The 57,671-nt window shown below is 71.3% G+C and carries 47 protein-coding genes (2 of these 47 running past the window's edge); 24 read left to right on the top strand and 23 right to left on the bottom strand.

Features of this window, described 5'->3' with window-relative positions; genetic code table 11:
• Positions 1–476: the final stretch of an FAD-binding oxidoreductase gene (locus IEY91_RS33510; RefSeq protein ID WP_189176865.1), read on the top strand. The gene continues 898 nt to the left of window position 1, outside the view; only the last 476 of its 1,374 coding nucleotides appear in the window; its start codon lies off the left edge, out of view; its stop codon occupies positions 474–476.
• A 14-nt stretch (positions 477–490) separates the two neighbouring features.
• Here IEY91_RS33510 and IEY91_RS33505 read toward each other — a convergent pair whose 3' ends face one another.
• Positions 491–1,081: a biotin transporter BioY gene (locus tag IEY91_RS33505; RefSeq protein ID WP_164325023.1), complete on the bottom strand. Its 591-nt coding sequence runs from the start codon at positions 1,079–1,081 to the stop codon at positions 491–493.
• A gap of 458 nt (positions 1,082–1,539) precedes the next feature.
• Here IEY91_RS33505 and IEY91_RS33500 point away from each other — a divergent pair, with 458 nt between their 5' ends.
• The 4 genes from IEY91_RS33500 to IEY91_RS33485 all read left to right on the top strand — a co-directional run bounded on the left by IEY91_RS33500 (position 1,540) and on the right by IEY91_RS33485 (position 5,707).
• Positions 1,540–2,859, top strand: coding sequence for an amino acid permease (locus tag IEY91_RS33500; protein ID WP_229697403.1), 1,320 nt, complete (start codon positions 1,540–1,542; stop codon positions 2,857–2,859).
• Positions 2,860–3,007: 148 nt separating this feature from the next.
• The gene (locus IEY91_RS33495; RefSeq protein WP_189176864.1) at positions 3,008–4,435 is read left to right on the top strand and encodes an amino acid permease; all 1,428 of its coding nucleotides are present in this window, start codon (positions 3,008–3,010) and stop codon (positions 4,433–4,435) included.
• A gap of 245 nt (positions 4,436–4,680) precedes the next feature.
• Positions 4,681–5,331, top strand: a complete 651-nt coding sequence (locus IEY91_RS33490) for a superoxide dismutase (protein ID WP_164325020.1) — start codon at positions 4,681–4,683, stop codon at positions 5,329–5,331.
• Between the two features lie 217 nt (positions 5,332–5,548).
• Positions 5,549–5,707 carry a hypothetical protein gene (locus IEY91_RS33485; RefSeq protein ID WP_229697395.1) on the top strand — a complete coding sequence of 53 codons (159 nt, stop codon included), beginning with the start codon at positions 5,549–5,551 and terminating at the stop codon, positions 5,705–5,707.
• Positions 5,708–5,710: 3 nt separating this feature from the next.
• Here IEY91_RS33485 and IEY91_RS33480 read toward each other — a convergent pair whose 3' ends face one another.
• Entirely contained in the window at positions 5,711–6,358 is a 648-nt protein-coding gene (locus IEY91_RS33480) for a mycothiol-dependent nitroreductase Rv2466c family protein (RefSeq protein WP_164325018.1), read from the bottom strand.
• 176 nt (positions 6,359–6,534) lie between these two features.
• Here IEY91_RS33480 and pepN (IEY91_RS33475) point away from each other — a divergent pair, with 176 nt between their 5' ends.
• Positions 6,535–9,147, top strand: a complete 2,613-nt coding sequence (gene pepN / locus IEY91_RS33475) for an aminopeptidase N (RefSeq protein WP_189176863.1) — start codon at positions 6,535–6,537, stop codon at positions 9,145–9,147.
• 183 nt (positions 9,148–9,330) lie between these two features.
• Here pepN (IEY91_RS33475) and IEY91_RS33470 read toward each other — a convergent pair whose 3' ends face one another.
• Entirely contained in the window at positions 9,331–10,407 is a 1,077-nt protein-coding gene (locus tag IEY91_RS33470) for a S1 family peptidase (protein ID WP_189176862.1), read from the bottom strand.
• A gap of 342 nt (positions 10,408–10,749) precedes the next feature.
• Here IEY91_RS33470 and IEY91_RS33465 point away from each other — a divergent pair, with 342 nt between their 5' ends.
• Complete coding sequence (locus IEY91_RS33465; protein WP_189176861.1) at positions 10,750–11,832, top strand: hypothetical protein; 1,083 nt, start codon at positions 10,750–10,752, stop codon at positions 11,830–11,832.
• A 92-nt stretch (positions 11,833–11,924) separates the two neighbouring features.
• On the opposite strand, the gene IEY91_RS33460 is transcribed toward IEY91_RS33465, so the two are convergent.
• The 3 genes from IEY91_RS33460 to IEY91_RS33450 form a co-directional block, all read right to left on the bottom strand.
• The gene (locus tag IEY91_RS33460) at positions 11,925–13,121 is read right to left on the bottom strand and encodes a serine hydrolase domain-containing protein (RefSeq protein ID WP_189176860.1); all 1,197 of its coding nucleotides are present in this window, start codon (positions 13,119–13,121) and stop codon (positions 11,925–11,927) included.
• A gap of 84 nt (positions 13,122–13,205) precedes the next feature.
• Positions 13,206–15,008: a TIGR03767 family metallophosphoesterase gene (locus tag IEY91_RS33455; protein ID WP_229697394.1), complete on the bottom strand. Its 1,803-nt coding sequence runs from the start codon at positions 15,006–15,008 to the stop codon at positions 13,206–13,208.
• A 312-nt stretch (positions 15,009–15,320) separates the two neighbouring features.
• Positions 15,321–15,767: an NUDIX hydrolase gene (locus IEY91_RS33450; RefSeq protein WP_164325011.1), complete on the bottom strand. Its 447-nt coding sequence runs from the start codon at positions 15,765–15,767 to the stop codon at positions 15,321–15,323.
• 271 nt (positions 15,768–16,038) lie between these two features.
• Here IEY91_RS33450 and IEY91_RS33445 point away from each other — a divergent pair, with 271 nt between their 5' ends.
• The gene (locus IEY91_RS33445) at positions 16,039–19,386 is read left to right on the top strand and encodes a S8 family serine peptidase (protein ID WP_189176859.1); all 3,348 of its coding nucleotides are present in this window, start codon (positions 16,039–16,041) and stop codon (positions 19,384–19,386) included.
• Between the two features lie 109 nt (positions 19,387–19,495).
• On the opposite strand, the gene IEY91_RS33440 is transcribed toward IEY91_RS33445, so the two are convergent.
• From IEY91_RS33440 to IEY91_RS33430, 3 genes are all read right to left on the bottom strand, one after another.
• A complete protein-coding gene (locus IEY91_RS33440; protein WP_189176858.1) occupies positions 19,496–21,001 on the bottom strand; it encodes a M28 family metallopeptidase in 1,506 nt (501 codons plus the stop codon).
• A 276-nt stretch (positions 21,002–21,277) separates the two neighbouring features.
• Positions 21,278–22,126 carry a hypothetical protein gene (locus tag IEY91_RS33435; RefSeq protein ID WP_189176857.1) on the bottom strand — a complete coding sequence of 283 codons (849 nt, stop codon included), beginning with the start codon at positions 22,124–22,126 and terminating at the stop codon, positions 21,278–21,280.
• Entirely contained in the window at positions 22,123–22,653 is a 531-nt protein-coding gene (locus tag IEY91_RS33430; protein ID WP_164325003.1) for an RNA polymerase sigma factor, read from the bottom strand. The genes IEY91_RS33435 and IEY91_RS33430 overlap by 4 nt, the downstream gene beginning before the upstream one ends.
• Positions 22,654–22,891: 238 nt before the next feature.
• Here IEY91_RS33430 and IEY91_RS33425 point away from each other — a divergent pair, with 238 nt between their 5' ends.
• Together IEY91_RS33425 and IEY91_RS33420 are read left to right on the top strand one after the other, a co-directional pair.
• On the top strand, positions 22,892–23,911 hold the full coding sequence (locus IEY91_RS33425; RefSeq protein WP_164325001.1) for an aspartate-semialdehyde dehydrogenase: 1,020 nt from the start codon (positions 22,892–22,894) through the stop codon (positions 23,909–23,911).
• A gap of 175 nt (positions 23,912–24,086) precedes the next feature.
• A complete protein-coding gene (locus tag IEY91_RS33420) occupies positions 24,087–24,293 on the top strand; it encodes a hypothetical protein (protein WP_164324999.1) in 207 nt (68 codons plus the stop codon).
• 89 nt (positions 24,294–24,382) lie between these two features.
• Here the strand turns inward: IEY91_RS33420 and IEY91_RS33415 are convergent, their stop codons facing one another.
• Entirely contained in the window at positions 24,383–25,567 is a 1,185-nt protein-coding gene (locus tag IEY91_RS33415; protein WP_229697393.1) for an MFS transporter, read from the bottom strand.
• Between the two features lie 111 nt (positions 25,568–25,678).
• Between IEY91_RS33415 and IEY91_RS33410 the strand changes: the two genes are divergently transcribed.
• Positions 25,679–26,590, top strand: a complete 912-nt coding sequence (locus IEY91_RS33410) for a LysR family transcriptional regulator (RefSeq protein ID WP_189176856.1) — start codon at positions 25,679–25,681, stop codon at positions 26,588–26,590.
• 3 nt (positions 26,591–26,593) lie between these two features.
• Here the strand turns inward: IEY91_RS33410 and IEY91_RS33405 are convergent, their stop codons facing one another.
• From IEY91_RS33405 to IEY91_RS33380, 6 genes are all read right to left on the bottom strand, one after another.
• Positions 26,594–27,106 carry a DUF1203 domain-containing protein gene (locus IEY91_RS33405; protein ID WP_189176855.1) on the bottom strand — a complete coding sequence of 171 codons (513 nt, stop codon included), beginning with the start codon at positions 27,104–27,106 and terminating at the stop codon, positions 26,594–26,596.
• Between the two features lie 245 nt (positions 27,107–27,351).
• On the bottom strand, positions 27,352–28,659 hold the full coding sequence (locus IEY91_RS33400; protein WP_164324993.1) for a flavin-dependent oxidoreductase: 1,308 nt from the start codon (positions 28,657–28,659) through the stop codon (positions 27,352–27,354).
• Positions 28,656–29,492, bottom strand: a complete 837-nt coding sequence (locus IEY91_RS33395; RefSeq protein ID WP_189176854.1) for an ABC transporter ATP-binding protein — start codon at positions 29,490–29,492, stop codon at positions 28,656–28,658. Before IEY91_RS33395 ends, IEY91_RS33400 begins: the two co-directional genes overlap by 4 nt.
• Before the next feature lie 97 nt (positions 29,493–29,589).
• A complete protein-coding gene (locus IEY91_RS33390; protein ID WP_189176853.1) occupies positions 29,590–30,387 on the bottom strand; it encodes an ABC transporter permease in 798 nt (265 codons plus the stop codon).
• Positions 30,384–31,319 carry an ABC transporter permease gene (locus IEY91_RS33385; protein WP_189176852.1) on the bottom strand — a complete coding sequence of 312 codons (936 nt, stop codon included), beginning with the start codon at positions 31,317–31,319 and terminating at the stop codon, positions 30,384–30,386. Before IEY91_RS33385 ends, IEY91_RS33390 begins: the two co-directional genes overlap by 4 nt.
• A 13-nt stretch (positions 31,320–31,332) precedes the next feature.
• A complete protein-coding gene (locus IEY91_RS33380) occupies positions 31,333–32,358 on the bottom strand; it encodes an ABC transporter substrate-binding protein (protein ID WP_189176851.1) in 1,026 nt (341 codons plus the stop codon).
• 211 nt (positions 32,359–32,569) lie between these two features.
• Here IEY91_RS33380 and pepN (IEY91_RS33375) point away from each other — a divergent pair, with 211 nt between their 5' ends.
• Positions 32,570–35,134 (top strand): aminopeptidase N, encoded by a 2,565-nt coding sequence (pepN, locus tag IEY91_RS33375; protein WP_189176850.1) that lies wholly within the window; start codon positions 32,570–32,572, stop codon positions 35,132–35,134.
• 371 nt (positions 35,135–35,505) lie between these two features.
• Here the strand turns inward: pepN (IEY91_RS33375) and IEY91_RS33370 are convergent, their stop codons facing one another.
• From IEY91_RS33370 to IEY91_RS33360, 3 genes are all read right to left on the bottom strand, one after another.
• Positions 35,506–36,399: a LysR family transcriptional regulator gene (locus tag IEY91_RS33370; RefSeq protein ID WP_189176849.1), complete on the bottom strand. Its 894-nt coding sequence runs from the start codon at positions 36,397–36,399 to the stop codon at positions 35,506–35,508.
• Positions 36,400–36,426: 27 nt separating this feature from the next.
• Positions 36,427–37,386: a DMT family transporter gene (locus IEY91_RS33365; protein ID WP_229697392.1), complete on the bottom strand. Its 960-nt coding sequence runs from the start codon at positions 37,384–37,386 to the stop codon at positions 36,427–36,429.
• A 69-nt stretch (positions 37,387–37,455) separates the two neighbouring features.
• The gene (locus IEY91_RS33360) at positions 37,456–38,403 is read right to left on the bottom strand and encodes an EamA family transporter (protein WP_189176848.1); all 948 of its coding nucleotides are present in this window, start codon (positions 38,401–38,403) and stop codon (positions 37,456–37,458) included.
• A gap of 146 nt (positions 38,404–38,549) precedes the next feature.
• Between IEY91_RS33360 and IEY91_RS33355 the strand changes: the two genes are divergently transcribed.
• Positions 38,550–39,080, top strand: a complete 531-nt coding sequence (locus IEY91_RS33355; protein ID WP_164324976.1) for a MarR family winged helix-turn-helix transcriptional regulator — start codon at positions 38,550–38,552, stop codon at positions 39,078–39,080.
• Between the two features lie 141 nt (positions 39,081–39,221).
• On the opposite strand, the gene IEY91_RS33350 is transcribed toward IEY91_RS33355, so the two are convergent.
• The 4 genes from IEY91_RS33350 to IEY91_RS33335 form a co-directional block, all read right to left on the bottom strand.
• A complete protein-coding gene (locus tag IEY91_RS33350) occupies positions 39,222–39,461 on the bottom strand; it encodes a hypothetical protein (protein WP_164324974.1) in 240 nt (79 codons plus the stop codon).
• A gap of 59 nt (positions 39,462–39,520) precedes the next feature.
• Complete coding sequence (malQ, locus tag IEY91_RS33345; protein WP_189176847.1) at positions 39,521–41,689, bottom strand: 4-alpha-glucanotransferase; 2,169 nt, start codon at positions 41,687–41,689, stop codon at positions 39,521–39,523.
• Complete coding sequence (locus tag IEY91_RS33340; RefSeq protein ID WP_164324970.1) at positions 41,690–41,926, bottom strand: hypothetical protein; 237 nt, start codon at positions 41,924–41,926, stop codon at positions 41,690–41,692.
• A 381-nt stretch (positions 41,927–42,307) separates the two neighbouring features.
• A complete protein-coding gene (locus IEY91_RS33335) occupies positions 42,308–42,844 on the bottom strand; it encodes an HNH endonuclease (RefSeq protein WP_164324968.1) in 537 nt (178 codons plus the stop codon).
• A 288-nt stretch (positions 42,845–43,132) separates the two neighbouring features.
• Here IEY91_RS33335 and IEY91_RS33330 point away from each other — a divergent pair, with 288 nt between their 5' ends.
• From IEY91_RS33330 to IEY91_RS33280, 11 genes are all read left to right on the top strand, one after another.
• The gene (locus IEY91_RS33330; RefSeq protein WP_164324966.1) at positions 43,133–44,227 is read left to right on the top strand and encodes a mechanosensitive ion channel family protein; all 1,095 of its coding nucleotides are present in this window, start codon (positions 43,133–43,135) and stop codon (positions 44,225–44,227) included.
• 174 nt (positions 44,228–44,401) lie between these two features.
• Positions 44,402–45,589, top strand: a complete 1,188-nt coding sequence (locus IEY91_RS33325; RefSeq protein WP_164324964.1) for an ROK family transcriptional regulator — start codon at positions 44,402–44,404, stop codon at positions 45,587–45,589.
• Positions 45,590–45,691: 102 nt separating this feature from the next.
• Entirely contained in the window at positions 45,692–47,032 is a 1,341-nt protein-coding gene (locus IEY91_RS33320) for an ABC transporter substrate-binding protein (RefSeq protein WP_164324962.1), read from the top strand.
• Positions 47,033–47,045: 13 nt separating this feature from the next.
• The gene (locus tag IEY91_RS33315) at positions 47,046–47,981 is read left to right on the top strand and encodes a carbohydrate ABC transporter permease (protein ID WP_164324960.1); all 936 of its coding nucleotides are present in this window, start codon (positions 47,046–47,048) and stop codon (positions 47,979–47,981) included.
• Between the two features lie 6 nt (positions 47,982–47,987).
• Positions 47,988–48,899, top strand: a complete 912-nt coding sequence (locus IEY91_RS33310; protein ID WP_164324958.1) for a carbohydrate ABC transporter permease — start codon at positions 47,988–47,990, stop codon at positions 48,897–48,899.
• Between the two features lie 8 nt (positions 48,900–48,907).
• On the top strand, positions 48,908–50,173 hold the full coding sequence (locus IEY91_RS33305; RefSeq protein ID WP_164324956.1) for a 6-phospho-beta-glucosidase: 1,266 nt from the start codon (positions 48,908–48,910) through the stop codon (positions 50,171–50,173).
• A complete protein-coding gene (locus tag IEY91_RS33300) occupies positions 50,164–51,189 on the top strand; it encodes an N-acetylglucosamine kinase (RefSeq protein WP_189176846.1) in 1,026 nt (341 codons plus the stop codon). Before IEY91_RS33305 ends, IEY91_RS33300 begins: the two co-directional genes overlap by 10 nt.
• Before the next feature lie 368 nt (positions 51,190–51,557).
• On the top strand, positions 51,558–53,018 hold the full coding sequence (locus tag IEY91_RS33295) for a GlnX family signal transduction membrane protein (protein ID WP_373288074.1): 1,461 nt from the start codon (positions 51,558–51,560) through the stop codon (positions 53,016–53,018).
• Positions 53,019–53,146: 128 nt separating this feature from the next.
• Complete coding sequence (locus tag IEY91_RS33290; RefSeq protein WP_229697401.1) at positions 53,147–54,097, top strand: glutamate ABC transporter substrate-binding protein; 951 nt, start codon at positions 53,147–53,149, stop codon at positions 54,095–54,097.
• Positions 54,098–54,176: 79 nt separating this feature from the next.
• Positions 54,177–55,496, top strand: a complete 1,320-nt coding sequence (locus IEY91_RS33285) for a hypothetical protein (RefSeq protein WP_189176843.1) — start codon at positions 54,177–54,179, stop codon at positions 55,494–55,496.
• Positions 55,493–57,671, top strand: partial view of a serine/threonine-protein kinase gene (locus tag IEY91_RS33280; protein ID WP_189176842.1) — the 5' portion only. 563 nt of this gene lie beyond the right edge of the window; 2,179 of the gene's 2,742 nt are visible here — the first part of the coding sequence; the start codon lies at positions 55,493–55,495; its stop codon lies beyond the right edge, outside the window. The genes IEY91_RS33285 and IEY91_RS33280 overlap by 4 nt, the downstream gene beginning before the upstream one ends.

Here is a 57,671-nt window from a genome sequence, read left to right as displayed (position 1 = left end):
CGTACACCGAAAGCCACACCATCCACAGCGACCCGGACTTCCCGCACGCGTACTACGGGGAGAGCCGCATGCTGGACGCCCTCGACACCGCCGGGCTCGAACGGCTTGTGTCCCTCGCCGGGCCCGCCGCCGACCGCATGCACGTGGTGCAGCTCAACCACCTCGGCGGCGCCCTCGCCCGCCCTGCCGCCAACGCCGTGCCGCACCGGGACGCGCGCTGGCTGCTGCGGATCCTGTCACCACTTGACGGCGCGGCCGACGCGGCCGGCGCGGACCGCGAGACCCTGCGGGAGTTCTACGCGGACGCGCTGGCCGGAGTGGAACGGCACACCGTCGGGCGGTCGCTGAACTTCACCTTCGGCAGCGGCGACCGTACGGAAGGTCTGTACGACCCGGAAACGCGGAAGAGGCTCGCCGGGCTGAAGGCCTTGTACGACCCGGCGAACCTCTTCAGGCGGAACTACGACGTCAGTTGACGTACGAACCCGCGTCAGTGCTTGTCGGTGTCGCCGTCGATGAGCTTCCACGCCAGCGGCAGCGCGCCCATCGCGAGCGCCGCCTTGAGCGCGTCGCCGATGAGGAACGGCGTGAGCCCGGCCGCGACCGCCTCCGTCAGGGACATGCCGGTGGACGCGGCCAGGTACGGCACGCCGACGGCGTAGATGATCGCGGAGCCGAGGACCATCGTGCCCGCCATCCGCGCCACGCTCCGGTCGGCGCCGCGGCGGGCGAGGGCGCCCACGACCAGGGCGGCGAGCAGCATGCCGAAGACATAGCCGAGGCTCGGCATGCTCATGCCCGACTTGGCCTGCGCGAACCAGGGCACGCCCGCCATGCCGACGACCGCGTACACCGCGAGCGAGGCCGCGCCGCGGTAGGCGCCGAGCGAGGTGCCGACGAGCAGGGCCGCGAAGGTCTGGCCGGTGACCGGGACCGGGGAGCCGGGGACCGGGACGGCGATCTGCGCGGCGATGCCGGTGAGCGCGGCGCCGCCGAGGACGAGCGTGGCGTCCTTCACTCGGGAGGCGGGCAGGAGGTCGGCCAGGACCTGGCCCGGACGGGATATGGCGGCTGTACTCATCGGGACTCCGTGGTTCTGGCGGCCTGGGGCGGGCGGATGGGTGGGTCAGACGGTGTGACCCTATCCCCGGAACGGGCGGCGCTTCAGGGGGCGCCGGTGACAAAGGGAACGGGTCGGCGTTGGTGGGCTCCGCACAAAGCCGCGGGGTCACACGCGATTCGGGGTGACGCTCGTCACTGAGGTCAGAGGGGCCGGGGTGCGCGGTTGCTTCCCGGGGCGCCTGCCGGGGAGACTGTAGATTCCCGCCAAACCCCTGGGCGTGGAGTCCGGCCTCAACCTCTGAGCCTGGATTCCCGCTGTAGCCCCTGAGCACCGAGAGCCGACTGAACGTGAAGCACGACTCCTTGCCGTCCCGGTCGGCGGTGCCCCCTACGGGAGCGACGGCGGTCGACGCCCCCGCCGCGACGGACACGGGGCCCGAACCCCTCGGCGGCGGCCTCAAGCAGCGCCACCTCACCATGCTCGGCCTCGGCGGCGTCATCGGCGCCGGCCTTTTCGTGGGGTCGGGGGCCGGGATCGAGGTCGCGGGGCCCGGCATCGTCCTCTCTTATCTGATCGCGGGCGCGCTCGCGATGTGCGTGATGCGGATGCTCGGCGAGATGTCCGCCGCGATGCCGGCGTCCGGCGCGTTCTCCGTACACGCCGAGCGGGCGCTCGGGCGGTGGGCCGGGTTCTCGGTCGGGTGGCTGTACTGGTTCCTGCTCGTCGTGGTGCTCGCCGTGGAGGCGACCGGCGCGGCCCGGATCGCCAACGAATGGGCGCCGGGCGTGCCGCAGTGGGCGTGGGTGCTCCTCTTCATGCTGTTCTTCACCGGCGCCAATCTCGCGGCCGTGAAGAACTTCGGCGAGTTCGAGTTCTGGTTCGCCGCCCTGAAGGTCTTCGCGATCGTCGCGTTCCTCGTCCTCGGGCTGCTCGCGATCTTCGGAGTCCTTCCCGACACCGATCCCGTCGGCTTCACACACCTCACCGGCGACGGCGGGTTCCTGCCGCACGGCTGGGACGGGGTCGTCTCCGGGGTGGTCGTGGTGCTCTTCGCGTTCGGCGGTCTGGAGATCGTGACGATCGCGGCGGCGGAGTCCGACGATCCGGTGCGCTCGGTGGCGCGGGCGGTGCGCAGCGCGGTCTACCGCATCCTCTTCTTTTACGTCGGTTCGATGCTGGTCATCGTGACGGTGCTGCCGTGGACGGCACAGAAGGCCGGTTTCAGCCCGTATGTCACGGTCCTGGACTCGATCGGCGTCCCGTCGGCCGGGACCCTCATGAACATCGTGGTGTTCGTGGCGCTGCTCTCGTCCCTGAACGCCAATCTGTACGGCTCCTCGCGCATGATCTTCTCCCTCGCCGAGCGCGGCGAGGCGCCGAAGGGACTGCTGAAGGTGTCGGGCGGCGGGGTGCCGCGGCATGCGGTGCTCGCCTCGGTGGCCTTCGGCTTCGTGTCCGTACTGCTGAATCTGAAGTGGCCCGAGTCCGTCTTCCTCTACATGCTCAACTCGGTGGGCGCCGCGCTGCTGTTCGTGTGGGGGCTGATCGCGGTGTCGCAGCTGCGGCTCCGGCGCCGCATCGAGCGCGAGGCACCGGAACGCCTCACCCTGCGGATGTGGTTCTTCCCCTGGCTCACGTGGGCCGCGCTCGCCGCGATGGCCGTGGTGATCCTGCTGATGCTCCGGGACGACGGGGCGCGGCCGCAGTTGCTGTGGTCGGCGGGCGCGACGGCGGCCGTGATCGCGGTGGCATGGGCGCGGGAGTGGCGGCAGCGGCGCCTGCGCACGCGTTCATGACGCTTATGTGTTCGTGATGTGAACAAATCTTCACCATGTGTGAGCGTCGTGTCCGTATACCGGTCAACTGTTCCCTGTGAGCGGTACGCGCGCTCAGACTGTGGCGCACTTCTCGCTCCCCGTCTCTGCTACTGAACAGGGCACGCCCATGTCTCGGACGTCCTTGCAGGACGCACCACCCAAGACCGACTCTCCCCTCGGACACGGTCTCAAGCAGCGCCATCTTTCGATGATCGCCCTCGGCGGCGTGATCGGCGCCGGGCTCTTCGTGGGCTCGGGGACGGCGATCGCCGCGGCCGGTCCCTCGATCATCCTGGCGTACGCGATCTCCGGCGCCCTGGTCATGCTCGTGATGCGCATGCTCGGCGAGATGGCCGCGGCCAACCCCGCGTCGGGCTCGTTCTCCGTGCACGCCGAGCGGGCCATGGGTCCGTGGGCCGGGTTCACCGCCGGCTGGTCGTTCTGGTTCCTGCTGTGCGTCGCCGTCGGCCTGGAGGGCATCGGCGCCGCGAAGATCGTGCACGGCTGGGTGCCGGGCGTGCCCGAGTGGGCCTGGGTCGCCCTGTTCATGCTGGTGTTCTGCGCCACGAACCTCGCGGCCGTGAAGAACTTCGGCGAGTTCGAGTTCTGGTTCGCCGCCCTGAAGGTCGGCGCGATCGTCCTCTTCCTCGGCATCGGCGTGCTCGCCATCATGGGCTGGCTCCCCGACACCGACGCGCCCGGCATGACCAACCTGACCGGACACGGCGGGTTCATGCCCAACGGCGTGGACGGCCTGATCGTGGGACTCCTGGCCTCCGTCTTCGCGTACGGCGGTCTGGAGACCGTCACCATCGCGGCGGCCGAGTCCGAGCACCCCGTCCAGGGCGTGGCCAAGGCCGTGCGCACGGCGATGTGGCGGATCGCGCTCTTCTACGTCGGCTCGATGGCCGTCGTCGTGACGCTGCTGCCGTGGACGGCCGAGGAGGTCGCCGCGAAGGGTCCGTACGTCGCCACGCTCGACCACCTCGGCATCGACGGCGCAGGACAGATCATGAACGTCGTCGTCCTGATCGCCCTGCTCTCCGCGATGAACGCCAACATCTACGGCGCGTCCCGCATGGCCAACTCCCTGGTGGAGCGCGGCCAGGGCCCGAAGGCGCTCGGCCAGCTCTACGGCGGCGTGCCCCGCATCGCCGTGCTGACCTCGTCGGTCTTCGGCTTCCTGTGCGTCCTGCTCAGCTACTGGCGGCCCGACGACATCTTCCAGTGGCTGCTCAACACCATCGGCGCGATCATCCTCGTGGTGTGGTTCTTCATCGCGACCGCGCAGTTGAGGCTGCGTAAGAAGCTGGAGCGCGAGTCGCCCGAGAAGCTCGTCGTGAAGATGTGGCTCTTCCCCTGGCTCACCTATGTGGCGCTCGCCGGGATGGCGACGGTGTTCGTCCTGATGGCCCGCGAGTCCGAGACCCGCACCCAGCTCTTCTACTCGGGCGGACTGACCCTGGTCCTCATGGCGGTCGGCTACGCCCTCCAGAAGGCGAGGGAGAACCGCGGCACCGGCCCGCGCGACGAGGAGACGGCGCCGCTCTCCTGACGCCCACGCGCCGCGCCCCTGCGACCAGCAGCCCCCGAAGGCCCCGCTCCCCCCTGTGGAGCGGGGCCTTCGGCCGTCCGTGGCACGGGTCCGTGGGTCCCCCGGCCTAGGACGAAGGGCTGATCAACTTCACCGTACTCCTGCTGCTAGCCTGCAGTTGCACATAGGTCGCAATAAAGAGGTGCGAGGCGGCGCCGCGCGACACGGCGCGGCACAGCACGCAGAGCACGTCGGAGGGCTCACTCATGGCCATTTACACGCTTCCTGAACTTCCGTACGACTACGCGGCGCTGGAGCCGGTGATCAACCCGCAGATCATCGAGCTCCACCACGACAAGCACCACGCCGCGTACGTGAAGGGTGCGAACGACACCCTGGAGCAGTTGGCGGAGGCCCGCGACAAGGAGTCGTGGGGCGCCATCAACGGCCTGGAGAAGAACCTGGCCTTCCACCTCTCCGGGCACATCCTGCACAGCATCTACTGGCACAACATGAACGGCCCGAAGGACGGCGGCGGCGGCGAGCCGACGGCCGCCGACGGCGTGGGCGAGCTCGCGGACGCCATCACCGAGTCCTTCGGCTCCTTCGCCAAGTTCAAGGCCCAGCTCACCAAGGCCTCCGCGACGACGCAGGGTTCGGGCTGGGGCGTCCTCGCCTACGAGCCGCTCAGCAACCGCCTGATCGTCGAGCAGATCTACGACCACCAGGGCAACGTCGGCCAGGGCTCCACCCCGATCCTGGTCTTCGACGCCTGGGAGCACGCCTTCTACCTGCAGTACAAGAACCAGAAGGTGGACTTCATCGAGGCCATGTGGCAGGTCGTGAACTGGCAGGACGTGGCGAAGCGCTACGAGGCCGCGAAGCAGCGCGTGAACAGCCTGCTGCTGGCTCCCTGATCTTCGCCTCGGGGGCCCTCGGGCCCCGCTGTACGTCCTGCCTCGTGATCGTCTTCTCAACCTTCATGCAGGCAGGCGGATGAACGAAAGGCCCCTCGCGAGGACGTGACTCGTGAGGGGCCTTTCGGTATGCGCGGTTCCGGCAGACAGTGACTCAATGACCGAGCCACGGCACCTGTCCTGCCGAACGTGCGGCACACGCGAGTCGCATCGGCCCTTGACCGTGAATCAGAAGGCCTGGCTCCGCGGAAAGCTCAAGGAGCTGTACGTGGAGGAGTACTGCATGTGCGCCAAGGGAACCTGCCGCAATGTGCGCACGTACAACACTGAGAGGTGCTGGCCGGATCCGCTGAAAATACCGCCCGGGATCGACTGAGCCTCAGTCGAAGATCGGGCCCTGCGTGCGCGTGCGCTTGATCTCGTAGAAGCCCGGCGTGGACGCGACCAGGAGCGTGCCGTCCCACAGGCGTGCAGCCGCTTCGCCCTTGGGGGCGGGGGTGACGACCGGGCCGAAGAAGGCGACCTGCTCGCCGTCGGCGCCGGGGACGGCGATGACGGGGGTGCCGACCTCCTGGCCGACCTTGTCGATGCCCTCGTTGTGCGAGGCGCGCAGCTCGGCCTCGTAGGGCGTGGAGTCCCAGTGGTCAAGGAGCGACGCGGGCAGGCCGACCTCCTTCAGGGCGCCGGCGACGGCCTCCTTCGTGGGGCCCTCGCCCTGGTTGTGGATGCGGGTGCCGAGCGCGGTGTAGAGGTCGCCGAGGACCTGGGCGCCGTGCTCCTGCTGTGCCGCGATGACCACGCGGACGGGGCCCCAGGCGTGGGTCGCGAGCATCTCGCGGTACTCCTCGGGCAGCTCGTCCAGTTTGTTCTCGTTGAGGACGGCGAGGCTCATCAGGTGCCACTGGACCTCGATGTCGCGCACCTTCTCGACTTCGAGCACCCAGCGCGAGGTCATCCAGGCCCACGGGCACAGCGGGTCGAACCAGAAGTCGACCGGGGTCTTGCCGCTCGCAGCGTTCTCGGACATGTCTCTCCCTAAGGAATCCGTTCGGGGATCTGGCCGGGGAACGTCGGGGCTGTGCCGGGGCATTCCCCGATGTCCGCCGAACTGGGCGCATGCGAGGATCAGAGGCGTTCGGACGAGTCATGCGATCCATGGACGAGTCATGCGAGCCATACGCGAGCCACAAGGGAGTGCAGCCCGTGCCCGGTGAGAATCTGTCCCGCGACGAGGCCCAGGAGCGGGCCGCGCTGTTGTCCGTCGAGGGGTACGAGGTCTTCCTCGACCTCCGCTCGGCGGTGGGAGACAGCGACGGCGGCGAGGGGACGCCGCGCACGTTCCGGTCGGTGACGACCCTGCGCTTCCGCTGCGCGGAGCCGGGTGCCACGAGCTTCGCCGATCTGATCGCGCCGAGCGTGACGGCCGTGTCCCTCAACGGCAAGGACCTGGACCCCTCGGAGGTGTTCGACGGCGCCCGCATCGCCCTGGAGGACCTGCGCGAGGAGAACGAGCTGGTGGTGGACGCCCAGTGCGCCTACAGCCGCACGGGCGAGGGCATGCACCGCTTCGTCGACCCCGAGGACGGCGAGGTCTATCTCTACACGCAGTACGAGCCCGCGGACTCCCGCCGCGTCTTCGCCAACTTCGAACAGCCCGACCTCAAGGCCCCCTTCCGCTTCTCCGCGCAGGCGCCGGAGGGCTGGACGGTGTGGAGCAACGGGGTCGGTGAATTGGCCGACGGTGTCTGGCAGTTCGCCGAGACCAAGCCGATCTCCACGTACATCACGGCCGTCGTCGCGGGGCCCTACCACTACGTGACGGACTCCTACGAGCGCGTCTTCGAGGACGGCACGCGCCTGGAGATCCCGCTCGGCGCGATGTGCCGCAAGGGCCTGGCCAAGCACTTCGACGCGGACGACGTCTTCCTCGTCACCAAGCAGGGCCTGGACTTCTTCCACGACAACTTCGACTACCCGTACCCCTTCGGGAAGTACGACCAGGCCTTCGTCCCCGAGTACAACCTCGGCGCGATGGAGAACCCGGGCTGCGTCACGTTCCGCGAGGAGTTCATCTTCCGCGGCAAGGTCACCCAGGCGTCGTACGAGCGCCGGGCCAACGTCATCCTGCACGAGATGGCGCACATGTGGTTCGGCGACCTCGTCACCATGCGGTGGTGGGACGACCTGTGGCTCAAGGAGTCCTTCGCCGACTTCATGGGCTCCTTCTCGATGGTCGAGGCGACGCGCTTCACCAGCGGCTGGATCACCTTCGCCAACAACCGCAAGGCCTGGGCCTACCGCGCGGACCAGCTCCCCTCCACCCACCCCGTCACGGCCGACATCCGCGACCTGGAGGACGCCAAGCTCAACTTCGACGGGATCACGTACGCCAAGGGCGCCTCGGTCCTCAAGCAGCTCGTGGCCTACGCGGGTCGTGACGCCTTCCTGGAGGGCGCCCGCCGCTACTTCAAGCGGCACGCGTACGGCAACACCCGCCTCGGCGACCTGCTCTCCGTCCTGGAGGAGACCAGCGGCCGGGACATGACGGCCTGGTCGCGGGCGTGGCTGCAGACCGCGGGCGTCAACTCCCTGACCCCGCAGGTCACCTTGAACGCGGAGGGCCGCGTCACGGAGCTGGCCGTGGTGCAGGAGGCCGCCGCGTCGGCTGCATCTGAACATGCGGCTCCGCCGCGTGGCGAACTGCGCCCGCACCGCGTGGCGGTGGGCCTGTACCGCCGCGAGGCCGGCGAACTCGTGCGGTACGCCCGCGCGGAGGTCGACGTCGAGGGCCCGCGGACCACGGTCGCCGAGCTCGCCGGGGCCGAGGCGCCGGAGCTGGTCCTGGTCAACGACGACGACCTGACGTACTGCAAGATCCGCTTCGACGAGACGTCGCTCGCCACCCTCCGCGACCACCTCGGGGACATCACGGACCCGCTGGCCCGCGCGCTGTGCTGGTCGGCGCTGTGGAGCCTCACGCGGGACGCGCTCATGCCCGCGCGGGACTTCATCGACCTCGTGCTGCGCTTCGCGGGCAAGGAGTCCGACATCGGCGTGCTCCAGATGCTGCACGCCTGGGCCAGCTCCGCCCGCACGCACTACGCCGCGCCCGACTGGCGCGAGGAGGGCGGCACGGCGCTCGCCCAGGGCGCCCTGCGGGAGCTGCGCCTGGCCGATCCCGGCAGCCAGCACCAGCTCACCTGGGCGCGGTTCTTCGCCTCGGTGGCGTCGTCGGCGGCCGATCTCCAGCTCCTCCAGGGGCTGTTGGACGGCACGGCGAAGATCGACGGCCTCGATGTGGACCAGGAGCTGCGCTGGGCGTTCCTCGGCGCGCTCGCGGTGCACGGCACGGCGGACGAGCAGGCGCTGGCCGCCGAGCTGACCAGGGACGACACGGCGTCCGGCAAGCGGCACCAGGTCCGCTGTCTGGCGGCACGGCCGTCGGCGGCGGTGAAGGCGCAGGCGTGGGCGTCCGTGGTGGAGTCGGACGCGCTGTCCAACGCGCTGGTGGAGGCCACCATCGCGGGCTTCCAGCAGCCCTCGCAGCGCGAGCTGACGACTGCGTACGCGGAGAAGTACTTCGCGGTGATCGAGCGGGTGTGGGCCGAGCGTTCCATCCAGATCGGCATGGACGTGGTGCGGGGCCTGTTCCCGCACCTTCAGGACGGCCAGGAGACGCTGGACGCGGCGGACGCATGGCTCGGCGCGCACGAGCAGGCGCCGCCCGCGCTGCGCCGCCTGGTCCTGGAGGCCCGGGACGACCTGGCGCGGTCGCTGCGGGCGCAGGCCTGCGACGCGGCCGCGAGCCTCGCCTGAGGGGTGCGGTTGGGCCTGGGGGCGCCGCTGCCCCCTGGGCCCGCTCGTCGCGCTGCGCGCTGGTCTTCAAAGCGGCGCGCCGCGGTGCTTGTTCTCAGAGCATCGCGCTGCGCACTCGTCCTCAAACGCCGGACGGGCTGTTCCTGGCCCGCCCGGCGTCTGGGGAAGAGCGCTTACGGTGCGTCAGCCGATCTGTGCCCCGTAGCGGGACAGGGCGTCGGTGACCGGGGCGAAGAACGTCTGGCCGCCGCTGGAGCAGTTGCCGCTGCCGCCGGAGGTGAGGCCGAGGGCGCTGTTGCCGGCGAACATCGCGCCGCCGCTGTCGCCGGGCTCGGCGCAGACGTTGGTCTGGATGAGGCCGTTGACGGTGCCCTGCGGGTAGCTGACGGAGACGTTGAGCCGCTGGACGGAGCCGCCGTGCAGCTTCGTGGTGCTGCCGCTGCGCTGTACCTGCTCGCCGACGACGGCCGTGCGGGCGCCGGTGATCTGCTGGGCGCCGCCGTTGTAGAGGTTGACCTCGCTCGGGTGCGCGACGCTCGCGGTGTACTTGACGATCGCGTCGTCACGGCCGGGGAAGCCGTAGTCCTCGGCGGTGCCGATGGCCGAGCCGCCCTGGCTCTCCGACCAGGTGGTGCCGGCGAGGGCGGCGCAGTGACCGGCGGTGAGGAAGTACGGCTGGCCGTTCTTCACCACGTTGAAGCCCAGCGAGCAGCGGCCGCCGGAGGCGTAGATGGCGTCGCCGCCGCGGATGAGCGTCGTGAACTTTCCGGCCGTGCGCTTGAGGACGGCCTTGCCGTCCTGGGCGGCGACGTCCCTCTTCAACTGCGCGAGGGCCGCGCCCTTGACGGTGCTGTCGGCGGTGACGACGACCTTGTTGGTGCGGGGGTCCACGCCGCGTGAGGTGCCGGGCACCGCGCTCTCGCCGAGGTCCTTCTGTACGGCCTTGAGCTGGGCCTGGGAGTTCTCGACCAGCCTGGCCTCGGCACCGGACGCGCGGACCTTGTCGGCCGCGGCGCCGTCGAGGACGTTGACGACGAGCTTCTTCGCCGCCGCGTCGTAGTAGGTGCCGGCGGCGCTGTTCTTGAGGTCGGCGGACAGGGAGTCCGCGAGCTTGCTCGCCGCCGACGAGGTGAGGGTGTCCGGGGTCGGGGCGGGCGTGGCGGCGCTGGCGTTCGCCATCGTCAGGGTGCCGGCTACCAGCGCGGCGACACCGATTCCGGTGAGGGTCAGACGTCGCCTGTTCGCTCGTTGGGTGCTCACTCAGTACCTCCATGGGGGGATGGACCGCTCAAGTGGGGTGCGGTCCTTGGGAGTTACCGGTGCCTGGCGCGGACGCGCCTCAGGGATGGCCCGAATTACGTCGCGTCCATGCCAAACATCGCGCCGAGTATGACAACGGTGTCCGCCGCCCACAAGAGGGCATCCAGAGGGCGGCAGCCATCCCCGCACGCCCCCCGACGCACGCCCGCACCCCCCGCACTTACCCCGAACCAGCCATTTTCGGCTCTCGAACGCCCGTACTTTAGGGCGGGGTTGTCCGGTTTTGTCGACAGGACTGTAACGGCGGTTAGAGGCCCGGTCCGGCGCGGGAATGGCCCCGTCATGAACCACAACACCCCACTCTCCCCCCGCCCCCTGTGCCACTTGACCACCTCCCAGCGCCGCGTCATGAGCGCCGCCCAACTCCGCGAGCACGGCGTCTCCGGCGCCACCACCACCGCCCACTGCCGGCCCGGCGGCCCCTGGCAGCAACTGCTCCCCGGCGTCTTCCTGCTCCACCCGGGCCCGCCGACCAGCGAGGAGCGGCTGCACGGCGTGCTCCTGTACGCGGGCCGCCCGCCCGCCAAGGAGGCCAGGTCGGTCCCCGCGCAGCCCGGCCCCGGCGAACAGCACGCCGCGTACGCGGACGCGATGATCACCGGGCTCGCCGCCCTCGCGCTGCACCGCTTCTCCTCCGCGCCCCCGCTGCTCTCCCTGGACCGCATCGACGTCCTGGTGCCCCGCACCCGGCGGCTGCGCTCCACCGGCTGCGCCCGTCTCGTCCGCGGCCACACCCTGCCGACTCCCCAGCAGGTCACCGGACTTCCCGTGGTCCCGGTGCCGCGCGCGCTCGCCGACGCCGTGGCGCAGCTCGCCGAGGCGAGCGCGGTCCGGCGGCTGCTCACCGAGGCGGTGCGCGGCGGACACTGCGAACCAGCGGCCGTCGTACGGGAGTTGAACAACGCGCGGCTGCTGACCCGGCCGCACGTCGTGGACGCCGTGGACTCACTGCTCGCGGAAGGGCGGGCGATCGCGGAGGACCGCCTGTACGCGCTGATCCGCGAGCACGGGCTGCCCGAGCCGCTGTGGAACGTCGACCTGCGGCTGCCCGGCGGCCCGCACCTGGGCGGCGTGGACGCCTACTGGCCCGAGCACGCGGTCGCCGTCGAGCTCGACACACGGGCGCCGCGCCAGGGTGAGGACGGTTTCGGCTCGTCCCTCTCCGACCGGAGCCGGGAGCTGGGGGAATGGTCCGAGTACGCCCGTAAACGCGAGCACTTGGAACGGCTCGGCATCACCGTCGTACACATCACTCCGAAGAAGCTCCGCGACGGGGCGGAGCAGCAGGCCACGGTCGTGCGGACGGCGCTGATGGCGGCGGCCGACCGGGACCCGGCGGCGTATGTCGTGGTGCTGCCCAGGTAGCAGCCCATGGCATGCGGCGCAGGAGGGGAGTGCGGGGGCGGAACCCTGGACGGCGGGGCTCCGCCCCCGCACGCATGCGGGCAGCACGCAGGCTACTGGGGGCAGAACTCCGCTTGCATGATCCGGTCCTGGCCGCCCGCCCAGTCGCCGTTGAAGTTGAAGGTGAGCGCGTGGCGGCCGTCGGTCGTGGTCAGCGCGAGGGACAGGGAGCCGTGGATGCCGCCGCCGTGGCCCCAGACGACCGTGCCGCAGCGGAGCTTCAGCCGCAGCAGGCCGAGGCCGTAGCGGCCGCCGCCCGCTTCGTCGCCGTCGGCCGGGACGGTCCGCTTCATCTCGGCGAGCTGCTTCTTCGGCAGCAGGCGGCCGCGCAGCAGGGCCGAGTAGAAGCGGTTGAGGTCCGCCGCGTCCGAGATCATCTCGCCCGACGCGCCCGCGGCGGACGGGTTCAGCTCCGTCACGTCGTACGTACGTCCTTCCGGCTTCTTGGACGCCTTGGACAGCTCGGACAGCTTCGAGTACGCGCGCGAACTCGGGCCGGGGACCGTGGAGTTGGTGCCGGGCACGGAAGTGGCGCGCAGGCCGATGGGCTCGATGACGCGGCGGCGGATCTCGTCGCCGTACGGGTGTCCCGTGGCCTTCTCGATGATCAGGCCGGCGAGCAGGTAGTTGGTGTTGGAGTAGCGCCAGCCCTTGCCGGGCGCGAAGTCCGGCTTGTGGCGCATGGCCACCGCCACGAGTTCGCGCGGGGTCCAGGTGCGGTGGCGGTGCTTGAGGAACTCCGGCGTGAAGTACATGCGTACGACGCCCGGGTCGTCGGTGTAGTCGTAGATCCCGCTGGTGTGGTTGAGGAGTTGGCGCACGGTGATCCTGTCGCCGTCGTGGCCGTGGCCCGCGACCACGCCGGGCAGCCACTGGCCCACCCTGTCGTCCAGGTCGAGCTTGCCCTCCGCCTCCAACTGCAGCACAACCGTCGCCACGAAGGTCTTGGTGATGCTGGCGGCGCGGAAGCGGTCGTGGGCGCCGCGCGGGGTGTGCTCGCGCAGGTCGCCGATGCCTGAAGCGGCGTTCCAGGGGCCGCGGTTGTCGCGTGCCTGCGCGGTGACGCCGGGGATGCCGCCGCGTACGGCGGCGTCGATGGCGGCGCGGGTGCGGGCGTGGCCATGGTCGGGGGAGGCGGCCGCCGGGGCGGCCAGGGCCCCCGCGGCCACGGCCACCACGACGGCCGCGCGGGCCAGTGACCTCCGCACCGGGCCGCGCTGCCTTCCGATCAGCCTTGTCTCATCGCTCATGACGCCCTCCTCCTGTGTCGGCTGTCCTGGCGAACGACGCCGAGCCCGCAAGGTCCCGGAGGAGGTGCGACGGTCGAGTGGCTTTCAGCCCTTCCGGAGGACGAGTTCCGTGTTGCGGTCCTCCGGGTCGCCGCCCAGTGTGGGCTTGGCGCCCGGGGCGTTGAACGCCAGCTCGCGGTAGAGCGCGGCGAGGCCGGTCTGGGACAGGTCGGCGAAGTCCGTGCGGTGCGGGGCGGCGGACTCGATGAGGGTGGTGAACAGGGAGAGCGTCCCGTCGTGGTTGTCGACCAGCTCGATCACCCGGGCGAGCTGCGGGAAGTCGATGTGCGACGCCGTGGACACCTCCCAGAAGGAGCCGTGTTCGGTGTGGTGCGGGGTGATCGCGTTCTTGTGGCTGTGGCCGTTCACCCAGGCGAGCACCGAGCGGTGCCGGCCGAGGAGGGCCGCGACCTCGTCGCCGCCGTGCCGGGACTCGCGCGGGTGGTGGGGGTCGGTGCGCAGGTTCCGCATGGACTTGCTGGTGTGGTGGCTGAAGACGATGACGTACGAGGCGTCGCCGCTCTTCTCCACCTCGATCAACTTCCGCTCCAGCCAGCGCAGTTGGGCGGTGCCGAGGGAGCCCTCGTAGTGGCCGCCCGGGTCGGTGGTGTCCAGGCTGATGCCCACGACGTCGTCGGTGATGCGGAAGGAGTAGTACTGGGTGCGGTCCGCCAGGTTCTCCTGGGTGTAGCCGTGGCCGACGGGGCCGCGGCCCGCGTGCGCGGGGTCGAGGTGGGCCTTGACGTACTCGGCGGGGGTGAAGGGGGCGCGGCCTTCGTCCGGGGTGACCGAACGCATGCGTCGCGACTCGGACTTCATCACTTCCTTGAAGACGGCGCCCTTCGGGTCGTTGCCCTTCTTGACGTTCTTCCACAGGGCCGCGCCGCGCGCCTCGTCGAGGGACATCAGCTTCTTGCCGCCGACGGCGAACTCGCTGAAGTACGAGTCGCCGGGGGCGTAGCAGCCGCCGGGCAGGCCATCGTGGTTGCCGACCGTGGAGTACCACGGCAGGTTCAGTCCCGGGCTGTTGACCTCGCGGATCGCGGCGTCCAGGAAGCCGTGCAGGTGCGGGAAGCCGGCGTTCTTGTCGGCGTCGCGCAGGGCCGCGTCCGGCTGCCAGTAGAGCTTCAGGCCGCTGTCCTGTACGCCCTCGTAGCGGCGCGGGTCGCCGGAGTTGGGGGTGATGCGGCCGCCGCTCATCACCTTCAGGAACCAGCCCAGCTCGTTACGGGAGTTGTTGTCGGTGTTGTCGCCCGTCGTCATCACGAAGTGCAGGGGCGCGCCGGTGGCGGGTGCGCCGCGCAGGCCGTTGACCTGCTCGACCAGTGAGACGGCGCCCGCCACGGACAGGGCCTCCTGCGGGCGCCAGGCGCTGGCCGTCTGGGCGCGCAGGTACTCGTAGCGGAGGGGGTGTTGTACGTCCACCAGGTGCAGGTCGGTGAACTGGACGAACGCGGCGAGCGGGGTGCGGCGGGACTCGCGGCCCGGCTTGGCCGGGGCCAGGTCCGTGCGGACGACGCGGTCCCAGGCGGGGCCGTCGCCGAGGCGGCGGTAGCCATCGGTGCCGCGGGGGGCCGAGACCGTGGCGAGGGTGGTGCCCGAGCGGTACGGGGCAAGGGGGGCGGAGGGGGCCCTGCGGGACATCGGGACCGGGGCGGCGGCGGCCTGCGCGGGGGCGGCCTTCCCGGAGCCCGCTCCTGGGCCCAGGGCGTATCCGATGCCCGCGGAGAGGGAGACGGCGCCGGTCGCCGCGAGGAACGCGCGGCGGTTCACCGTGGAGACGACGGACGTGGTGGCGGAGGTGGTGGCGGTGGCCGCCGTGGTGGCGACAGAGCGTATGCGCGACATGGCGCGGTCTCCCCGAGTGCGAACGCGTCGGCAGTGGTCGCGGGAGGCCCGGGCGTGGTTCGCCGGCGGACTTCCCGCTCGTACTGGATCGTTGGCAGTGGGGGTGGCCTGCGCGTTAACGTCGCCACAACGCGCAGCGCCGATCACCGTAAGTGGATCTGGGACGGCGCTGCGTGTGCATGCTTTGCTCTTTGGGGGGTGGGGAGGGGGTCACTCCGTGTTCATTTGCCGGGGTAGGGGGCCCTGCCGGGAGCTCCCCGCTGCGTCCATTGGCGCGCTCCGCGCGCGGGCACCCCTTCCCGAAACCCGGGGCTACGGCAAGTGGCCTGTGGGTGGGCGGGCTTGCCAGAGGGCCAGGCCGATGTCGACGAGGCTGACTCGGTCGAGGGTGGGGACGTCGGTGAGGGGGTGCCAGGCTGCTTGGTCCGTCGAGCCCGACGTTTCGTGGCGGAGGGTGCCGCCGGTCACTCGGCCCTCGTAGACGATGCGTACGCCGTGGAAGTCGGCGACCGCCCCGAGGCGTCGGGGGTAGCGGCGACGCAGGGAGTCGACGCCCAGGAGGGCGACGGGCTCCACCGCGTAGCCGGTCTCCTCGTCCGCCTCCCGGATCACCGTGTCGTACGGATCCTCCCCGTGGTCCATCCCACCCCCGGGCAGCGTCCACCGCTTGCTGCCGTCCCCCGCCACCCACCGGGCGAGCAGCACGGACCCGTCGCGTACGCATACGGCGTAGGCCGCCACCCGGAGTTCCTTGTGCACGGGCCGACGTTAGACCCCGTACACGAGATAGGCACGTCCCGTTACCGAGAGGGCGCGTGGCCGCCGAGTCCCGTTATGGGGCATCTTGTTCCCGATGGCGTATGGCGGAAGTACGCCACCGGCGCATCCCGTCCCGGGCAACTCTCCCCAAACAGGCACCCCTTACGTAAGGCTGAGCGGTCATCCGGCCCCGTATTCCGGACCCTTCCCCCCAGGGGAGACCCCATCGCTGCACCGGCTCGACCAGCCGGTCTTACGTACAGGGATGCTGATGACCCTCGATCCACGACGTGCGCCGATATCCGGTGCGAGACCCGGCGACCCCGCGGCCCGCGGCGTCCGCCGCACCGCCCGTCTCGCCACCGCGATAGGCGTGGCCGCCGCCCTGAGCGCGGCGGCCCCGCTCCCGCTGGCCTTCGCCGCCGACACCCCCTCCCCCGTTCCGTCCGCCGCGGCTCCCAAGGCCCCCAAAGACACAGCAGCCAAGCTCGGCCCCGCGGACGCCGAACTCCTCGCCGACGCCAAGGCGGACGGCGACAAGACCGTCACGATGATGGTCGCCACCGAGCCCGGCTCGACCGAGCAGGTCGCCGAGCAGCTCGACGCAGTCAAGGGCGGCTCCGTGGGCCGCACCTACGACAAGCTCGGCTATGTGCGGGCCGCCGTCCCGACCGCCCGCGCCGACGCCGCCATCAAGGCCGCCTCGAAGCTCTCCTCCGTGCACGCCATCGACCTGCGGCACGAGATCAAGCTGGACGACCCGAGGCCCCAGAGCCCGAAGGGCGCCAAGTCCGCGCAGGGCCGCGCCGCCTACCCGGCGCCGGACAAGAACACGCCCGCCAAGAACCCGTACAACCCGTCCTTCGAGACGGGCGCCGTCGACTTCGTGAAGAAGAACCCGAAGGCCGACGGCCGCGGCATCACCATCGGCGTCCTCGACTCGGGCGTCGACCTCGGCCACCCGGCGCTGCAGAAGACGACGACCGGCGAGCGCAAGATCACCGACTGGGTGACGGCGACCGACCCGATCGTCGACGCGGACGGGACCTGGCGGCGGATGACGAATCCGGTGTCCGGGCCCGCGTTCACCTTCGACGGTGATTCGTGGAAGGCCCCCGCGGGCGCCTACCAGATCAGCCGCTTCCGTGAGGCCGCGACGGCCGGTGGCGACGCCAAGGGCGACCTGAACCGGGACGGGGACACCACCGACACCTGGGGCGTCCTGTACGACCCGGCCGCCGGCACCGTCCGCGTCGACCTGAACGACAACAAGGACTTCGGCGACGACGCGCCGATGAAGCCCTACGGCAAGGACCACCAGGTCGCCTACTTCGGCAAGGACGACCCGGCGACCGACGTCGCCGAGCGCGTGCCGTTCGTCGTGGAGATCCGCAAGGACGTACCGACGGACCCCTACGGCGGCGACTGGGTCGGCAAGAAGGCCGACTTCGTGAACATCGGCCTCATCGAGTCCGAGCACGGCACGCACGTCGCGGGCATCACCGCCGCCAACAAGCTGTTCGGCGGCAAGATGAACGGCGCCGCCCCCGGCGCCAAGCTGGTGTCCTCGCGCGCCTGCACCTGGACCGGCGGCTGCACCAACGTCGCGCTCACCGAGGGCATGATCGACCTCGTGACGAAGCGCGGCGTCGACATCGTCAACATGTCGATCGGCGGCCTGCCCGCGCTCAACGACGGCAACAACGCGCGCGCCGAGCTGTACAAGCGCCTCATCGACACCTACGGCGTGCAGCTGGTGATCTCGGCCGGCAACTCGGGCCCCGGCGCCAACACCGTCGGCGACCCCGGCCTCGCCGACCACGTCATCTCCGTGGGCGCGGCCATCTCCAAGGACACCTGGGCCGCCAACTACGGCTCCGAGGTGACGAAGAAGTACGGCATGTTCCCGTTCTCCTCGCGCGGCCCGCGTGAGGACGGCGGCTTCCAGCCCCTGGTGACCGCGCCGGGCTCGGCCATCAACACCACGCAGACCTGGCTGCCGGGCGGCCCGGCGGCCGAGGCGGGCTACCAACTGCCCGCCGGCTACTCGATGCTGCAGGGTACGTCGATGTCGTCGCCGCAGGCCGCGGGCGCGTCCGCGCTGCTGCTCTCCGCCGCGAAGCAGAAGCGCGTCGAGCTGTCCCCGGCGAAGCTGCGCACCGCGCTCACCTCGACCGCGCACCGCATCCCCGGTGTGCAGGCCTACGAGCAGGGCACCGGCCGCATCGACATCATGGACGCCTGGGACGCCGTCAAGGGCGGCGCCAAGGCCCACGAGTACACGGTCAAGGCGCCCGTCGACACGGCCCTGGAGCAGGAGCTGAAGAAGCCCGGCACCGGCCTGTACGACCGCGAGGGCGGCCTGAAGGCGGGCGAGAAGAAGACGTACAAGGTGACGATCACGCGTACGTCGGGCCCGACCCGTCCGGTGCTGCACAAGCTGGGCTTCGCCAACAACCACGACAGCACGTTCCGCCTCCTCGGCGACGAGAAGGTGTTCCTGCCGCTGAACAAGGCCGTGACCGTCAAGGTGCAGGCCAAGCCGAAGGCGGCGGGCCTGTCCAGCGCCGTCCTGAAGGTGAACGACCCGCGCACCCGCGGCACCGACCACCAGATCATGACCACGGTGGTCGTCGCCAAGGACCTCGCCAAGCCGTCCTTCACCTTCTCGGCGTCCGGCTCGGTGCAGCGCAACTCCACCAAGTCGTACTTCGTGACGGTCCCCAAGGGCGCGAAGACCCTTGAGGTCGCGCTCGGCGGTCTGAAGGAGAAGAGCCAGACGCGGTTCATCTCCATCCACCCGTACGGTGTCCCGGCGGAGTCGACGTCCTCGCTGGTCTGCTACCCGGACTTCCCGAACCCGGACAACACCTGCCGCCCCGACCTGCGTTCGTACGCGAACCCGACGCCGGGCGTCTGGGAGATCGAGGTCGAGTCGCGCCGTACGTCGCCGGTGCTCGACAACCCGTTCAAGCTGGACGTCGCCGCGCTGGGTGTGACCTTCGCCCCGGCCACCCAGAAGGTCGCGGAGGCCAAGGCCGGCCAGGCCGCGCCCGTCACCTGGAAGGCGACGAACAACTACGCCGCCGTGGACGGCAAGCTGAAGGGCGGCACGCTGGGCTCGGCCGCCACCAAGCGTCCCACCATCAAGCAGGGTGAGAAGCAGACCTCCACGGTCGAGGTGCCCGCGGGCGCCGAGCGGCTCGACGTGGCGATCGGCTCCACCGCCGACAGCGCCGCCGACCTGGACCTGACGGTCCTCAAGGACGGCGTTCCTGTGGGCAGTTCGGCGGACGGCGACTCCGAGGAGTCGGTGAGCGTCGCCAAGCCGGCCGCGGGCACGTACACCATCGAGGTCGCGGGCTACTCCATCCCGTCGGGCTCGACCGCGTACGACTACCGTGACGTGTTCTTCGCCTCCTCGCTCGGCCGCATCAAGGTCGACGAGACGAAGACGGTCAAGCTCGCCCCCGGTGCCTCCGCCGACGTCTCGGCCGAGGTCGTCGCGGACGCGCCCACCGCCGAGGGGCGGGTGCTGTTCGGCGAGGTGAACCTCCTGAACGCGCGCGGCTCCGTCGCGGGCACGGGCAGCGTGACGGTGGAGAAGGTCACGCCGTAGCCGTGACGCTTCGCTGATTCCGGCATGACGACATGACGATGGGGGCGGGCACCAAGTGCCCGCCCCCATCTGTGTGTTCAGCCGGTCTACCCGTTCAGGCGGACCGCGTTCAGCCCCTCAGCGACCTGAGGTCGTGCGCGTACGTGCCCACCGCGTGCGCGATCACGTCGATGTTCGTCGCGAAGATCTTCCGGTCGATGTTCTTCAGCGTGTCGCCCGCCGCGTGGTAGTTCGGGTCGTACGGCTGACCGGCCTTGCCGCCCGCCTTAGCCGCCTGCTCCTCGGTCTTCAGGCCCTCGGCGCCGGTGAAGGTGCCGCCCGCGGGGATGCCGTTGGCGATGAACGCGCCGTAGTCCGAGCGGCCGTCGAAGTCGGTGCCCCAGTGCGGGACCTTCTTCTTGTCGAGGAAGCCGTTGATCAGGCCCTCGATCTGCGCGGAGCCCTTCGGACCCGGGCCCGAGCCGGTGTTGTCGGAGTTGTCGCCGTCGTAGACGAGCTCCGCACCGTTCGGCGAGCCGATCATGTCGAAGTTCAGGTACAGCTTGATGTTCTTCTTCTGCTTCGCCGTCAGCGTCTTGACGTAGTGGTCCGAGCCGAGCAGGCCCAGCTCCTCGGCCGACCACCAGGCGAAGCGGACCTTGTTGGTCAGCTTCTTGCCGCCCTTGGTCTCCTTGGCGAGCTTCTCGGCGACCTCGATCAGACCGGCCGAGCCGGAGCCGTTGTCGTTGATGCCGGGGCCCTCGTGCACCGAGTCGAGGTGCGCGCCGAGGCCCACCACGCGGTCGGCGCGGCCGCCGCGGGTCTCCGCGATGACGTTGCGGGTCTTGTGCGGGATCGCCTTGGTGGCGACGTCCACGGAGAGCTTGACCTCGCCCTTGGCGACCTGCTCGGCCAGCTTCTCGCCCTCGGCCTTGCTGATGCCGACGGCGGGGATGTGCGCGTTCTCCGGGACCTCCAGGTTGCCCTTGACGGGCTGGTCGCCGGAGTGGTTGTAGAGCACGAGGCCGATGGCGCCCGCCTTGGTCGCGGCGGCCTCCTTCTCGGCGAAGGTGCAGGCGCCGCGCTTCACCAGGGCGATCTTGCCGGTGAAGGTGTCGGACGTGTAGTCGTCGGCCTCGCAGCCCGGGGTTTCGTCGACGCGGGCGGCGGCGACCGCGGCCTGGACGCCGCCCTCGGGCGTGGACTTGCTGAAGTCGAACGCCACGGCGTTCAGCTTGCGCGCCTCGGGCGAGAGCACGGCGGCGCCCTCGCGCAGGGTCTGCGACTCGTAGAACGTGAAGTCCTGGTACGAGACCTTGTAACCGGCCTTCTTCAGGCGGTCGTACACGTACTTCGTGGACGCCTTGTGGCCCTTGGTGCCCGCGGCGCGGTTGCCGCCGTTGGCGTCGGCTATCTCCTGGAACTTCTCCAGGTGGCGGTAGGCGCTCTTGCCGGTGGACTTCTTCACCAGCTTCTTGGCCAGCTTCTGCGCCTTCTCGCCCTGGCCCGCGTGGTGCTCGGCGGGGCGGGGGGCGTCCTGCGCGCCGGCCGGGGCGGCGGCGGCGAACAGGAGGGGGGCGGCGACGGCCGCGCTGAGCAGGGCGGCGGCCGTGGTCCGGCTGCGGGGTGCGCGCACGGAGGTCCTTCCATGGGTGGTCGGTGTGCGCCGGTGATCTTCGTGATCGGTCGGTCCGTACGTGGTCGCGTACGTGGTCAGGCACGCGATCCGTACGTCGATGATCACCGGCGAGCGGTGGAAGGAACGTAGCCCGGCGAAACCGCAGTTCAGAAGGTTCGTCGGGGGTCGCAACCGCGCCTTCACGCACTTGTCACCGGAACTCAGTAATCCGCCTTCGACCGGAAGGCCGCGCTCCGCTGCCGCCCGGCCTCAGCGCTGCGGCTACCGCCCGGCTCAGCACTTCAGCCCGCGCGACCCCGGAAGCGCCTTCTCGATCCACTCGCGGTCCCTGGCGAGCTGCTTGCCCGTCGACCAGAGGTCGGGCGTCGCCTCGCCCTTGTCGAACCCGAGCAGGACGCGGTCCCCGGTCCGCAGCCGCGGGTCCACGTCGGCGTTCATGGGGAACGTGATCCTCTCCGGCCCCTTGGCGGGCTTGTAGCGGCGGGACACATCGAGCGTGATCCGGTCCCGGGTGCCGCCGGGCTGCGACTCGACGCTCCGTACGGTGCCCTCGACGACGAGGCGCATGCACGCGACGGTGGCCTCGGGCGACCGGCTGTCGTGGGCGGTGTCGCCCGGCTCCTTGCCGTTCTCGGCGGACTCCTGGTCGTCGGTGAGGCTCGGCGCGCCCTTCGCGCTGTCCGCGTCGCCCCCCATGTCACTCCCGCTCTCCACACCCAGCCAGACCACACCGCCGAGCATCCCGACGCCGAGCACGGCGGCGAGGACGAGGACGGCACGGCGGCGGGCGGCGCCGGGCCGCCGGTAGGGGACGGCTGCGGGCAGCGACGGCGGGCCCGGCCTCGGTGCGGGCTTGGATCCCGGCTTCCGCTGCGGCTTCGGGGCCGGTGGCCCGCCGTCCGGTGTGGGGGTCGCCTGTGGTCCCATGCCCTCCGTACGCCGCGCCAGCGCGTCCCCCACGATCCTGAGCTGCTCCCGCAGCAGCGCGACGTCGGCGACGGCCGCCGCGTGCTCGGCCATGAAGCGCTCGTCGGCGTGCGCCCCCTCGGGCACCGGGGTGTCCGTGACCGCCAGCGTCAGCGCGTCGACGGCGTCGTACGGCTCCTCGTGCGCCACGGTCACACCACCTCTCCCTCGTGCAGCCGCGTGCGCAGCACCCGTACGGCCGCGTGCAGCCTGCTCTTGACCGTGCCCTCCGGGATGCCCAGTTCATCCGCTATGTCCCGGACGGGCAGGTCGGCGTAGAAGCGCAGGACGACGACCTGCCGCTGGTTGTCCGGCAGCTCGTCGAGGCCCTGGGCCACGGCGAGCGAGAGCACGCGCGACTCGGCGCCGTCCTCCTCGCGCTCCCCGGGGCGCAGCGCGGCCAGCCGCTCGCCGAGACGTTCCTGGCGGCGCCGGGCGCGGTGGAAGTCCATGGCCCAGTTCGAGGCGACCACCGCGGCCCACGCGGACACGTCGCGCGGCGCCTGCTGCCCCTTGGCCGACCGCTCCAGGAGCCGCAGCCTGACCTGCTGCACGCCGTCCTGGAGCTCCCCGTGCGGCACTCCCCCGAGCGACAGGACGGCCCGCACCCGGTCCTCCTGGGCCGGGTCGAGCGGATCGGCCGCGTCGGTGTGGCGCGGCACCCGCGATTTTCTGCGCAGCAATGCCCTCCCCCTCCTGCGTTTCCCCTACGACGCGGCTGGGGGCGAAAACGTTCGCCGCACCCGCCGGGAAGTGTCGCGCCCGGGGGGCCGGGGAGCGTCGCGGCCCACGACCGGGGAGTGTGGCGTCCCGCACCTCGGACAATGGATTGGACAAGTCGGTCGTGGACAGACGCATCATGGAACGGCAGCGGCACCCGTCGCCACGCCGTCGCCTCGCGCAACTACGGAGGAAATCCCTGTGAAGGTCGGAATCGTCGGAGCCACCGGTCAGGTCGGCACGGTCATGCGCAAGATCCTCGCCGAGCGGAAGTTTCCCCTCGACGAGCTGCGCCTGTTCGCCTCGGCCCGCTCGGCCGGCTCGGTCCTGGACGGCGTGACGGTCGAGGACGCCTCGACGGCCGACTACACGGGCCTGGACATCGTCCTGTTCTCCGCGGGCGGCGCCACGTCCAAGGCGCTCGCCGAGAAGGTCGCCGCGCAGGGCGCCGTGGTGATCGACAACTCCTCGGCCTGGCGCCGCGACCCCGACGTACCGCTGGTCGTCTCCGAGGTGAACCCGCACGCGATCGCGGACCGCCCCAAGGGCATCATCGCGAACCCGAACTGCACGACGATGGCCGCGATGCCGGTCCTCAAGCCGCTGCACCTGGAGGGCGAGCTGACCTCGCTGGTCGTCGCCACCTACCAGGCGGTGTCCGGCTCCGGGCTCGCGGGCGTGGACGAGCTGTTCGAGCAGGTCAAGAAGGTCGGCGACGACGCCCCGAAGCTGACGCACGGCGGCGACCAGGCCGAGTTCCCGAAGCCGGACAAGTACGTCGCGCCGATCGCGTACAACGTCCTGCCGCTGGCGGGCTCGATCGTCGACGACGGTCTGAACGAGACCGACGAGGAGCAGAAGCTCCGCCACGAGTCCCGCAAGATCCTGGAGATCCCCGGCCTCAAGGTGTCCGGCACCTGCGTCCGCGTGCCCGTCTTCACCGGCCACTCCCTCCAGGTGAACGCCCGCTTCGCGCGCCCGCTTTCGCCGGAGCGCGCCACCGAGATCCTGTCCGCGGCCGAGGGCGTCGTCCTCACCGACGTGCCGACGCCGCTGGGCGCCGCGGGCCGCGACGAGTCCTTCGTGGGCCGCATCCGCGGCGACGAGACCGTGGAGAACGGCCTCGCGTTCTTCATCTCCGACGACAACCTGCGCAAGGGTGCCGCGCTGAACGCGGTGCAGATCGCGGAGCTGGTGGCGGCGGAGCTGTCGGGCTCCTGAGGCGCGTGGCCCCGGCGAGGGACCGGCACGGCTCCGACGCGGCCCCTGTGGGCGTAAACCCGCTGGTCGCAGGGGATCGTTTCACCAGCCACGGATGAGTGAAACGGCGCATGCTTCCCGGGCGCGCCCGGGCAGTACTTCGGTGCATCAACCGCACCACGAACAAGGGAAGTTCATGCGCCGTATCGCTGCCGTGGCCACCATGGCCCTCGGAACCCTCGCCCTCGCCGGTGCGCTCGCCGCACCGGCGAGCGCCGTCCCGGACCCCGTAGCCACCGTCGACTGCCTGGCCCAGGCCGCCGGGGACGTGACAAGCCTCGTCGACCCCGCAAGCCCGGGTGTGCCCGCCGAGGTCCCGGGCGTCGCCTGCCTGGCCCCCTGACCTGACGCTCTCAGGCCCGGGACACCACCGCGCCCGTACGGATCCCGACCAGATCCGTACGGGCGCGGTGCCGCGTCGTCGCTGGCGCGTCACTCCTCGCCGCGCCCCGCAAGCGCCACCACCCCAAGGGCGAGCACGGCGAGCCCGCCGCCCACCCACAGCACGTCGGTCACGCCGAAGCCGTCGGCGACCCGGCCCCCGGCAAGGGCGCCCATCGCGATGGCGATGTTGAACACCCCGGCGAAAAGCCCGGACGCCGCCTCCCTGGCCTGCGGCGCGGCCGCCATGACCCAGTTCTGCGAGGACACGGACACACCGCCGTAGGCGAGCCCCCAGGCGATGAGGAGCACGACGGTCACGGCGAGCGAGCCGCCGGCCGGTCCCATCAGGAGCACCACGCCGCCGAGCGCCGCGGAGATCATGAGGAGCGCCCGGCGCGGGTCGCGAGCCGCGAGCGAGCCGCCGAGGAAGTTCCCGGCGATCCCGGCGACGCCGTACGCGAGCAGCAGCCCGCTGACGAGACCCGCCCCGAGGTCGGGCACCCGCTCCAGGACCGGCCGCACATAGGTGTACGCGGTGAAGTGCCCCACCACGAGCAGCGCCACGGCGATGAGGCCGATCCGCAGCCGCGGCATCCGCAGCAGCTCCGGGAAGGCACCGAGCCGCACCGGCTCCTCGGCGGGGAGCGGGGGCAGCACGACGGCGAGCAGCGCGGCGACGGCGAACCCGAGCACGGAGACGGCCCCGAACGCCCAGCGCCAGCCCGCGAGTTCACCGAGGAAGGTGCCCGCGGGCACGCCGAGGACGGACGCCACGGCTATCCCGCTGAAGATCACGGCGGTGGCCCGCCCGACGGACTCGGCGCGCACCAGACGTACGGCGAGGGAGGCGGCGACGGCCCAGACGCCGCCGATGCTCAGCCCGACGACGATCCGCGCGCCGAGCAGCACCGCGAAGGACGGCGCGAGCGCGGAAAGGAGGTTGGCGGCGCCGAGCAGCAGCATGAGCCCGACAAGTACGGCACGCCGGTCCGCGCGGCGCACGGCGACGGGCAGCAGCAGCGCGGCGAGGGCCGCGACGAGGCCGGGCACGGTGACGGTGAGACCGGCGGTGCCGTCGGAGACACGCAGTCCCGAGGCGAGGGAGGTGAGCAGCCCCACGGGCAGCATCTCGGTGGTGACGACCGAGAAGGTGGCGGCTGCGACGGCGGCGACGGACAGCGGCAGGGAGCGCCGTCCGGTGGGGGCCGGCGCGGTTGTGGTCACGGTTTCCATGGGCACCAGACAACGCCCGCGCGCGCACCGGGAACAACGGCGGACTTCTCATCCTTGAATGAGCGTGGCTAATCGATCCGATACATCCGAGGGCTCCGGGGGCGTACGCGCGTGAGCGGGGTTGAGATACGGGAACTGGAGTGCTTCCTCGTCCTGGCCGAGGAACTGCACTTCGGCAGGGCGGGCGAGCGCCTCTACGTCTCGCAGAGCCGGGTGAGCCAGCTGCTCGCGGCTCTGGAGCAGCGGATCGGCGCGCGCCTTGTGGAGCGTACGAGCCGACGGGTGCGGCTGACCCCCCTGGGTGAGCGATTTCACGCCGAACTGAGCCCCGCGCACGCGGAGTTGGCAGGTGTGGTGGAGCGGGCGCGGGAGTCGGCGCGCGGGGTGGAAGGACGGATCAGGATCGGCTTCCAGGGGACGGCGGACGCGCGGCTCATGGCGGCGATCACGGCGTTCCAGAAGCGGCATCCCGGCTGTGTCGCGGAGATCGCGGAGGTGCCGTTCGCGGACCCGTTCGGGGCGGTGCGGCACGGCGAGGTGGACGCGGCGATCGTGCTCCTGCCGGTGGCGGAGCCCGACCTGGTCCTCGGCCCACTCTTCTCCCGCCAGCAGCAAACAGTGGCGGTCTCCGTACGGCACCCCTTCGCGTCGCGTACGTCCCTCACCCCTGCCGACCTCGTGGACACGCCGCTGATCTCGGCGTCGCCGCCCGCCCCCGCGTACTGGCGCGAGGCGCAGGCCCCCTCGCCGGTGCCCGCGCCCGCCGTGCGCACCCTCCAGGAGGGCCTGACGCTGGTCGCGGCGGACCGGGCGGCGATGCTGCTGTGCCGGCCGACGGCCGAGTACCACGGGCGGCAGGACGTCGTGTTCGTGCCGGTGGACGGGCTGCCGGACTCGGTGCTCGGGATGGTGTGGCACCGGGACGGGGAGACGGAGCGGGTGCGGGCGTTCGCGCGGGCTCTGACCGAAGCGGGAGCGGAGACGGAGGCGGCGGACGACGCGGAGGCGCCGGCCGCCGCCTGAGGGTCACCGCGGGCGGCGCACCTCGAAGTGGAAGCAGCCGTACTCCACGGCGCGCACGTGTACGAGGGCGACCTGCGGGTCCGCGAACGCCTCGGTGAAGGCCTCGTCGAAGCCCGCCGTGGTGTCCTCGGGGATCTCCAGGAAACGCCCGCCGACGATGCGGCCCTCGGCGCTGTAGCGCCGGAACGTCCGCAGCGATCCCGCCTTGACGTGTGGGTACCCCTCCCTCGTCGCCGCCGGTTCCGGCCCTTCGCACGGGTCGGCGTGGATGAACACCGGACCCTGCTCGTCGTACGCGCCCGGCTCGGCGCCGGTCTCCGCCGCCCAGCGGCGCAGCGGCGCGTACGAGACGAGGGCGATGCGCTCGCCCGCGCGCACTGCCCGGAGGCAGCAGCGCAGCGGGTCGCCGCCCTCCGGGTCGATGTACGGGACGCAGGGGCGGCCCGCGTCGTCGGTGTCACGGAGCTGCTTGAGGGCGTCGGGGTCGATGGCGCGGGGCGCGAATGCGGTGCTCATGCGCTTCAGGTTCGCGCGGGCGCGGGGGGTGGGGCTGGCGGTTTCCGGACGTTGACTTCCCCAACCCCGCCCCTTCCCGAAACCAGGGGCTGCCGCCCCCTGGACCCCCGCCATCGCCGCTTCGCGGCTCGTCCTCAAACGCCGGACGGGCTGTCTATAGCCCCTCCGGCGTTTGAGGAGCGGGGGTCTGGGGGCAGAGCCCCCAGTTTCGGGAAAGGGGCGGGACTGGGGCGCCCCGCGAAGGCCTACGCCCCCCACGACCCCCTCCCGTTCAGCTCCGCCACATCCGTCCCGGTCGTCCACCGGTACGCCGCGTCCAGCTCCGCCAACTCCTCCCCGGTGAGTACGTCATCCACCCGGTCGAACCCCTCGGGGGCGCGCTCGGCGACGACTTGGAGGAGGCGGTCGGCGGGCATGCCGCGGTTGGCGAGGACCAGGGCGGACGTGGCTTCGCGGCGGAGTTCCTCGTACGCCCGAAGACCGGCGACCCGGTCGGGATCGTGGACGGCGAGGCACCGCGCGAGCACCCGCGCGTCGAGGACGGCCTGGGAGCCGCCGTTGGAGCCGACGGGGTACATGGGGTGGGCAGCGTCCCCGAGGAGGGTGACGGGGCCGCGGCCCCACCAGGGCAGCGGCTCCCGGTCGACCATGGGGTACTCCAGGATCCGCCGGGTCGCCGAGAACAGCGCGGGCACGTCGAGGTCCCCGATGCGCCACCCGGCGAAGTACGGGAGGACGTCGGAGAGACGCCCGCTGCGGTTCCAGTCCGCCTGCCCCGACATCCCCCCGTGCTCGACGGGAAACCGCACCTCCGCCACCCAGTTGAGCAGCGCCCGCCCGCGCTGCTCGGCCTCGCGCGAGATCGGGTAGAAGACGAGCTTGGCGTGCGCGTTGCTCCCTGCGATGGCGACGGTGCGGCCGCCGAGGACGGGGTGCCACTCGGCGATGCCCCGCCACATCCGGATGCCGTTCCACAGCGGCGGCCCCTCCCCCGGATGCAGCCGCGAACGCACCGTCGAGTAGAGCCCGTCGGCCCCTATCAGCGCGAGGACACGCACGGTGTGCTCGCGCCCGCGCGCCAGGTCCCGCAGGATCACCGGCAGGACCTGCCCCTGCCCCTCCGGCTCGGCGCACCGCACGAACGAGGTGCCGGTGACCACGGCCCGCTCGCCGAGGCGTTCGCGCACCGCGTCGAGGAGCATCATCTGCAGGGCGCCGCGGTGGATGGAGTACTGCGGCCAGTGGTAGCCGAGCGCGAGGCCGCGCGGCTCGCCCCAGATGCGGTTGCCGTGCCGGTCGTAGTGGACCATCTCGGCGGCCGGCACGGCGGTCGCGGCGAGCTGCTCGCCGAGGCCCAGCTCGGTCAACTCCCGTACGGCGTGCGGCAGCAGGTTGATGCCGACGCCCACCGGCCGCAGCACCTGGACGGGCTCGACGATCCGCACGCCGATCCCCATCGCGTGCAGGCTCAGCGCCGCCGTGAGCCCGCCGATGCCGGCGCCCGCGATCAGTACGTCCGTGTTCACCGCGCGCATCGCGTGCATGCCGCTCATGGCCGCCGCACCGCCCGCCCGACCTCGGCGCGCAGCTTCACGAACTCCGGAAGCCCGCGCGTGACGATCTGGTCGCGCGGCGCGGGCAGTTCGACGCGCAGCTCGCTGTGTACGCGGCCGGGGGCGCCGGTGAGGACGACGACGCGGTCGCCGACGTACACGCTCTCGTCGATGTCGTGGGTGACGAGGAGAATAGTCATCCCAGCCGTCCCGGCCGTCCCGGAGCCGGGAGCACCCCCGGAGCCAGGAGCACCCCCGCCGCCCTTCTCACCTGGGCCGCCGCCCCGATCGGCACCCCCTCGCACCGAAAGCAGCAAGTCCTCCAGATCCTCCCGCGTCTGCGCGTCCACCGACCCGAACGGCTCGTCCATCAGCAGCAGCGCGGGCCGGTAGGCGAGCGCGCGGGCGATGGCGACGCGCTGCTGCATGCCGCCGGAGAGCTGCCACGGATACTTCCCCGCGGTGCCGTCGAGGCCGACCTGCGCGAGCGCGTCGAGGGCCCGCTGGCGGCGTTCCGCGCGGGCGAGGTCGCGGCGGCGCAGCGGCAAGGCAACGTTGTCCCGGACGGTCAGCCACGGGAACAGCGAGCGCGTGTAGTCCTGGAAGACGACGGCGAGGTCGTCGGGCACGCCGTCGACGGGTCTGCCCCCCACCGCTATCCGGCCCTCGCTCGGCCGCTGCAGCCCCGCGACGCACCGCAGCAGCGTGGACTTGCCGCACCCGGACGGCCCGACGATGCTCACCAGCTCGCCGCGCGCGACGTGCAGTTCGACTCCTTCGACGGCCTGGTGACCGTCGTCGTACCGATGACCGAGCCCCGCGATCTCCAGCATCCCCTGTTCCCCCTGTTGCCAACTGCCGTGCGGTCTAAGTGATTTGAGTGCTCAAAGTCCCAGTGCGTTCCCCGTGTGCCCCGTGCATCCGGTGTGTCTAGGTGCTGCTCCGCCGCGCTCCCCGGTGCCAGGCAAGCACCTTGCGCTCGACGAGCAGGAACAGCCCGTTGAGTACGCAGCCGACGGCGCCGAGGAGCATGATCCCGGCCCAGAGCCGGTCCGGCCGGAACTCCCGCTCGGCGGCGTTGAGCCGCGATCCGATGCCTTCGCCCGACCCCATCAGCTCGGCGATGACCATGAGGATCAGGGCGAACCCGAGGGCGACGCGCAGCCCCGCGAAGATCTTCGGCGCGGCCGCGGGCAGGACGACGTACCGCAGCCGGGCGAGCCCGCCGAGCCCGAAGACGCGGGCCGAGTCGAGCTGCACGGGTTCCACGGAACGTACGCCGTCGGCGGTGTTGAGCAGCACCGGCCACACCACCCCGAAGACGATGGCCGCGAGCTGCATGGACGTACCGAGCCCGAAGGCGACCATGAAGAACGGAATCAAGGTCGGCGGCGGCACGGCCCGCCCGAATTGCAGCACCGGATCAAGCACCAGAAACGCCACCCGCGAAAGCCCGATCGCAACCCCCACCACAATCCCGACAACCCCCGCGAGCGCCCACCCCACCAACAGATGACTCAGACTCGGCACAAAGTCATCAAGGGCGCGATCGTTCAGCCAGAGCCGAGAGGCGGGCCCCGACCACCACAACTCCCGCATGGCCGCCACAATCCGAGTGGGCGGCGGAAAATACAGATCCCCGGCGCGCCGGGCGGCCAACTCCCAGGCAAGCAGGAGCAGTACGAGCAGCCAGCTGCGGGCAAGGAGGAAGAGGGCGGCGCGCTTCATCTTTCCAGCCCGTCCGGCGCTTGCCTTTTCAGCCCGCCCGGCGCCTGTGTTTTCAGCCCGTCCGGCGTTTGAGGACGAGGCCGTCCAGGCCGATAACGGGGGTCCGGGGGCAGAGCCCCCCACGCGGCGGAGCCGCTAATTGATGCAGCCGGGAAGGGGCGGGATTGGGGAAAGAACAGCCGCTCCACCCACACCAGCCCAGCGTTAGCCGCAACCCCAAGCACCCCCGCCCAACAAGCCCCCGCCACCATCAAATCCGCCCGCCCACCCCCCGACTGCGTCTCCAGCAAATAGACGCCGAGTCCCCCCTCACCCCCCGCCCGCAACTCCGCACTGACCACCACAATCAACCCCACAGAAGCAGCAATCCGCACCCCCGTGACCACAAACGGCCCCGCACTGGGCATCGAAACCCGCCAAAGCACCCCCACCACCCCGAACCCAAAGGACCGCAACGTCTCCTTGGCGACAGGGTCGACATCCCGCAGCCCGTACAACGTGTTGAGAAGGATGGGCCACAAGGCGGCATAACAAACGAGCGACCGCTCCACCCGATCGGGCTCGACAAAAACAAGAATCGCAAGCGGAATCAGAGCAACGGACGGAATGGGCCGAGCCAACTCGACAACGGCAAGGGCGGCGGTGTCGAGCCGAGGCAGCGACCCGAGCAACAGCCCCGCGGGCACGGCGAAGAGAACAGCGAGCCCAAGCCCCGAGAGCCAGGCGGAAACGGTGACCCACAAATCGCCGAGGAACCCGTCGTCGACGACCATCTCACCGGCACGGGCAAGCACAGAGGAGGCAGGCGGCAACGCTGCCGCGTCGAACACCCCACTACGAGCAACGACTTCAACAACCACAAACGCACCAAGGACTCCGAGCGCCCCGAACCCCGGGCCGAAGCCCGGACCGGAGCGCGCGAAGAGCCTCACCGCATCAGCCGCCTCAAGGCCCCGTACGCACCAGGAGTGGCTCCACGTCGATCCCCCGCTTCAGGTACCCGAACTCCCGCATCAGCGCGACGACCCGCCGCAGCCGCGCGGGGTCGAGCACGACGGGGTACCCGCCGAGGTGGAGCTGGGCCGCCTGCTCGGCGGTGATCTTCGTGTAGTCGGGGAGCGTGTCGACGACGGTCGAGCGGTTGGCGGCCTGCTTCTGGGCGCGGGCCATGGCCCGCTGGAAGGCGGCGACGGTCTTCGGGTTGTCCTCGGCGAAGGACGCCGTGGCCGCGTACCCGGCGACGGGGAATCCGGCGGTCGGCGGCTTGCCGAGGTCGGCGACGACGCGGCCGGTGCCGGACTTCTCGATCGCGCTGACGAACGGCTCGACGGCCTGCACGGCGTCGACGCTGCCGGCCTTCAGCGCGGTCTCCATGTTCGGCATGTCGATCTCGGCGAAGTTCTTGTCGTCGTCGAAGGAGGCGCCCTCCGCCTTGCCGGCCTTCTTCACAAGGAGGGCGCTGATGTTCCGCTTGGTGTTGACGCCGATCTTCTTGTCCTGAAGGTCCTTGAGGGACTTGACCGGCGAGTCCTTCTTCACGAGGACGGCGTGGGTGCGGGGTGCGGACTGGAAGGCGTCGGCGACGATCCGCAGGTCGATGGCCTTGTTCGCGTGCGCGAGGAAGTACGAGACGTAGTTGCCGAAGGAGATGTCGAGGGCGCCCGCGCGCAGCCGGCTGACGGACTCGGCGCCGCCGCTGAGGGTGGTCGTGCGGACGGTGAGCCCCTCCGCCTTGAAGAAGCCCTTGCGCATCGCCATCTCCAGGGGCGCGGTGTCGGCGACGGGCATGGTGCCGACGGTGATCCGCGTCTTCTCCGGGCCCGTGCCGTCGCCCGAGCCCCCGCCGGAGTCGCCGGAGGCGCCGCAGCCCGCGGTGGCGGCCACGAGCAGCAGGGCGAGCGGCGGCAGCGCGGCGCCGCGTAACCGTGCCCGACTCCGGGACTCGCGCGAGCCCCGCACACCCCTTGCCATGGACATCCGCCCCCGACCGCTTTCCCACCGCACCGGACCGCTTCAGGCCGCCGCGGGCCCGCTTCGGGCCGCTCGCTGACCTGAGCCGACGCGCGGATGCTAACGGCCTCGCGACCTGAGAACAATGGCCCGGAGCGGGCCGCCGCGACGCATGGAAGGATGGCCGGAAACATCGCAAAAAGTTCGCAAGTCGTAGCGAGGAGATGACCGCGTGCCCGGCACCAATCTGACCCGCGAAGAGGCGCAGCAGCGAGCGAAGCTGCTCACCGTTGACTCGTACGAGATCGATCTCGACCTCTCCGGAGCGCAGGAGGGAGGGACGTACCGGTCGCAGACCACGGTCCGTTTCGACTCCGCCGAGGCGAACGCCGAGACCTTCATCGATCTCATCGCCCCCGCCGTCCACGAGGTCGTCCTGAACGGGCACGCACTCGAGGTGGGCGCCGTGTTCCGTGACTCGCGGATCGCCCTGCGGCACCTGCAGGAGGGCGCCAACGAGCTGAAGGTCGTCGCGGACTGCGAGTACACCAACACCGGTGAGGGCCTGCACCGCTTCGTCGACCCGGTCGACGAGCAGGCCTACCTGTACACGCAGTTCGAGGTCCCGGACGCGCGCCGCGTCTTCGCGTCGTTCGAGCAGCCGGACCTGAAGGCCACGTTCCGCTTCACCGTGACGGCGCCCGAGGGCTGGACGGTGATCTCCAACTCGCCGACGCCCGAGCCCTCGGACAACGTATGGGCCTTCGCGCCTACGCCGCGCATCTCCACGTACATCACGGCCCTGATCGTCGGCCCGTACCACTCGGTGCACTCCTCGTACGAGAAGGACGGGCAGAGCGTGCCGCTCGGCATCTACTGCCGCCCGTCGCTCGCGGAGTACCTGGACTCGGACGCGATCTTCGCGGTCACCCGGCAGGGCTTCGAGTGGTTCCAGGAGAAGTTCGACTACGCCTACCCGTTCGAGAAGTACGACCAGCTCTTCGTGCCGGAGTTCAACGCGGGCGCGATGGAGAACGCGGGCGCGGTGACGATCCGCGACCAGTACGTGTTCCGCTCCAAGGTCACCGACGCCGCGTACGAGACGCGCGCGGAGACCATCCTGCACGAGTTGGCGCACATGTGGTTCGGCGACCTCGTGACGATGGAGTGGTGGAACGACCTCTGGCTGAACGAGTCGTTCGCGACCTACACGTCCATCGCCTGCCAGGCGTACGCCCCCGGCTCGCGCTGGCCGCACTCGTGGACGACGTTCGCGAACTCCATGAAGACGTGGGCGTACCGGCAGGACCAGCTGCCGTCCACGCACCCGATCATGGCGGACATCCGCGACCTGGACGACGTGCTCGTCAACTTCGACGGCATCACGTACGCCAAGGGCGCCAGCGTCCTGAAGCAGCTCGTCGCGTACGTCGGCATGGACGAGTTCTTCAGCGGCGTGCAGAAGTACTTCAAGGCGCACGCGTTCGGGAACACGCGGCTGAGCGATCTGCTCGGCGCCCTCGAGGAGACCAGCGGCCGGGACCTGAAGACCTGGTCGAAGAAGTGGCTGGAGACGGCGGGCATCAACGTGCTGCGGCCGGTGGTGGACGTGGACTCGTCCGGCACGATCACGTCGTTCGCGGTCAAGCAGGACGCCCCGGCGCTCCCGGCGGGCGCCAAGGGTGAGCCCACGCTCCGCCCGCACCGCATCGCCATCGGCTTCTACAACCTCGACGACGCGACCGGCAAGCTGGTGCGCACCGACCGCGTCGAGCTGGACGTGGACGGCGAGCTGACGGCCGTCGAGGAGCTGGTCGGCCGGGCCCGTCCCGCGGTGATCCTCCTCAACGACGACGACCTCTCGTACGCCAAGGTCCGCCTCGACACGGAGTCGCTCGCCTTCGTGACCGAGCACCTCGGCGACTTCGAGGCCTCGCTGCCGCGGGCGCTGTGCTGGGCGTCGGCGTGGGACATGACCCGCGACGCCGAACTGCCCACGCGCGACTACCTCTCCCTCGTCCTCTCGGGCATCGGCAAGGAGTCCGACATCGGCGTCGTCCAGTCGCTGCACCGTCAGGTGAAGCTGGCCCTGGACCTGTACGCCGCCCCGGCCGGCCGCGACGCCGCGCTGACGCGCTGGACCGAGGCCACCCTGGAGCACCTGCGGGCGGCCGCGCCCGGCAGCGACCACCAGCTCGCGTGGGCGCGGGCGTTCGCCGCCACGGCCCGCACGGAGTCCGACCTGGCGCTCCTCGAAGGCCTCCTCGTCGGCTCGGAGTCCATCGAAGGACTCGCCGTGGACACCGAGCTGCGCTGGGCGTTCGTGGCACGGCTCGCCGCGACCGGGCGGCTCGACGACGCGGGGATCACCGCGGAGTTCGAGCGGGACAAGACGGCCGCGGGTGAGCGGCACGCCGCCGCCGCGCGCGCCGCCCGCCCGACCGCCGCCGCCAAGGCGGAGGCCTGGGCGTCGGTCGTCGAGTCCGACAAGCTGCCCAACGCCGTGCAGGAAGCGGTGATCTCCGGCTTCGTCCAGACCGACCAGCGCGAGTTGCTGGCCGCGTACACGGCGAAGTACTTCGACGCCGTCAAGGCCGTCTGGGACTCCCGCTCCCACGAGATGGCCCAGCAGGTCGCGGTCGGCCTGTACCCCTCGCTCCAGGTGTCCCAGGACACCCTGGACGCGACGGACGCGTGGCTGAAGTCGGCGGAGCCCACTGCGGCGTTGCGCCGCCTCATCACGGAGTCGCGTGCCGGTGTCGAGCGGGCCCTGCGGGCCCAGGCCGCCGACGCGTAGTCCGTTGTGTACGGGGGTGGGGTGCCCGGCGCGTGCTGGGCACCCCACCACCCCCGCCGCTCCGCGGCGAAAGAATTTCCCACCCGCCCACCCGTTTCCAGTCGCTCGCAGGGTGGGCGTCTCCTGTGGGGGGCAATCAACGTCGGCGGCTGCGGCTGCGTAGACACAAGGCAGGGCCGCCGAGGGTTCCGCCCCCGCTGAGGGCACACCCAACGTCCTGCCCCGTCCCCGCTGTGGGCAGGCGTTCCGCACGGCGAGTGGGGCATCCCCTGCTCGAGCGGAGCCGAGAGCTTGGGGAAGGGTGGGCACAGCCCACGACTACGGGGCCTTCATGCGTGGGGAGCGTCCGACGCCCCAGGCCTCCGGCCAGGTCAAGCCGCCGCCGCCCGCAGGGCATCCAGGACGTGGGACACCGCCGGCGCCCCCTCCGCCCCCTGGCGGACCGCTGCGACCACTTGGCGGCTCGGCCTGTCGGCGGACAGTTCGCGCATGGCGACGCCCCCGCCCCGGCCGGAGGCCATGCGGGGGACGAGAGCGACCCCCATCCCCGCCCCCACCATCGCCAGAATCGCCTCCCACCCGGCAGCACTGTGCGCCTGCTCGGGCACGAACCCGGCCGCCTCGCACGCGGCCAGCGTGATCTCCGACCAGGGGCCGGACCCTCCGAAGATCCACGGCTCCCCCGCGAGATCGGCGAGACGCAAGTCCTCCGCCCGCGCCAGCGCATGGTCGGCGGGCAGCGCGACATCCAGCGGATCGGCGAGCAACGACACCCGGGTGAACCGCCGGTCCCGCCCCGTGGGCGCCTGCGCCGCGAGGGACAACGCGAGATCGACTTCCCCCGCGGCCAGCAACTCGTACGCCTCCGCCGCCTCCACCTCCCGCACCCGCACGGACACCCCCGGCCAAGCCCCCCGCAGGGCCCGCACCGCGGGCACCACGAGCGCCGGCACTGCGGTGGAGAACGCCCCCACCCGCACCTCCCCGGCCACCCCGTTGGCGTACGCCGCCAACTCCGCGTCGGCCCGCTCCAGTTGGGCGAACACGGCGTCGGCGTGCACCAGCAGCAGCCGCGCCGCCCCGGTGAGCCGCACCCGCCGTCCGTGCGCCTCGAGGAGCGGCACGCCCACCTGCTTGGCGAGGTTGGACAGTTGCTGCGAGACGGCCGAGGGGGTCATCAGGAGCGTCCGCGCCGTCGCGGTGACGGTCCCGCGCTCGTTCAGGGTGCGCAGGATCTGCAGCTTCTTGATGTCCCACTCGGTCATGACGTCAACGTACCCGCGCACCGTCCGCTACTTCCTGCCCGCCGACGACCCCAGCACCACGCCGCCGAGGATCAGCCCCATGCACATCACCTGCAGCCACCCCATGCCCTCGCCGAGCACAGCGAAGGACAGCAGCGCCACGCACACCGGCTGGAGGTAGTAGACGACGCCCGCGCGGGCCGCCCCGATGGCGGCGATCGCCTTGTTCCAGGCGAAGAAGGCGACGGCGGAGGAGATCACGCCCACGTACAGGAGCGGGGACACCGTCGCGGCCGTCGGCTCGAAGCCGCCCTGGACGGCGAGGCTGACCAGGAACACCGGGAGCAGCATCAGCGCGCCCAGGACGAACGTGGTGAAGAGGAAGGGCAGCCCGGAGATCTCCGCGGGCCTGCGCCGCAGCAGCGCGCTGTACGAGCCGAAGGCGACCGCCCCGCCGATCACCCACAGGTCGCCCACCGCGAGGTCCATGGCGAGCGAGCCGCCACTGACCAGGAGCAGTACGCCGACGCAGGCGACGAGCATCCCCGTCACCCGGCGCGCCCCGAGCCGCGCGCCGCCGAGGCGTTCGTACACCGCCATCAGGACGGGCGACGCGGCCATGATCATGCCCATGTTGCCCGCGGTGGTGGTCACTCCGGCCTGGTTCACCAGGGTGTTGTAGACGGTGACGCCGAGGAGGGAGGCGGCGAGGAGGAAGCCCAAGTGCTGGCGCAGCAGGGCCCGTTGGCGCCAGGTCTGGCGTACCGCGAAGGGGGCGACGGCCGCGATGGCGATGATCCAGCGCCAGAACGCGTGCTGGATCGGCGGGACGCTGTCGGCCAGGGCCCGGGAGGTGACGAAGCTTCCCGACCAGACGACGGTGGCGAGCGCGGCGAGCGCGAGCCCGACACCGAGCCCCGCCCCCGTCCCGCCGGAGCCGGTGCGCCCGCCCTCCGTACCGCTCCGTGCGCCGACGCTGTCGCTGTCGCTCCGGTCCAGGACGCTCACCACTGGTATCCCTTGCCAATCTCCCCGGTGTCCGGGGGTCCGGTGATCTTGTCTTGATCGTGTGCCGGACTACCGTCGCACCTCCGCAATCTCCAGGTCCATCGAAACTTTACGATCGTTCTTTGAAGCTGAACTGAACGATCCGACAGCCACCTTCGACTTCGACTGCCTCGGCCGCAGCTGCGCGAACACCGTCGCCCCGAACGCGATCGCCATCCCCGCCACCTGCACCGCCGTCAGCGACTGACCCAGCGCCGCCCAGCCGATGACCGCCGCCGTCAACGGCGAGAGCGGGCCGAGCAGGCTGGCCTGGGTCGCGCTGAGGTGGCCGATGCCGCGGAACCACAGCCAGTACGCGACGGCCGTCCCGGCGAGGGAGAGGTAGACGTAGCCCGCGATGTTCCGCCCGTCGAGCGCGGGCGGCGCGCCCTCGACCAGGAACGCGACGGGCGCGATCAGCAGGCCGCCGGCGGTGAGCTGCCAGGCCGTGAGCGCCAGCGGACCCACCCCGTCGGGACGGCCCCAGCGCTTGGTCAGCACCGTGCCCGTGGACATGGACGCCGTGGACCCCACGGCCGCGAGCACGCCGACCGCGTCGAGCGCCCCGGCCGCCTTGAGGACGACCAGACTGACGCCGAGGGCCGCGGCGGCGCCGGTGAGCAGAGTGCGCGGGCTCGGGCGGTCGGCGAGGAGCAGCGCCGCGAGTCCGGCGACGAAGAGCGGGCCGACCGAGCCGACGACCGCGGCCATGCCGCCGGGGAGGCGGTAGGCGGACAGGAAGAGCAGCGGGAAGAAGGCGCCGATGTTGAGCGCCCCGAGGACCACCGACTTCCACCACCACTCCCCCCTCGGCAGCCGTCTCGCGAGCACGAGCAGCAGCAGGCCGGCGGGCAGGGCCCGCATCAGGCCCGTGAACAGGGGCCGGTCGGCGGGCAGGAACTCGGTCGTGACGGCGTAGGTGGAGCCCCAGGTCAGGGGGGCGTAGGCGGTGAGCAGGATCGCGGTGGAGCGCTTCATGACGTACATCCCCCAGGAGGTCACAAGGAAGCCGAGCCGTAAGTAGCTGGGCCGTAAGTAGCCGAGTGGTAAGTAGCTTAGCTCTAAGCTACTTACTGTCAACCCACTTACTTGCGAGCATCCGATGCCCGCTGAATAATCCCCCCATGAACACCACCACCCCCGACTCCGACGCCGTCGACGCGATCATCGAGCAGTGGGCCGCGGTCCGGCCCGAACTGGAGACCATGCCCATGGAGGTCTTCGGCCGTGTCTTCCGCGTCTCGCAGGCCGTGGGCGACCGCGTCGAGCAGGCGCACCGCCAAGTGGGCACCTCGCGCGGGGAGTTCGACGTGCTCGCGACGCTGCGGCGCTCCGGGGAGCCGTACACGCTCTCGCCGCGGCGGCTGTCCTCGACGCTGATGCTGACGTCGGGCGGCATGACCGGGCGGCTCGACAAGCTGGAGCGGGCCGGGCTGCTGCGCCGCTCCCCCGACCCGCACGACCGGCGCGGTCTTCAGGTGACGCTGACGGAGAAGGGCCTGGAGCTGGTCGACCGGGCGGTCGTGGCGGGCCTGGAGGCGCAGCGCGCGGCGCTCACGGCCGCCGGTCTCGACGAGGCGGAGACGGAGCAGCTCTCCGCCCTGCTGCGCAAGCTGCTCGCCGGCGCGCAGCCGGGCGCGGGGGACGGCTCATGACGGCGTGAAAGCGCCGAGGGCACTCCTCGGCCGCGTACGCGGTACACGCAGTTCCACGTGTGCGTACGCGACCGGGGAGCGCCCTCGGCGGAAGAGTGGTGAGGAGAGAGCGGGTGACCGGCGGACCAGTGACCCGCGCCGTCAGACCTGCTTCTGCTGCTTGCGGGACTTGTCGCCGACCATCACGAGGCCCGCGATGACCAGGAACAGCACGATGGGTGCGACGACGTACAGGCCGAGTGTCTCGACCACGCTCAGGCCGGGGCCCGGGTCGTCGCCGTCGTCGCGGGTGAGCGCGAGCGCGGGGGACGTCATGAGCAGCATCATCAGCGTCGTACCGGAAGCCAGGGCACCGGCGCGCAGGGCGTTCTTCTTGTCCACGGTGCCAACGTAGCGAACCGCTCCGCGGGCCGCGCGCCCGGGGTGCCGTACGGGGCGCCTCATCGCGTGCGCGGCGGGTGCGGCCGCAGCGCCTCGAACACGTCCAGGAGGGCGTGCAGGCGGGGTGCGGCGACGAGGTCCTCCAGGGTGACGGGGCGTCCGGCGGCGTCGGCGACGGGCAGTCGCCAGTTCGGGTACTGGTCCCAGGTGCCGGGCAGGTTCTGCGGGCGGCGGTCGCCGACGGTGTCGGGCAGCCAGACGCCGACCATGCGGGCCGGGGTGGCGAGCAGGAACCGGTGCACGGCGCGCACCTCGTCCTCCTCGCGCCCCGCGCCGCCGGGCAGCAGGCCGAGCCGGGAGATCAGGGCGAGCCATTCGCGTACGTCGGCGGCGGCCTCGGCGCGTTCGGCGGCGAGCGGGCGGGTGAGCAGGCCCAGGTCGTGGCGGAGCCGGACGTGCGCGCCGGTCACGCGGGCGGCGGTGGACGGCAGGTCGTGGGTGGTGGCGGTGGCGAGGCAGTCGGCGCGCCAGCGCTCGGGCGGCAGCGGAAGGCCGTCGCCGTCCCAGTCGCGCTCGAACCACAGCACGGACGTGCCGAGCACCCCGCGCTCGCGCAGCGCCTCGCGGACGCCCGGTTCGACGGTGCCCAGGTCCTCGCCGATGACGAGGGCGCCCGCGCGGTGCGCCTCCAGGACGAGCACGGCGAGCATGGCCTCGGCGTCGTAACGTACGTACGTTCCGTCCACAGGGGTACGTCCCGTCGGCACCCACCAGAGGCGGAAGAGCCCCATGACGTGGTCGACGCGGACGGCGCCCGCGTGCCGCAGCGTCGCGCGCAGCAGGGCGCGGAACGGGGCGTAGCCGGACTCGGCGAGCCGGTCGGGGCGCCACGGTGGCAGGCCCCAGTCCTGGCCGTGGGCGTTGAAGGCGTCCGGGGGCGCACCAGTGGACATGCCGGCGGCGAAGTGGCGCCGCTGCGCCCAGGCGTCGGCGCCGTCCGGGTGGACGCCGACGGCCAGGTCGTGGATGAGGCCGACGGGCATCCCCGCGTCGCGTGCGGCCCGCTGGGCGGCGGCGAGTTGCTCGTCGGTGAGCCAGGCAAGGCGTTCGTGGAAGTCGACGCGGTCCATCAACTCGTTGCGGGCGCGGGCGCTTTCGGGGGACGCGGGGTCCTGGAGGGGTCTTGGCCAGGCGTGCCAGTCGGGTCCGTAGCGCTCGGCGAGCGCGTACCAGGTGGCGTGGTCCTCCAGGGCCTCGCCGTGCTCGGCGAGGAAGTCGCTGTACGCGGCGCAGCGGCCCGGCCCGAGCGGGACATCGCGGATCAGCTCCAGGGCGGCCGACTTGAGCTCCCACACGGCGTCCCGGTCGATGAGCGCGCCCTCGCGCAGGACGGCCGCGCGCAGCTCCGCGGCCCGCTCCAGACACTCGCCCGCACGCTCGCGTGCCTCGCCCCCGAGGTGGGCGAACTCCGGGACGGCCTCGACGCGCAGGTGCACGGGGTCCGGGAAGCGGCGGGAGGAGGGGCGGTACGGGGACGGGTCGCCCGCGCCGCCGGGTGGCGTGGGCACCGCGGCGTGCAGCGGATTCACCTGGACGAACCCGGCCCCCAGCGCCCGCCCCGACCACGACGCCAGCTCCGCGAGGTCACCGAGGTCGCCCATGCCCCAGGAGTGACGGCTGAGGAGGGAGTAGAGCTGGACGAGGAAGCCGTAGGCGCGCGGTGGTGGGGCGGGGGCGCGGCGCGGGGCGACGACGAGGTGGGCTTCGGCGGTGGTGCCGTCGGGGGTGGTGGCTCGGAGGCGATGGATGCCCAGGGGGAGGGCGGTCGACGGGGCCGGGGTTTCCGCGGCGCCCGTGAAGTCCCCGAGGTCGATGAGCGGCCCCTCGTCCTCGGTCTCCACGGTGAGGCGGGTGCCCGGAGGAAGGGAGGTGAGGGCTTCGGGGGTTTCTGGGGGCGTGGGCTCCGCTCCGTCGCGTGCCGGGCCTTCGGGTGATGCGTCCGTGTCCGTGTCCGTCCACAGGACCACCGTGGGTGGCAACAGCCGCTCCCGTAACGCCCGTTCGCGTGCCGCCACCGCGTCCCGTACCGCCTCGGGCGTGCTCGCGTCGACGTCGAGCGCGGCGAGGGCCGCGACGACGGCGGCCTCCGAGGCCTGGACCGTGCGGTCCGGGGACGGGGAGTAGGAGGTGGCCACGCCGTGCAGGGCGGCCAGCCGGGCAAGGGTCATCTAGACCCCCATGGGGTCCAGGCCCGAGGCGGTTCCCGTCGAGGTCGGCTCGCTGGTCAGCGGGGCGGCGTCCGTGAGGGGCGGTTCGCTGGTGAGGGGGGCCGCGTCGGCGAGCGGGGGTTCGCTGGTGAGGGGCGGCTCCAGGCAGCCGCAGGAGCAGGAGCCGTCGAGGCCGGAGTCGGGGTGGGAGACCTGTTTGGACAGGGCGGAGAGGAGGAGGTTCGCGGAGGCGGGCATGGGGGCTCCTTCGGTCGCGGAGGTCGGTTCCGAAGCCCTACCCACTGCGGTGGGGCGCATCCGTATACGGCCGGGGAACGTGGTGCTGGTCACAGTCGGGCCCTGCCGGGGGCCTCCCCAACCCCGCCCCTTCCCGAAACCAAGGGGCTCCGCCCCCTGGACCCCCGATCGGCCTGAACGGCCTCGTCCTCAATCGCCGGACGGGCTGAAACAACCAACCCAGCCGCACCCGGCAAGGTAAAGCCCGTCCGGCGCTTGAGGACGAGGCGCGGAGCGCCGACAGGGGGAGAGGGCGAAGCCCCAGAAGGGGAGCCGGGGTCCGGGGGCGGAGCCCCCGTGGCCCGAGCACAAGGCCCAGGGGCCAGACAAAAGCCCGGATCGCTAGGCAGAGATGCCGTCGATCCGGGCCATCGCGTCATCCGCGCCGAACGGCTGCAAGTACGGCAGCCAGCGCGGATCCCTATGCCCGGTGCCGATGATGCGCCAGGCGAGGCCGGAGGGCGGGGCGGGTTTGTGGCGCAGGCGCCAGCCGAGCTCCATGAGGTGGCGGTCGGCCTTGACGTGGTTGCAGCGGCGGCACGAGGCCACCACGTTGTCCCAGGCGTGCTGACCGCCGCGACTGCGCGGAATGACGTGGTCGACGCTGGTTGCGGCGGCGCCGCAGTACATGCACCGGCCGCCGTCGCGGGCGAAGAGGGCACGGCGGGTCAGTGGAACGGGCCCCCGGTAGGGGACCCGCACGAAGCGCTTGAGCCGGACCACGCTGGGTGCGGGGATGGTGCAGCTCGCACTGTGCATGAAGGCGCCGGACTCCTCGAGGCAGAGTGCCTTGTTCTCCAGGACGAGGACGAGCGCGCGGCGGAGCGGTACGACACCGAGGGGCTCGTACGACGCGTTGAGGACCAGGACATGCGGCACGGATGCCTCCTATTACGCCGGCGGCGCGTGGCTCGCGCCGGGACGATCTGTAGCCAGTCTCCCCTCATGCCTGGTCGTAGCGCCACCATCAGCCGGTAACGGCCCTGAAGTGTTTTCGACCACACCTCGGGTGGTGGCACGTTTCCACGCCGCCGCCGCCCGCTCCGGGCCTGGTGAGCACCGTCTCTCCTTCGAACATGACAACGATCCACACACGGTGCCCCGTTAGTCTGGTTGGTCTGCCCGGTGCATCTCCTGGGCAGGCCGCTATGCCTGGAGGTACCAGCCGTGTTCCTGTCCGTCCTGTCGGCAACCGGAACGGACCCGGACCCAACACCGTCGCCGACGCGCAAACCGGTGACCCTCGACGACGCCCAGGAGAGCGCCACCAACGCGGCGAGCTGGGTGGAGGAGAACTGGTCGACCTGGCTCGCCATCGGCCTGCGGATCCTGCTGATCGTCGTGATCGCGATGGTCCTGCGGGTGCTCGTGCGGCGCGCCATCACCAAGCTGATAGAGCGCATGAACCGCACGGCATCGGCCGTGGACGGCACCGCGCTCGGCGGGCTCCTGGTCAATGTGGAACGGCGGCGGCAGCGCTCGCAGGCCATCGGGTCGGTGCTGCGGTCGGTGGCGTCGTTCCTGATCCTCGGCACGGCCGCGCTGATGATCCTCGGCACGTTCGAGATCAATCTGGCGCCGCTGCTCGCCTCGGCGGGTGTCGCGGGTGTCGCGATCGGTTTCGGCGCCCGCAACCTCGTCACGGACTTCCTCTCCGGCGTCTTCATGATCCTCGAGGATCAGTACGGGGTCGGGGACTCCATCGACGCCGGCGTCGCCTCCGGCGAGGTCATCGAGGTGGGGCTGCGTGTCACCAAGCTGCGCGGCGACGACGGCGAGATCTGGTACGTACGCAACGGCGAGGTCAAGCGCATCGGCAACCTCTCCCAGGGCTGGTCGACGGCCGGCGTCGACGTGACGGTGCGCCCGGACGAGGACCTGGACAAGGTCAAGCGGGTCCTCGGCGAGGTGGGCGAGCGGCTCGGCAAGGACGAGCCGTGGAACGAGCGGCTGTGGGGCCCGGTCGAGGTGCTCGGCCTGGACAGCGTGCTGATCGACCAGATGGTGGTGCGGGTATCCGCCAAGACCATGCCGGGCAAGTCCCTCGGCGTGGAGCGGGAGCTGCGCTGGCGCATCAAGCGTGCCTTCGACGCGGAGGGCATCCGCCTGGTGGGCGGCCTGCCCATGCAGCAGGACGGCGGCGTGACCCCGGCCGCGGACCCGACGGCGGGCATGGCAGCCCCGTCGGCGTACGCCTCGTCGACGTCCCCGCAGTCCCTGGCGGCGTCACCGATAGCCCCGCCGCCGAACCTTTCGAAGTAGGTCCACGGGAAAGCCCCGCACGACAGCGCCCCCGCAGGTAACGCTTTGGTTGCCGCGGGGGCGTTCTCTCTTGACGGTCCCTTCACGGCGTCCTACGTTCCTCGCATCCAATAGGAAGCCTTCCTAACAGTGACATGGGGGAGGCGGGTCGCCGAAGGGCAGGTGTCGTCAGCGATGGCTGGAACCACCCCATCCAACGGGTCTCCCGGCGTGCCGGGCACCCCCCGCGTGCTCCGCGCCATGAACGACCGCGCCGCGCTCGACCTGCTCGCCGCCCACGGCCCGCTCACCCGCACCCGCATCGGCGAGCTGACCGGCCTGTCCAAGCCCACCACCTCGCAGCTCCTGAGCCGCCTGGAGTCGGCGGGACTCGTACGCACCACGGGCCGGCAGAGCGGACGCCCGGGTCCGAACGCCGTCCTGTACGAGATCGACCCCGCCGTCGGCCACGTCGCCGCCCTGTCCGCCGACCCCACCGGCATCACCGCCCTGGTCGCCGACATCACCGGACGCGAGGTGGGCAGGCGGCGCATCGAGGCCTACCCCGAGAAACCAGTCGCCGAGGACGTACGCCACCGCACCGCGCAGCTCGTCGTGGAGGCCGTGGACGGCGCGCTCGCGCAGGCCGGGCTCGGCCACGACGACCTGCGCGCCACCGTCATCGGCACGCCCGGCGCCATCGACCCGCACGACGGCCGGCTCCGCTACGCCCCGCACCTGCCCGGCTGGCACTCCCGCACCCTGCGCGCCGAGCTCGCCGAGGTCCTCGGCACGCCGGTGACCATCGAGAACGACGTGAACCTCGCCGCCATCGCCGAGCAGTACGAGGGCGCGGCCCAGGACCACGACGACTTCGTGCTCGCCTGGCTGGACGAGGGCGTGGGCGCCGCGATCGTGCTCGGGGGCGTGCTCCTGCGGGGCGCGACCGGCGGTGCGGGCGAGATCGGCTACATGCCGGTGCCGGGCGCCCCGTTGCTGCGCGGCCCCGAGGGGACGCCCGGCTCGTACCGGGGCGGCTTCGAGAGCCTGGTCTCCGGCGCCGTGGTCCGCGAGCGCGCGGGCGGCAAGCTGCTCCCCGACGCGCTCGCCGACACCGTCGTGCGCGACGAGCTGGCCCGCCACATCGCGACCGGCCTCGCCGCGGTCGTCGCGGTCGTCGACCCCGAACTCGTCGTCCTGTCCGGCCAGGTGGCCCAGGCGGGCGGCGAGGAGCTGCGCCTGCGCGTCACGGAGGAGATGACGGGCCTCGCCCTGCCGCGCCCGCTCCTGCGCATCAGCGAGCTGGACGGCGACCCGATCCTCACCGGCGCCCTGCGCACCGCCCTCGACCAGGCCCGCGACACCGTCTTCGACACCGCCTGAGCACTCGGCACATCACGCTCCGCCCGCGCCCCCTCCCGAAAAATCCCGACTTCCCCAAAGTCCCCGACTCCCCAACACCGCCTCCCGCAAAGGACGTCCGCCATGCCGCGATGGCGCATACGCAACGGCGTGCCCGCCGCCCTGACCGCGGCCGGACTGCTCTTGGCCGGCTGTGCCAACCCGAGCACCGGCAGCGCCGACGACGATCCGACCAAGCCCGTGACGCTGAAGTTCTGGCACGGCTGGTCGGCCCCCGGTGAAGTCAAGGCGATCAACGCGAGCATCGAACGGTTCGAGAAGCTGCACCCGAACATCGATGTGAAGGCGACCGGGAACGTCACCGACGAGACCATCAACCAGGCCCTGCGGGCGGGCGGCGGCGAGGCCCCCGACGTCGTGTCGTCGTTCACGACGAACAACGTCGGCCAGTACTGCGACTCCGGCATGTGGGTCGACCTCGACCCCTTCATGAAGAAGACCGGCCTCGACAAGAAGAAGACGTTCCCCAAGACCCTCCTCGACTACACGAGTTACAAGGGCACCCAGTGCGCGCTGCCGTTCCTCGCGGACGCGTTCGGCATGTACTACAACAAGGACGCCTTCAAGGAGGCGGGCATCGAGCGCCCGCCGCGCACCATGTCGGAGCTCAAGGAAGTCGCGGCGAAGCTGACCGTGCGCAGCGGCAAGGACTCGTACAAGCGCGTCGGTTTCATGCCGAACTTCCGGCTCTACCAGAACGCCCCCGACCGGCTCTTCGCGCAGTGGGGCCCCCAGTACTTCGACGCCGACGGCAAGTCGAACCTCGCCGACGAGCCCAAGACGTACGACTTCTTCAAGACCACCAATGAACTGATCGAGGCGCAGGGCGGCTTCGACGACCTGGAGAAGTTCCGGGCCACCTTCGGCGAGGAGATGTCCAGCCAGAACGGCTTCCTCACCGGGAAGCTGGGGATGCACCTCGACGGCGAGTGGCGCGGGCTGATGCTGGACGAGAAGAAGGCGAAGTTCGACTGGGGCGTGGCGCCCCTGCCGGTGCCGGACGACCAGGCCGACAGCTACGGCCGCGGCTTCATCACCGGCACCGTCCTCGGCATCGCGCACAGCAGCAAGAAGCAGAACGCCGCCTGGGAGCTGGTCAGGTTCCTGACGGCGAACACCAACCAGGTCGTGGACCTCGCCAACGACATCCACAACGTGCCGTCCACCTTCGCGGCCCTCAAGTCGCCCCGCCTGGACGCCGACCGCCGCTTCCGCACCTTCTTCAAGATCCTGGAGAACGAGCACAGCCAGGCGCTCCCGCAGTCCACCAACGGTGGCTCGTACATCGTCTCGCTCGCCGACCTCGCGTACTCCGTCGAAGCAGGCGGCAAGAAGAACCTGCGCGAGGGGCTCAAGAAGCTCGACGACCAGATCGACGCCGACAACCTCCAGGCAGAGAACTGAGGAGCGCCCCGCCATGGCCCTGACACTCTCCCGCCCCGCGCGCCGCAGACTGCGCGTGCTCGGCTTCCTCTCCCCCTGGCTGATCGGCTTCAGCGTCTTCTTCCTCTATCCGCTGATCGCCACCGTCTACTTCTCGTTCATGCACTACAACCAGATCAAGGAGCCCACGTTCGTGGGCCTGAAGAACTGGCGGTACGTGTTCGAGCAGATGCCGCTGTTCGGCCCGGCGCTGTGGAACACGCTGTGGCTTGTCGTGGTGATGGTGGCGCTGCGGGTGATCTTCGGGCTCTCGCTCGGGCTGCTCATCACGAAGATCAAGACGGGCGTCGGGTTCTTCCGCACCGCCTTCTACATCCCCTATCTGGCCCCGCCGGTGGCGGCGACGGTCGCCTTCGTCTTCCTCCTCAATCCGGGCTCGGGGCCGGTCAACGAGATCCTCTCCAAGATCGGGATCACGGCGCCCACCTGGTTCAACGATCCGACGTGGTCGAAACCCTCGCTGGTGATGCTCTCCCTGTGGGGCATCGGCGACCTGATGGTGATCTTCATGGCCGCGCTGCTCGACGTACCGAAGGAGCAGTACGAGGCGGCCGAGATCGACGGCGCGGGCGCCTGGTCGAAGTTCCGCTACGTCACCTGGCCCTCGATCACGCCGATCGTGATGTTCGCCGTGGTCACGGGTGTCGTACAGACCATGCAGTACTACACGCAGGCCCTGGTCGCGGGGAAGATCGCCTCCGGCGTCTCCATCGGGCCCGGCTCGGTGATCCAGCCCGGCTATCCGGACCACTCGACCCTCACGGTCCCCCAGCTCGTCTACCAGATGGGCTTCCAGAACTTCAACACCGGTGCGGCGTGCGTGCTTTCGCTCGTGCTCTTCGCCATCGCCATGGCCGTGACGATGCTGCTGATGCGCAAGCGCTCCGGCCTGCTCGCGGCGGAGGACTGATCTGCGATGACTTCCACGACACTCAGCGCGCCGTCCACGGCGTCCACCGCCACCACCGCCAAGCCGCGCGGCCCCGAGGCGGCCCGCGCCCGCCGCAAGCGCATCCTGCACTGGATAGCCGTGCACAGCGTCGCCATAGCGGTGGCCCTGCTCTTCATCCTGCCCTTCGTGTTCGTCTTCCTGACGTCCGTGATGAGCGACTCGCAGGCGATGAGCGGCGATCTGTGGCCGTCGTCCTGGCACTGGGAGAACTACAAGGCCGTCTTCGAGACGGACGGCTTCCTCACCTGGTGGCGCAACTCCCTGATGTACGCGGGTCTCGGCACCCTGTTCACGGTGTGCTCGGCGATCCCCGTGGCGTACGCGCTCGCCAAGTTCCGCTTCCGGGGCCGCCGCACGGCGATGCTGCTCGTCATCTCGACGATGATGCTGCCGCCGCAGGTCATCGTGATCCCCATGTACCTGGTGTGGGCGCAGCAGTTCCATCTGTCGGGCACGCTGTGGCCGCTGATCATCCCGATGGCGTTCGGCGACGCGTACTCGATCTTCCTCCTTCGTCAGTTCCTCCTGACGATCCCGAAGGAGTACATCGAGTCGGCGCGCGTGGACGGCTGCGGCGAGGTCAGGACCCTGCTCAAGATCATCGTGCCGATGGCCAAGCCGGGCATCGCGGCGATCGCGCTGTTCCAGTTCTTCTACTGCTGGAACGACTACTTCGGCCCGCAGATCTACGCGGCGCAGGACCCGGGCTCCTGGACCCTCAGCTACGGCCTGGAGTCCTTCAAGAGCGCCCACATGGTGAACTGGAACATGACCATGGCGGCGACGCTGCTGGTCATGGCTCCGGTCATCGTCGTCTTCTTCTTCGCACAAAAGGCCTTCGTGGAAGGCGTCACCCTCACCGGAGTAAAGGGCTGATTCAGCAAATGAAGCTCGCAGTGGTCGGCGGAGGCTCGACCTACACACCCGAACTCATCGACGGATTCGCGCGGTTGAGGGACACCCTGCCGATCGAGGAACTCGTCCTCGTCGACCCGGCGGCCGACCGCCTGGAGCTGGTCGGCGGCCTCGCCCGGCGCATCTTCGCCAAGCAGGGCCACCCGGGCCGCATCGTCACCACGTCCGACGTGGACGCGGGTGTAGCCGACGCCGACGCGGTGCTGTTGCAACTGCGCGTGGGCGGCCAGGCGGCACGGCAGCAGGACGAGACGTGGCCGCTGGAGTGCGGCTGCGTCGGCCAGGAGACGACCGGCGCGGGCGGCCTCGCCAAGGCGCTTCGCACGGTGCCCGTCGTCCTCGACATCGCCGAGCGCGTCCGCCGCACCAACCCCGACGCCTGGATCATCGACTTCACCAACCCCGTCGGCATCGTCACCCGCGCCCTGCTGCAGGCCGGGCACAAGGCCGTCGGTCTGTGCAACGTCGCCATCGGCTTCCAGCGGAAGTTCGCCGCGCACCTGGGCGTCGACCCTTCGCAGGTGCACCTGGACCACGTCGGCCTCAACCACCTCACGTGGGAGCTGGGCGCGCGCCTCGGCGGCCCCGACGGCGAGAACGTCCTGCCCAAGCTCCTTGCCGAGCACGGCGACGCCATCGCCGAGGACCTGCACATGCCGCAGGCGATCGTCGACCGCCTCGGCGTGGTCCCCTCCTACTACCTGCGCTACTACTACCAGCACGACGCCGTCGTACGGGAGCTGCGCACCAAGCCGTCCCGCGCGGCCGAAGTGGCCGCGATGGAAGAGCAGTTGCTGAAGATGTACGGCGACCCGGCCCTCGACGAGAAGCCGGAACTGCTCGCGAAGCGGGGCGGCGCGTTCTACTCGGAGGCGGCGGTGGACCTGGCAGCGTCGCTGCTGGGCGGCGGAGGCAGCCCGTACCAAGTGGTGAACACCCACAACAACGGCACCCTCCCCTTCCTCCCGGACGACGCGGTCATCGAGGTGCAGGCGACTGTGGACTCCTCGGGCGCAACTCCCCTGACCGTCCCATCCCTTGACCCGCTGTTCTCCGGACTGATCGCGAACGTGACGGCGTACGAGGATCTGGCGCTGCACGCCGCGCTGCACGGCGGCCGCGACCGCGTCTTCAAGGCGCTGCTCGCGCACCCGCTGGTGGGTCAGTACGAGTACGCGGAGAAGCTCACGGACGATCTCGTCGCACACAACCGGGAGCACCTCGCGTGGGCCTGAGCACACCGCACGGCGCGGGCCCTTCGGCGTCCACGTCACTGCTCGCCATCGACGCGGGCAACAGCAAGACCGACGTCGCGGTGGTCGCGGCCGACGGACGGGTCGTCGGCACGGCACGCGGCGGCGGGTTCCGGCCACCGCAGGTCGGCGTGGAACCGGCGGTGGACGTGCTCGCCGAGGCGGTGGGCCGGGCGCTCGGCGAGGCGGGACTCACCACGGTCAGCCATGTCTCGGCGTGCCTGGCCAACGCCGATCTCCCCGTGGAGGAACGGGAGTTGGCGGCTGCGGTACGCCGTCGTGGCTGGAGCGGCAGCGTCGACGTACGCAACGACACCTTCGCGATCCTGCGGGCGGGCCTGGTCGAGGACGCCGAGCCGCGCGGGGTCGCGGTGGTGTGCGGCGCAGGCATCAACTGCGTCGGCATGCTGCCCGACGGCCGCACGGCCCGCTTCCCGGCGATCGGCAAGATCTCCGGGGACTGGGGCGGGGGCGGGGGCCTTGCGCAGGAGGCACTGTGGCACGGGGCTCGGGCGGAGGACGGCCGCGGCGGCCCCACGGCCCTCATGACCGCCCTCCCCGCCCACTTCGGCCTCCCCTCCATGTACGCCCTCATCGAGGCGCTGCACCTGGGCCACATCGAGCCCGCCCGCCAACACGAGCTGACCCCCGTCCTGTTCGCCACCGCCGCCGAGGGCGATCCGATCGCGTGTCTCCTGGTGGACCGCATGGCCGAGGAGGTCGTCGCCATGTCGACGGTCGCCCTCGCCCGCCTCGACCTCCTGGAGGAGGCCGCGCCCGTCCTCCTCGGCGGCAGCGTCCTGGCGGCCCGGCACCCCCGCCTGGACGACGGCGTCCGCGCGCGCCTCGCCGAGCGGGCGCCCAAGGCGGTCCCCCGCGTGGTGACGGAACGGCCCGTGCTGGGGGCGGCGTTGCTGGGCCTGGACGAGCTGGGTGCCCCGGCGGCGGCGCACGCCCGGGTACGCGCGCATTACGCGCCCGAAGGGACCAGCACCTGACTGCTGGGGCTCCGCCCCTCTCCCCCGTTGTCGGCGCTCCGCGCCTCGTCCTCAAACGCCGGACGGGCTGAATACTTCGCCGGTGCGGCAAGGTTTCAGCCCGTCCGGCGTTTGAGGACGAGGCCGTTCAGGCCGACAGCGGGGTCCACCCCCACCCCCGGAACCGAACACACCCCCGCCGCGTGTTCAAAGGTGCCCACCGACCATGATTCCGCACAAGATCAGGTCAAGGCATGTGCGGATGTCCGCCCCGGCGGCGATACTTGCGCCCGTGCACGGCAACAGGCCACCAGCCGAGCACGACTTCCGTCGCCGCCTCGGCACGGGAGGAAGGCCCGTCCGAAGACCAAGGGGGAGGTCGAGGTCAGGTGACACACCCACCACAGGCACCACCGCACGCACCCACGCCGACCCAACCGCCACTGCCGGCCCAGGCAGCGGCGACGGGCCCGGCGGGAGCACAGCACCAGGCGCCCACGCCGGAAAGAAGCACGGCGTGGGCCGAAGGCGTGGCCCGCCTGCGCGCCGCGGCGACCACCGAGCCGGGCAGGCTCCGCGCCATCGGCGCGATCCTCGCCGCCCTGGTCCTCGCGTTCGGCGCGATCACCACCTGGCAGACGACCTCCCGCGCGGACGCCGCGGACCGCGTCCTGAACCGCAGCCAGCCCCTGAGCAACGACGCCGCGGCGATCTACCGCTCCCTGGCGGACGCCAACACGGCCGCGTCCAGCGGCTTCCTGGCCGGCGGCCAGGAGCCCGCGAAGGTCCGCGAGCGCTACCAGCGCGACATCGACCGCGCCAGCGAGAAGCTCGCGACGGCCGCGGCGAACGCGGGCTCGGACTCCTCGTCGGCGACTTCGGTGAGCGAACTGAACAAGCTCCTGCCGCAGTACACGGCCCTCATCGAGCGCGCCCGCGCCAACAACCGCCAGGGCCTGCCGCTCGGCGGCGCCTATCTGCGGTACGCGAACGACAAGATGCAGACCGAGATGCTCCCCGCCGCCGAGAAGCTCTACAAGGCGGAGAACGAGCGCCTGAACGACGACTACGCCGACGCCAAGCCCTACCCCTGGCTCGCCATCGCCTTCGGCGTCCTCGCGCTGACCGCCCTCGGCCTGGCCCAGCGCCGCAACTACCTGCGTACGAACAGGGTGTTCAACGCGGGCCTGGTGGCCGCCACGACGGCCGCCGCGGTGGCGCTCCTGTGGCTCCTCGGCGGTCACACCTTCGCCCGCTCCGGCCTGAACGAGTCGTACGACCACGGCGTGAAGTCCCTGAACGTCCTCAACGACGCCCGCATCAGCTCCCTGAAGGCGCGGAGCAACGAGAACCTGACGCTGGTCAGCCGGGGCGCCGAGACCGTCGCCGTGGGCAGCGCCACGAAGGACAAGTTCGACGTCGCCTACCAGCGGCAGATGGCGCGGCTCGCCGGCGGCAAGGACGGCGGCGGCCTGCTCGGCGAGGCAGCGAAGCTGGCCGACGACGACTCGGGCAAGAACCCGGTGAAGAAGGCCGCGACGAACGTGACCGAATGGAAGGACCGCCACAAGTCGGCCCGCGCGCGCGACGACGCGGGAGACTACGAGGGCGCGTTGGACGCGGTCATCGGCGCCGAGAAGCCCGGTACCGAGCCCACGGGCGAGTCCTTCGACAACGTGGACGCGGCACTCGACGTCGCGCTCACGCACGAGCTGAGCGAGTTCAAGAGCGCCGCCCAGGACGGCAAGGGCGCGATGGCGGGCCTGCCGGTGGGCGCCGCCGTGCTCGCGGTGCTCGGCGCGGCCGCCGCCGTGCTCGGCATCGGCCGCAGGCTTTCGGAGTACCGGTGATGGGGGGCCCGCGGACGATGCGTACGCGACCTGACGAGAAGGAACAGCACACGGCGGCGGCGACCCGCCGCGCGACGATCCGGCGCCGCGGCCTCGCGGCGCTGCGCGGCTGGGGCGGCGTGGCCTCGATGGCCCTCGCCTGCGTCCTCGCGGCCACTCTCGTCCTGGCCCTGCCGAAGCTACGTGGCGACAACGGCCCCGGCGGCGACGGGAGTTCGGCCGGTGAGGACCGCCTGACGCAGGCCGCGCCCGCCCGCGCGGACGACTGCCAGTCGCCCGAGAGCAGCCTGCGGCCCTCCGGCAAGGACGGCACGACGATCGAGAAGATCAAGCAGCGCAAGGTCAAGAAGCTCATCGTCGGCGTCGACCAGAACAGCTACCGCTGGGGCTACCGCGACCCCAACAAGGGCGTCGGCAAGCTGGAGGGCTTCGACATCGACCTGGCGCACGAGATCGCCGAGCGGCTCCTCGGCGACCGCGACGCCGTGGTGTTCCGCGCGATCCCCACCAATCAGCGCATCCCGGCCATCCAGGGCGGCCAGGTCGACATGGTCGTCCGTACGATGACGATCAACTGCGACCGCATCAAGGATGTGGCCTTCTCCACCGCGTACTTCGAGACCGGACAGCAGGTCCTGGCCCCCAAGACGTCCGACATCACCGGCTACAACGAGACGCTGAAGGGCAAGAAGGTCTGTTCGGCCGCGGGCTCCACCGCGGAGTCGGCGCTCAAGGAGAAGAGCTTCGGTGCCGACATCAGGACCACGGTGCCCAACCAACTCGACTGCCTGGTAAGGCTCCAGCTCGGCGAGGTGGACGCGGTGGTCACCGACAGCGCGCTCGCCGCGGGCCAGGCCGCGCAGGACCCGACGGTGGAGCTGAAGGGCAAGGAGCCGTTCACCACGGAGTACTACGGCGTGGCGATGAAGAAGGACGCCGACGACCTGGTGCGCCGCGTCAACGACGTACTGGACGACTACCGCAAGGACAAGGACGGCTGGCGCGCCTCGTACGAGCGCTGGCTCGCCGCCGACCTGGGCGACTCGGCGGGACCGCCGAACCCCAAGTACAAGGACTGACAACTGACCTGCAAGATCTGACGTACAAGGAACCGACGTACAGGAACTGCGAATTCAACGCGGAGCGGAGAGGTGATCGATGAGCGTCGCGGGACCCCCCGGCCCTGTGATGGACCGGGACGAGGTGGACCGTGCGCTGGTGCGGCTCGACGCCGAGCACGAGGCGATCGAGACGTCGCTCCTCGCCCTCCAGGACCACGCGGGCCGCCGCCTCCTCGAAGGCGCGAAGCTCACCGGCACCACGCACGAGCGCTGGCTGGCCGCCGAGGGGCAGATCACGCTCCTGTGGACGTACTTCGACGCGTACGCGGGCGCGCTCAACACGGCCCGTGACGTGCGCGAGCGCAGGCGCTGGCCCAACCGCGACGACCTGCTCGAACTGACCCGGCTGCTGCGCGGCCGGAGCGTCACCGTCGCGGGCGGCTCGGCGGCCGCCGCCGCGCCGTCGATCACGGGCCCCGCGAAGCTCACCGAACAGTTCACGCTGGAAGAGCTCGTCGCGCGCATGAACGACCTGTACGCGCACTCCCTGGACACGGTCGTCGCCGCCGACGCCGTGTGGTCGGCGCTGCCCGCCCGCATCGACCTGCTCGCCGCCGAACTCCAGCGCACCCGCCAGCTCGCGCACTCCGTCGGCGTCCGCCCCGGCGAGCACCCGTCGGGCGACGACCTGGAACACATCACGCGGGAGCTGACAACGCTGCGCGAGCAGGTGGTGTCCGACCCGCTCGCGTTCTGGCAGCCCACGCGCGGCAGTTCGGCCCCCGGCGGCGGCCGCCCGCACACCGACCGCTACGACCACGCGGCCCGCGCCCTGGAGGACGTGCGCCGCGAGATCGACGCCGTGCTCACGGTCCGCCAGGACGCCGAGCTGCGCCTGGGCAGGCTGCGCGACCTGCTGTCCCGCGCGGACCGCACGCTCGCCGAGGCCCGCTCCGCGCGCGGCGAGGTCCTCGCGAAGATCGCCGCCTCCGAGGTGCCCGCCGTCTCCGGGCCGCCCACCGCCCTCCAGGAGCAGCTCGCGATGGCCGCGGACTACCGCAGGAACGCCCAGTGGCACCGGCTGTCCCCGCTCCTTGAGTCCCTGGAGCAGAAGGCGGAGGACGAACTCCTTCGCGCCCGCGAGTCGTTGACGGCCGTCACCGCGCCACTCGCGGTCCGCGCGGAGCTGCGCGGCCGCCTCGACGCGTACAAGGCGAAGGTCGCCCGGCACGGCCTCGCGGAGGACCGATTCCTCATCGAGCGTTACGACGCGGCGCGCCGCATGCTCTGGAGCGCGCCGTGCGACCTGCGCGTCGCCGAGGACGCGGTGCTGCGCTACCAACGGGCGGCGGCCGACGCGCTGGCGCCCAGGGTCCCGCAACAGGGCGGGCCCACCGACCGGAGGGGGGAAGCATGAGTGAGCAGACCGGACAGCAGCCGTGTCAGCGGCCCAAGTGCACGGGTTCGTACGAGGACGTGGGCGGCGGCGAGCTGTACTGCGACACCTGCGGTCTCGCTCCGGTCGTCTCGGCGAGCGGCATGGTGGGCTCCCCGGCGACGGGCATCACCGTGGGCGGCCGCAGCAGCCGGGGTTCGCGCAGCTCGCGCGGCTCGCAGAGCACCGGGACGCGCGGCAGCACCCGCTCCTCGCGGTCCTCGTCGTCGCGCCGCTCGGTCTCGGGCCGGCTCTCGCGCTCCCTGTCGCAGGGCACGTCGGGGCGGTCGGTGTCGGTGCGCAGCTCGGGCTCGTCGGTGGCCTCCTCCGCCCGCAGCAAGCTGGGCGTCGGTCTGGTGTCGGTGCCGCAGGTGCCGCGTCCCGACCCGCGCGGCGCGGTGCAGGAGAAGCCCGAGGTTCCCGAGAGGAAGCGGTTCTGCTCGCGCTCCGACTGCGGTGCCCCGGTGGGCCGTTCGCGCGGTGAGCGCTCGGGCCGCACGGAAGGTTTCTGCACCAAGTGCGGGCACCCCTACTCCTTCGTGCCGAAGCTGAACTCGGGCGACATCGTGCACGGCCAGTACGAGGTCGTGGGCTGTCTCGCGCACGGCGGCCTCGGCTGGGTGTATCTCGCCGTGGACCGCGCGGTGTCCGACCGCTGGGTAGTCCTCAAGGGCCTGCTCGACACCGGCGACCAGGACGCGATGGCCGCCGCGATCTCCGAGCGCCGCTTCCTCGCCGAGATCGAGCACGCCAACATCGTGCGCATCTACAACTTCGTCGAGCACCTGGACCAGCGCACCGGCTCCATGGACGGCTACATCGTCATGGAGTACGTCGGCGGCAAGTCCCTCAAGGAGATCGCCAACGGCCGCCGCACGACCGTCGGCAAGCGCGACCCGCTGCCCGTCGAGCAGGCCTGCGCGTACGGCATCGAGGCCCTGGAGGCCCTCGGCCATCTGCACAGCCGCAACCTGCTGTACTGCGACTTCAAGGTCGACAACGCCATCCAGACCGAGGACCAGCTCAAGCTCATCGACATGGGCGCCGTCCGCCGGATGGACGACGACGAGTCGGCGATCTACGGCACGGTGGGCTATCAGGCGCCGGAGGTCGCGGAGGTCGGCCCGTCCGTGGCCTCGGACCTCTACACGGTGGCGCGCACCCTCGCGGTGCTCACCTTCGACTTCCAGGGCTACACGAACGTCTTCGTGGACTCCCTGCCCGACCCCGACAACATCGAGGTCTTCCGTACGTACGAGTCGTTCTACCGGCTCCTCGTGCGCGCCACGGACCCCGATCCCGCGCGCCGGTTCGGCTCCGCCCAGGAGATGGCCGAGCAGCTGACCGGCGTCCTCCGGGAGGTCGTGGCGGTGCAGAGCGGGCGGCCGCGGCCGGCCCTCTCGACCCTGTTCGGGCCCGAAGTGAAGGTCACGGACACGGAGTTGTTCGCGGAGCTGGTCGGGGAGGTGTCGGCGCTCGGGGCCCGGGTGCTGGGGCCCGGGATCGGGCAGCGGCTGGGGATCAGTGCGGCGGAGGGTTCCTCGGGCGCGGGGGGTGTGGCCGCGCTGGGGCTTGGGGAGCCGGATGGTTCTTTGGGCGCCGGAGGCGCCGGGAACGCGGGCGGCGGAGCCGCTGAGGCTCTGCCCGGCGGAGCCGGGGGGAACGGGCCCGGCGCAGCCAGGGGGAACGGGGGGAACGGCCACGGCGGAGCCGGGGAGAACGGTGTCCCGGCGGCGTCCATGGTGCGGCCCTTGAACGCCCCCGCGGCGGCGCTCGCGCTGCCCGTGCCCCGGGTCGACCCCGGGGATCCCAACGCCGGCTTCCTCGCCGGGCTCGTGGACTCCGTGGGCGGCGAGCTGATCGCCGCGCTCAAGGCGGCGCCCGCGACCTCCGCCGAGCTGCGCCTGCGCGAGCTGCGCGCCCGCCTCACCATGGGCGAGCTGGTCTCCGCGGGCCAGGGCCTGGAATCCCTGGAGATCGACCACCCCGACGACTGGCGGGTGATCTGGTACCGCGGCGTCGCCTCCCTCACCACCGGCGACCACGAGATCGCGGCGCTCTCCTTCGACGCGGTGTACGACGCGTTCCCCGGCGAGCCCGCGCCCAAGCTCGCCCTCGGCGTCTGCGCCGAGGTGCTCGGCCAGTTGGACAACGCCG

Source organism: Streptomyces lasiicapitis (assembly GCF_014646335.1).
GTDB classification, from domain to species: domain Bacteria; phylum Actinomycetota; class Actinomycetes; order Streptomycetales; family Streptomycetaceae; genus Streptomyces; species Streptomyces lasiicapitis.
This window is presented reverse-complemented; position numbering and strand designations above follow the sequence as displayed.

Coding starts and splice junctions, on each gene's coding strand:
- IEY91_RS33505 (WP_164325023.1), bottom strand. CDS start 1,081: ATGAGTACAGCCGCCATATCCCGTCCGGGCCAGGTCCTGGCCGACCTC.
- IEY91_RS33500 (WP_229697403.1), top strand. CDS start 1,540: ATGCTCGGCCTCGGCGGCGTCATCGGCGCCGGCCTTTTCGTGGGGTCG.
- IEY91_RS33495 (WP_189176864.1), top strand. CDS start 3,008: ATGTCTCGGACGTCCTTGCAGGACGCACCACCCAAGACCGACTCTCCC.
- IEY91_RS33490 (WP_164325020.1), top strand. CDS start 4,681: ATGGCCATTTACACGCTTCCTGAACTTCCGTACGACTACGCGGCGCTG.
- IEY91_RS33480 (WP_164325018.1), bottom strand. CDS start 6,358: ATGTCCGAGAACGCTGCGAGCGGCAAGACCCCGGTCGACTTCTGGTTC.
- IEY91_RS33465 (WP_189176861.1), top strand. CDS start 10,750: ATGAACCACAACACCCCACTCTCCCCCCGCCCCCTGTGCCACTTGACC.
- IEY91_RS33460 (WP_189176860.1), bottom strand. CDS start 13,121: ATGAGCGATGAGACAAGGCTGATCGGAAGGCAGCGCGGCCCGGTGCGG.
- IEY91_RS33455 (WP_229697394.1), bottom strand. CDS start 15,008: ATGTCGCGCATACGCTCTGTCGCCACCACGGCGGCCACCGCCACCACC.
- IEY91_RS33445 (WP_189176859.1), top strand. CDS start 16,039: ATGACCCTCGATCCACGACGTGCGCCGATATCCGGTGCGAGACCCGGC.
- IEY91_RS33420 (WP_164324999.1), top strand. CDS start 24,087: ATGCGCCGTATCGCTGCCGTGGCCACCATGGCCCTCGGAACCCTCGCC.
- IEY91_RS33415 (WP_229697393.1), bottom strand. CDS start 25,567: ATGGAAACCGTGACCACAACCGCGCCGGCCCCCACCGGACGGCGCTCC.
- IEY91_RS33405 (WP_189176855.1), bottom strand. CDS start 27,106: ATGAGCACCGCATTCGCGCCCCGCGCCATCGACCCCGACGCCCTCAAG.
- IEY91_RS33400 (WP_164324993.1), bottom strand. CDS start 28,659: ATGAGCGGCATGCACGCGATGCGCGCGGTGAACACGGACGTACTGATC.
- IEY91_RS33395 (WP_189176854.1), bottom strand. CDS start 29,492: ATGCTGGAGATCGCGGGGCTCGGTCATCGGTACGACGACGGTCACCAG.
- IEY91_RS33390 (WP_189176853.1), bottom strand. CDS start 30,387: ATGAAGCGCGCCGCCCTCTTCCTCCTTGCCCGCAGCTGGCTGCTCGTA.
- IEY91_RS33380 (WP_189176851.1), bottom strand. CDS start 32,358: ATGGCAAGGGGTGTGCGGGGCTCGCGCGAGTCCCGGAGTCGGGCACGG.
- IEY91_RS33370 (WP_189176849.1), bottom strand. CDS start 36,399: ATGACCGAGTGGGACATCAAGAAGCTGCAGATCCTGCGCACCCTGAAC.
- IEY91_RS33360 (WP_189176848.1), bottom strand. CDS start 38,403: ATGAAGCGCTCCACCGCGATCCTGCTCACCGCCTACGCCCCCCTGACC.
- IEY91_RS33355 (WP_164324976.1), top strand. CDS start 38,550: ATGAACACCACCACCCCCGACTCCGACGCCGTCGACGCGATCATCGAG.
- malQ (WP_189176847.1), bottom strand. CDS start 41,689: ATGACCCTTGCCCGGCTGGCCGCCCTGCACGGCGTGGCCACCTCCTAC.
- IEY91_RS33340 (WP_164324970.1), bottom strand. CDS start 41,926: ATGCCCGCCTCCGCGAACCTCCTCCTCTCCGCCCTGTCCAAACAGGTC.
- IEY91_RS33325 (WP_164324964.1), top strand. CDS start 44,402: ATGGCTGGAACCACCCCATCCAACGGGTCTCCCGGCGTGCCGGGCACC.
- IEY91_RS33320 (WP_164324962.1), top strand. CDS start 45,692: ATGCCGCGATGGCGCATACGCAACGGCGTGCCCGCCGCCCTGACCGCG.
- IEY91_RS33315 (WP_164324960.1), top strand. CDS start 47,046: ATGGCCCTGACACTCTCCCGCCCCGCGCGCCGCAGACTGCGCGTGCTC.
- IEY91_RS33310 (WP_164324958.1), top strand. CDS start 47,988: ATGACTTCCACGACACTCAGCGCGCCGTCCACGGCGTCCACCGCCACC.
- IEY91_RS33305 (WP_164324956.1), top strand. CDS start 48,908: ATGAAGCTCGCAGTGGTCGGCGGAGGCTCGACCTACACACCCGAACTC.
- IEY91_RS33290 (WP_229697401.1), top strand. CDS start 53,147: ATGGCCCTCGCCTGCGTCCTCGCGGCCACTCTCGTCCTGGCCCTGCCG.
- IEY91_RS33285 (WP_189176843.1), top strand. CDS start 54,177: ATGAGCGTCGCGGGACCCCCCGGCCCTGTGATGGACCGGGACGAGGTG.